Genomic DNA, 46,872 nt, shown 5'->3' on the forward strand with positions numbered 1-46,872 from the left:
CGCTGATCCCGCAAGCAGGCCCCTTGAAGCTCGTGGCTTAACCCGAACTCACGTTACATGGAGTCTTCTTTGGCCGTCTTGCCCGGTTCCGCTGGAACCGGGGTGATCACGTCCCCGATCAAGAAACAGGGGCGTTCATCGAAACACAGCACCGGGCGGTTGGGATCGTAGGGACGAGCGTAGACCTCCAGCACGCGTTCCATCTCACACAAGAAATGGGCCGTCAGTTTGGCAAGACGCCAGTGCCGCTTTCGGTGCGGCTGGAGTTCGTTTTGTTCAGGATGTAGAACACCGTGGACGGCGCAATGCCGTCCACCAGCTGCAATTCCACAGCTGTGTCCGCGATCAGCCGAACGCTCCACTGGGTATGGCCCTCTGGAGCCTCCGTGCAAGCCAAGCTCGTGATCGCCGCCCGATCTTTCCCATCGAATTTTTGTGGCCGTCCAGATCGAGAGGCATCAGACAAGGCCGCCTTGAGGCCGTGTTGAGCACAGCGTTTTCGAGTGGGTTTCACCGTGCACAGGCTGATGTTCAACGCCCGCTCAATCTCCTGATCCTCCATGCCGCGATGCGCCATCAATAACGTCTGTGCCCGTCGAATCATCCGGGCACTGCTCTTCCCCACCGTCGAGAGTTGGGTGAGAGCGGTCTCGTGCTCTTCGGTCAACTGCACGCGGTACTGAATTGGCCGTCCCATCCCCTAAGTGTATAAACATTTAGAACGCTGTATTAAACACGCAGGAAACCAAAAAACCGCCGCGCCTCCACAGTGGGAGAACGCGGCGATGGGCGAACTTGATTTACGCGACTTGCTTTTTCTTGGTAGTCGGTGCGGGGACGGCCTGCTCCTGTCCCAGTGCCTGCGTTTCCTTGAGGCGGAAGATGACCAAGCTACCCACGAAGGTGCAGGTGATCATGCCGTGCGCGTTGAGCAGGCTCAGGGCCGTCATCACGTCTTCACGGGTCATGCGGAGCTGATCGCTCATGTACAGGGCGCTGTCGGCACGGCCTTCAAGGTAGTCGCGCACCTTTTTGGCGTCGCCCGTGAGGGGCGTGGCGGGCACATCGGCCAGACCGGGATCGGCCAGACCGTAGACGGCGCGGGTTCCGGTTCCGGGCAAGCGGCGCACACGGCCCTGATCGAGCAGGCTCGCCAGCGCGGCGCGGAGGTGAGACAGGGCCAAGCTGGTGGTCTTCGCCAGTTCGGTTTCCACCCATTCGGGCTTGCTCTCAAGGGCTTTCAGCACCAGCTTTTCGTTGGCGCGGCGGGTTTCTTGCAGGTCTTCGAGGGTAGGGGGGTTAAACATGCACTCTCCTCCAGAGATACTGCGGAAATCGCCGCAGCAGGGAAACAATTGTTGATAACGGCTCGTCAACGGGAAATGGCGCTAGAATAAAAACTGCGTGATTGGATTGATTAAGCTGCGCTTGTTGATCTGCACTTACGGCTCAGCAGTAAAAAAACCTTACAGATGATGAGCTAGAGCGGATAAAAGCTTCGCGGCGTTCTTGAACTGGGTACAAAGACGCCACCAAGCTCAACTTTCCTATTGTAACAGATTTGCTCTCATCTTGGATGAGCGAACGACAAGTTGGCCTTCAGCATCGGCACCCAGCGGCCACGGCACGCACAAAAGGTGGCGCATCTTAAACGGTTTACGGTGGCCCCAAACGTAGGGCATCTTCCCTTTAAAGGTCAGCTGACCCAACGCTTAACAAACGCCCAAATCTGCTCTTAGGAACGAATATGTAAAAGAAACTTGACATCAAGTCAAGCTCACTTTACTCTTGGTGTCAAGGAGGCTTGACATGAATGCGAGCGAATCTCGAACCCGCCCTGTGCCGACAGCCCGTGAACGCCGAGTCAACAGAATGAGCCTGTGGATGGGACTGGGCGGAGGGAGCGTGGCCGTGCTGGGCGCGGTGGCTGTCGCCGTTGGGCGGACGCAGAACATACCTGCGTTCAACACCTTGGGCGCGGGCATTCTTGCTGCGTTGCCGCTGTTTTTTGCCATCATGACCGTGCTTGGCATTCGCCAAATGGATGAGTATGGGCGGCAACTGCACGCCCGCGCCGCCAGTGTCGCCTTTTTGGTGGTCATGCTGCTGGCAGGAACGTTGATTTCATTGGAGGCAGTGCTGAATTTTCATACACCGCCTTGGGCGTTGTACGTGGCGGGAATGGGAGTGTGGGGAATCGTCGGGTGTGTGTTGGCTGCCCGTGACGGGCGGATGAAATGAATCCAGCCTCGCCCCCGACTCCACGCCCTGTATCACCCCGCCGTGTGCCGCGTGAACGGCAGATGCGCCGCACGCAATGGGTAGAAATTGCACTGACACTGCTGGTTTTGGTGGGCATGGCGGTGCTGTTTCGGCGGCCCGCATGGATTCCTCTGTTTGTGGCCCTAATTATGCCACTGGCCCTCGGCCTGATGCTGTGGCAATACCGCACCATGGACGAATTTCGCCGCGCCCGCTACCTGAAGGCGTGGGCCGCGTCGGGCATCGTGGGCACGTTCGCCCTGACTGGCCTGCTGACATGGGGCGTATTTTCCGATTTCGGAGCCGTTCTGAACAGCGGTTCTGCGCCTGACCTGAAGCTTTCCGTGTGGCTGCTGTACATCCCTTGGGGCCTCAGTCTCCTCACGTTTTACGCCGTGACCGCCTTCTTGTACCGCCGCGATACAGGCGGGTAGGCATGGACAACCGGATTCGGGTGCTGCGGGCCGAGCGCCAGTGGACTCAGGCCGACCTTGCCGCCGCGCTAGACGTGAGCCGCCAAACCGTGAACGCGCTGGAAACAGGCCGATATGACCCCAGTTTGCCGCTGGCTTTCCGCTTGGCACGGGTATTCGGGCGAAGTATTGAAGAGATTTTCAGCGATCCAGAGGGAGTACAGCAACATGCTTGATATTCAGAATCTCACCAAAACATATGGGAAACACACGGCCCTGTCAGACGTAACTCTCTCTGCCCACGACGGCGAAGTCTTTGGGCTGCTGGGGCCGAACGGCGCGGGCAAAACGACGCTTCTGCGGTTGCTGGCAACGTTACTGACACCCACTTCCGGCACGGCGACTGTGGCAGGTCACGACGTACAGCGCGACCCCGAAGCGGTGCGGCGCGTGGTGGGCGTGGTCAACGGCGGCATGGGCCTGCCCGCCCGCCTGACCGGGCGCGAGGTACTTCGGTCTTTTGCCGGGTTTTACGGCATGAGCCGCAGCCAAACCGACACGCGCATTGCCGAACTGGACGCAAGGCTGGAACTGGGCCGCACGTTGGATGTCCGGGCAGGCGAATACAGTACCGGAATGCGCCAAAAAGTGGTGATTGCCCGCGCTGTCATTCATGATCCCGCCGTGCTGATCCTCGATGAAGCCTCCAGCGGCCTCGATATTTTTGCGCGGCGCACGCTGCTAGATTTTGTGGCCGCCACCCGCGCTCCGGGCCGCCTGACGGTGTATTCCACCCACGTCATGAGCGAGGCCGAAGAAGTCTGTGACCGCATGGCAATTTTGCACGAAGGCAAACTGGTGACGGTAGACACGCTGGGGGGCATCTTGAGCCGCACCGGAGAACGCAATCTGGAACGGGCTTTTTTTGCCCTGCTGCGCGGTACGCCCAAAGGAGAAGAAACATATGCCGTCTAAACGTAACTCGGAAGCCCTGCGCCCCGACATAGTGTGGCGCGTGGCCGTGCGCGACTTGCTGGCCACCCTGCGAGACCGCCGCACGTTGTTGGGAACAGTTCTGATTCCGCTGCTGCTGATTCCCGTGTTTACGCTGGGGCTGCCGCAACTGCTGGGCAAATTTGTGGGTGGGCAGCAGCAGGAACGCCAAAAGGTGGGCGTCGTCGGAACATTACCCGCAACGCTGCGGGCAGCCCTTCAGCGCGACGAAAAAGCGCCAGACGGCAGCGTGACCCGTGCGGGCGTGACCCTCGTGGCCGTCACCGATCCCCGCGCCGCCGTTGCAGATGGAAACGTGGAAGCCGCGCTGCGTGCCCCCGCCGCCCTGCCTACCCGTGCGGGCAACGGCACCGGCACGCTGGAGGTCTACGCCAAACTGACCAGCTTGCGTGCCCAAACCGGGGCATACGGCAAAGTGAAAGACACCGTAGACGCCTACAACCGCACCCTGACGCTGGAGCGCCTGACCGCGCTGGGCCTCAATGCCGATACCCTCACGCCTATTCAAATCAAACCTGTGGATGCCAGCCCGCCCCAGCAACAGCGCAGCGGCCAATTAGCATTCCTGATTCCGCTCCTGATGCTGAACTTTATTCTGACGGGCGCAATGGCAACGGCGCTGGACGCCACCGCAGGCGAAAAAGAGCGCGGCACGCTGGAAAGCCTGCTGGTCTCCCCTGTTCGGCGCGGCGAAGTGGTGGCCGGGAAACTACTGGCGACCACCCTGACCGCCCTGACCAGCGCGTGCTTCAGCATCATCGGCTTCCTTGCCAGCGGGTTCGTCGGGGGCCTGCTTCAACGCGGGCAGTCGGCCAGCAGCGCAGAACTCTCGCAGGCGTTCGGGGGCCAACTCAGCCTCGGCTTTGGCGCGGCGGTGGCCCTGATCGGGGCGGCCATCAGCGCGGCCCTGCTCATCAGCGCCATCCTGATCGCCCTCAGCATCTACGCCCGTTCTTACAAGGAAGCGCAGACCTACGTCACGCCACTCAGCCTCGCCATCGTGATTCCCGCCGTGCTGCTGCAGTTCAGCGACTTCCTCAGCACCGGGCCAGCCCTCTACGCCATTCCGCTGTTCGGCTCCATGCTCGCCATTCTGGACACGGTACGCGGCACGGTCACGGCTCCAAACGTACTGATCGCCATCGCCGCAAATTTGCTGGGCGCATTCGTGCTGGCACTGGTGGCGCGGCGTTCGTTTGGGCGGGAAGAGGTGATTTTCAGGAATTGATTGGCAACCATCGAACATAAAAATAGAGTGGGGCAGCCTAAGTAAAAGCCGCCCCACTCTATTTATTTTTGCCTTGAAACCCTGTTTACATAGGGCGCTGAGGATCGTTCGCGTTGGCAGGCGCGTTAGGTGCGTCTCCCAAATCGGCTTGCCCTTCCAGCGCCGCCGTACCCGTTTCGTGCGGGCGGACGCTGAGGGGGTCGATGGTCACAGTTTCCTTGCTGATGCTGTCCAGCAAGATGTCGAGTACGTCGCCGCTGCGGGCCGATTCGACGGCCTTGTGCGTCACGATTTCGCCGATATTCAGGATGATGGAATCGTCGGGGGCCAAGATCACGCGGTTCACGGGACGGCCCAGTGCATCCCGGATTTTTTGCTCCTGCGCCTCATGCTGACGGTTTTCCAGCGCTTCTTCGGTCTGCTCGCGCTTTTCGCCAAACCAGCTCTTGGCCTTGTCGATCAGGTTGCTTGCGCCCTCGCTGACACTGGCGACGCCGCCTGCCAGCGCTGCGCCCGCGCCTGCTCCCGTGCTGGCCTCGCCGGAAGTGGCTTTGGCTCCGGTGGTGGCGGCAATAAGAGCAGCTTCAGCGTTCAGATGACGGGCACGGTCTGCCAAAGCGGGCGTCACGATCTGGCCTTGCGCGGCCACGAGGCTTCCGCTGGGGGCACGCACATCGGTCTTCACGCGGCGGCCAACAGTGGCTTCCAGCGAGTTAGGATCCATCTCGCGGCGTTCGCGGATGTCCTGCACACTGTCGGAAATAGAGCCGCCGGTGGCTGCTGCCGTCAACGCCCCAAGTTTGCCCGTCTGTTGGGCGCGTTCGGCCTGAAACGGAGTGATAGTTACGCCTTTATGCACGATCACTTCGCCTGTGTCGGTGGTCACGTCACTGCCTGCGGTCTTGCCCACCACGTAGGTCAACTGGCGTTCGGCAGTGGCGGTTTTCATGTCTTCCATGCCGCCCTGCACGCGCTCTTTGGCCGAGTCGTAAGCTCCGGCCAGCACGCCGCCAGTCGCGGCGGTCGCCAATGCGCCCAACTTGCCCGCGCTTTCGGCTGCCGTGACCTGCTCTTCGGTGATGGTGTCGCCCTTATGCACGATCACGGTGCCGTCTTCCAGCGTAATATCGCCGCCCGCCGTCTTGCCCACCGAGTACTCTTTTTGGCGCTCTTTGGTGGCTTCGGCCATGTTCTCGTATGCGCCCTTCACACCTTCAGCAGCGTTTTGATACGCGCCGCTGATGCTCTGGCCTGCCGAGTGCAAGGCTCCCTGAAGCCCGCCCGCTTCGCTTTCCTGCATGGCGGCGGCCACACTGACGGGCACGATGGCCGCGTCGGTGCCGATCTGCACGCTTTCGGGCGTCGGAATAAACGTGCGCCCGCTGCTGAGGTCGGAAAACAGGCCGCCTGTGGCTTCGTAGCCTTCCACGTAGCCGGTGCTTTCATCAAAATACACGTCGGCAATCTTGCCGAGGTTCTGGCCGTCGGTGGTCAGCAGGGTCATGCCGATCAGGCTCACGTCGCTGCTCATGGCTTCCGACAGGCGGCCATCTTCGCGGGTGCCCGTAATGTCGTCGACACTGCCGATCATGATGGCGTCTTCGCCAAACGAACGGATTTTCTCGAAGGGTACGACTTTGGCGGCGTGGAACCAGCCGCCTTCATCGACGAGCAGGCCCAAGACCTGATTGCCCTGATGATCGAAAACCACGTCGCGCACACTTTCTACGCGCTCGCCTGTGCTGATGGCAACAATATTGCGGCCTAAAATTTCTTTGCCTTTAATCATGGTGGACTCCCGATATGGTGCAGCTGAACTGGTGTGGTTGAGGGGTGGGCGAGCAGGCCCGAAACGGCGGGAGGGCCAACCTGAACTTGTCAGGCCAACCCTAGGTAGATGCCCTAGAAGCCGAGATCTAAGATGCCCTGAGGTTTCAGATACAGGAAATAAGCCAATAAGAACAGTGCTACCAAAATCAAGATGATGAGCAGAAGAGTACCGCCGCCCCCACCTTTTTCGCCTTGTAATCGCGCCATAGTCGCCTCCGATTAAGAGTCTAAGAAGGAAAAACCGCAACTGTGCATGGCGAGCACTTACAGCCACTTGACCCAATCTTGTGCCAGTCTTTACATCGGCGGGGGCCGGGACACACAGAAACGCTAGCCTGACCCGGTGAATGTGCCTGTGAACAGAGCTGTCGCCTTGCCTTTTTTGCGTGCCGCCGCCGATGCTGGCCCCCATGAATCCCCCCTGTCTGGCCTGCCGTTGACCGTGCTGGTGGGCGTGACGGGCGTAGGTAAAAGTACGGCGCTGGCCGCCCTGCAAGCGGTGACTCCGGCCATGAAAGTGTTGCCAGATCGCCGCGAAATCACCGACGCTGTGATGATTTGGCCCCGCGCAGGTGGCCCCGTGACCGACCGCGAAGAACGCTTTCGCCTGACCGCCGAGTACCGCGCCGAGCATCCGGGCGGCATGGCTTACGCGCTGGGCACGCTGCTGGCCGACACCCAGCACTGGGGCCATCAACCTGTTTTCGACGGGCTGCGCGGGTTGGAAGAAGTGCAGTACGCGGCAACCCACTTTCCGACATGGCGATTTGTGGTGTTGGGTGCGCCCGATGCAGTGCGCGTGCGCCGACTCTTGGGCCGCGCCGATACCTTCGATCAGGTGGCGGGCGGGACGGGACAGGAGTTGCAGAAAGCTTTGGCGGAATTGAAAGGCGTACAGGACGTGTTTGCACCTTCTGAATTGGACGACTTAAATGCACTGACCGATCAAGGCTTCGCCGCCGCCGATATTCTGGCTAAAGTAAAGATTGTGGTGTCCGAGCGGCGCAACTATGACCCACACGCTGCCGAATTGTTTTTACGAATGCTACCACCTGAGCGTGCGCTGGTGCTGGATACGGTGGCATTAGACCCGGCGGGTGTGGCGGCCAACGTTGCGGCTTGGGCGGGCGAGCAGGCATGAGCAGCACAGCAAAGATTGCCCGAATTGAAGGCATTCCTTACCGCTTGCCCCTCACGTCGGCACTGGCGTGGGGCACACATTCGGCCCTCAGTGCCGCCGAGCATGTTCTGGTGCGCGTGACGCTAGACGACGGCACGGTGGGCTTGGCCGAAGCGCCGCCCCGCCCGACGATCTACGGCGAAACGCCCGGCAGTGTGGTAGCGATCTTGGCCCACCTCTCGCCCGCGCTGGTGGGCCTGCCCATTGCCGACACCGACGCCCTGAACCGGGTCAGAAACAGTGTCGCCAACAACAACACGGCACGCGGCGCACTGGATATGGCGCTGTGGGATGCGCGGGCCAAAGCGGGCGGCCAAACGCTGTTCGAGACGCTGTTGGGGCCGAAGACCCGCGTGCGCGTCAGCTTTATTCTGGGCATAGACACGCCTGCCGGAATGCTGGCCGAAGCGGGGCGCGTGGTGGCGGCAGGCGTGCGCTGCCTGAAGGTGAAGGTGGGCCGGAATCATGCCCGCGATCTGGCCGTGATTCGGGAGTTGCGGGCCACTTACGGGGAAGCGGTGCAGTTGTACGCCGACAGCAATGAAACGCTGACACCCGCCGAGGCCCCTGCCGCGCTGGACGCGATGCGCGAGGCGGGCCTGATGTATGTGGAAGAGCCTTTGCCCGTGCGTGACCTGCGGGCGCGGGTAGAGTTGTACGCCCGCCATTTGCTGCCCATCGTGGCCGACGATTCCTGCTTTTTGCCCGCAGATTTGACACGCGAACTGGACTTCGACACCTTCGACATTTTGAATGCGAAGACGGCCCGCAACGGCTTTACCGATGGCCTAGCGATGTTGCAGGCGGCGGCGGCGGCAGGCAAACGCGGCATGGTGGGTTCACAGGCCAGCACAGGCTTAGGCACTATTCACGCCGCGCTGTTGTCTACACAGGCCGAAGTGACCGAACCCTGCGAACTGAGCTTTGTGCTGAAGCTGAGGGACGACTTGATAGATCAGCCGATTAGGTTTGAAGACGGCTGGCTGGATGTGGCCTCTCTCCGGCACCACGCTTTAGACGCCGACAAGCTCCGGCACTATCAATTGACGTGATCTACTTAACACCGTTCCGCACACATTAAGAGCTTGTCTAAAGAACCTGATTCTTTGTGACGTTCGTGGAACAAAGAACGGAGCAAAATGAGGTATGGATCAAGAGATGCTTAACGCCCTCGCGTTGCCCTTGTTGTTTAGCGTTATTGCAGGCGTCTACGCCTATACCCGTTTTCCCGAGCGCCGCCCCCGAGTATTGCTGGTGCTGATCCTGATGCAACTGGTGGGCGCTTATGCCCACGCCACCCAGCCCGGAATGCCGCTGTTCGTGCTGCTGAGTCTGTATAGCCTCGTGGTGCTGGGGCTGATGCTGCACTGGTTCCAGCATCCTCAGCCGGAACACGCCACAGAGCGCGTGCGAAAGGGCTGACTACAGGAATTAAGCGCCGCTTCCTGTAGCTGGAGGCGGCGTTTTTTGCTGTGTTGCGCGGCTGGGGTGGGCGTACCATAGGCGCATGAGCGATCCGGCCCTCAGAACACTAACCGAAGAGGAATACCTGCGGACTGAGGAAGACAGCCCGGTACGCCGGGAATATGTGGATGGATTTGTGTATGCACAGGCGGGGGCCACCAATGCCCACAACCTGATTACTAGCAATATTCACGTCGCCCTCTACCGTCCTGCACGCAACGCTGGTTGCCACGTCTACCAAAGCGATATGAAGGTTCATGTGCAGCGCATAGACAGCAAACGTTTCTACTACCCGGATTTGGTCATCAGTTGCGAGAAGCTCAGCAATAAGGCCACTGCCTTAGAAGAACCGTGCCTGATTGTAGAAATCTTGAGTGCTGGAACGCGCCAGGTGGATATGACCTACAAAGTCAAAGATCACTTGAGTCTACCTAGCTTGTAAGGATATCTCTTGGTGGACAGCGAGAACCGGGCTGCCGAACTGTACAGACGGCTACCCAATGGATGGACGCAGGAAACGGTGCAAAACAAAGTCAAGCTGCCCTGTGTAAACGTAGAACTGGGCCTAGACGAAATCTACGATGGCGTGACTCTGTAATTTCACCAAAACAAGGGGGCCGATCCATTTACCGGATCGGCCCCCTTCTCAACAAAGTCAGTAATCTTAAAGCTTACGCCTTGGCGACTTCACCCTTAGCCAAAATGCTGCGGAGAACGGTTTGCAAGATGCCGCCGTTCTTGTAGTAGTCGATCTCTACAGGCGTATCGATGCGGCACTGCACGGTCACGATGCGGCTCTGGCCGTCTTTGGTCACGCGCAGGCTCACGTCTTGGCGGGGCTTCAGATCGCCGGGCAGCAGCACATCGAAGGTTTCGTCGCCCGTGATGCCTAGGCTCTCGGCAGATTCGCCATTCTTGTATTGCAACGGCAGCACGCCCATGCCCACGAGGTTGGAGCGGTGAATACGCTCGAAGCTCTCGGCCAGCACGGCCTTCACTCCCAAGAGGAAGGTACCTTTGGCGGCCCAGTCCCGGCTGGAACCCATGCCGTAGTCCTTGCCCGCCAGCACCACCAGCGGGATATTGCTGGCCTTGTAGTTCTGGGCCGCGTCGTAGATAAAGCTGACTTCTCCGGTGGTGTAGTCGGTGGTATAGCCGCCTTCCGTGCCGGGGGCCAACTGGTTCTTCAGGCGGATGTTGGCAAAAGTGCCACGGGTCATCACGCGGTCATTGCCCCGGCGCGAACCGTAGGAGTTGAAATCCTTGGGCGCGATGCCGTTGTCCATCAGGAACTTGCCAGCGGGCGTATCAGCCTTGAAGCTTCCGGCGGGGCTGATGTGGTCGGTAGTTACAGAGTCGCCCACTTTCACCAGCGCACGCGCACCTTCAATGCTCACGACTTCGCTGGGGCCGCCCGCCAGATTCTCGAAGAAAGGCGGATTCTGGATGTAGGTAGAATCGGCGTTCCAGTCGTACAAGGCACCCTCGCTAACCGGAATGGCGTTCCAGTCGGCGTTGCTCTTCTCGATGCCGTCATAGACCTTCTTGAACATTTCGGCGTTGATGGCCCTGTCCATGATGGCCTGAATTTCGGCGTTGGAGGGCCAGATGTCGCGCAGATACACCGGCTGACCCTGTTGGTCGGTGCCGATAGCGTCGTTGACGATGTCGTTGACCACCGTTCCAGCCAGCGCATAGGCCACCACCAACGGGGGCGAGGCGAGGTAATTGGCGCGAATATGCGGGTTCACGCGGCCCTCGAAGTTGCGGTTGCCCGACAGCACCGACGCGACCACCAGATCGCCCTCGGTAATGGCCTGCACCACAGGTTCGGGCAGCGGCCCAGAGTTGCCGATGCAGGTCATGCAGCCGTAGCCCACCGTGTTGAAGCCGATCTGGTCAAGGTAGGTTTGCAGGCCCGCCATTTCCAGATATTCGGTGACCACGCGGCTGCCGGGGGCCAGAGAAGTTTTGACCCAAGGCTTGGACTTCAGGCCCTTCTCCACGGCTTTTTTGGCGACCAGTCCGGCGGCGATGAGCACGCTGGGGTTGCTGGTATTCGTGCAGGACGTGATGGACGCCAGTGTGACCGCGCCGTGACCGATCTTGATGTCGGTGCCGCCGATGGTGCCCTGTGCGTGCAGTTGGGTTTCGGTGAGTTCGAAGCCGCGTGACTTGACGGGCGCGGTCAGGGCTTCGGCAAACACCGTGTGCATGCCGTCCAAATTCACGCGGTCTTGCGGGCGCTTGGGGCCTGCCAAGCTGGGAACGATGGTGCCCAGATCGAGTTCGATGTTGCTGGTAAACGTTGGATCAGGCGTTTCATCGGTGCGGAACATGCCCTGAGCCTTGTAGTACAGCTCCACCAATTCAATTTCGTCTTCCAAGCGTCCGGTGCGGCGCAGGTAGCGCAGCGCTTCGTCGTCTACGGGGAAAAAACCCATCGTCGCGCCGTATTCGGGGGCCATGTTGGCAATCGTGGCGCGGTCAGGCAGGGTCATGTTGCTCAGGCCGGGGCCGAAGAACTCCACGAATTTGCCCACCACGCCCGCTGCACGCAGCATCTCGGTGACGCGCAGGGCGAGGTCGGTGGCGGTTGCGCCTTCGGGCATTGCCCCCGTGACCTTGAAGCCCACGACTTCGGGCATCAGCATGTAGATCGGCTGGCCCAACATCACGGCTTCGGCCTCGATCCCGCCCACGCCCCAGCCCACGATGCCGAGGCCGTTGATCATGGTGGTGTGTGAATCGGTACCCACGAGGGAATCGGGATAAACCACGATGCCGTCGTCTTCGGGGCGGCTCTGCACGCCTTTGGCGAGGTATTCGAGGTTGACTTGGTGAACGATGCCGGATGCGGGCGGCACAACGCCGAAGTTGTCGAAGGCTTGCTGGCCCCAGCGCAGGAACTCGTAGCGTTCGCGGTTGCGCTCAAATTCCAGCGCCATGTTGTTCGCCAGCGCAAAATCGGTGCCGAATTCATCGACTTGCACCGAGTGATCAATGACCAGATCGACAGGAATCAGCGGGTTGATCTTATTGGGATCGCCGCCGAGCGCCACCATCGCGCTCCGCATGGCGGCCAAATCGACAACGGCAGGCACGCCCGTGAAGTCCTGCAAAATCACGCGAGCAGGCTTGAACGGAATTTCCACTTCTTCGTTGACGGCCTTCCAGCCTGCCACGGTCCGCACGTCTTCACTCCGCACATCGTAGTCGTTGGCCTCGCGCAGCACGCTTTCCAGCAGCACTTTCACGCTCACCGGAAGCTTGCTGATATCAAAGCCCTGATCTTGAAGTTTATTCAGGTTGTAAAAGTAGAGTTTTTGCCCGGCCCGTGTAGCCAGCGTGTCCCGCGCACCGAAAAGATTCATCGCCATGCTCGCATCTCCTCCTAAGAACCCTGTCCAACGTTGTGTTTAAGCACTGTGTTGAGGGCCTAGTCTATCTTGCACACCCAGCGTTACGCCCGGCAGGTCATCTCGACGCCCACTATCATAGTCTTCCCCGCGCAGCACGGCACCCGTTCCCCACACAGAGACGGCGTTACCTCTATAGAGACAACAACTTTGGGGCAGAAACGGGAACTTGAGCAGACCTTAAGCAAGCAGGGGCGGGCGGCAAAAGGCGCGTAAGCTGAACAGACAGCCATCTATATCTTTTCCCCGGAGGTTTGCCTATGAGCGACGATCACACGAAGCCCGCCCCACCTGCCCGCCACCCAGAAGGCGGCAGCAAAGACACCTCTGACCTGCACGACATTAAGCAGATTCAGGATAAGGGAATGGCCGAAAAAGCCAAGCAGGTAGACCACTTGCCTGACGAAGTGACCAACCCGAATATTAATTTGCCGCAGCAGAATCGGTAAGAGTTAGGCGGGGCTGGATTCAGAAGGCCAGCAAGACATGTTCGGCGCTGAATCCCGGCCCCATCGCGCTGAGAAGACCGCGCCCACTGGGACTGCCTTTCAACACTTCTTCCAGTACAAACAGCACGGTGACGCTGCTCATGTTGCCGTGCGCGGCTAATACGCGGCGGCTAGCATCCAACGTGCCTGCGCCGAGGCTTAGGGCTTCTTCGTAGGCGGCGACTACCTTAACTCCGCCGGGATGAACGACATAGGTCAAGTTGTCAGCAGTCCAGCCCTGAGTCGCCAAAGCATCGGCCACGTTCTGGCGCATCATAGAACGCACGAGTGCCGGAATATCGCGGCTGAAGCGTACTTTTAGGCCTTCATCCACCACGTCCCAGCCCATGATGTCGGCGGAATCTTCGATCAGGGTGGAGTACGCGCCGTGAAGCGTGACCAGTGGCGCGGGGCCGGGCACATCGGCTGCCGTGACCACCAACGCCGCCCCGCCATCGGCAAACAGGGCCGTGCCTACAAAGTTGCTTTGGGATTCATCGCCTTTCACAAGCGTCAGACTGCATAGTTCCACAGCCACTAGCAGCACGCGCCGGAAGCCTGCCCGCACCAAGTCGGCGGCCCGCGCTAAGCCTGCCGCGCCGCCCGCGCACCCCAGCCCCCAAATCGGCAGGCGCACGGCGTGGCGGTTCAAGCCCAATGTATCTATCAGGTGGGCATCCAGACTGGGCGTACTCAGGCCACTGGTATTGACCACCAGCACGGCATCTACCTCGGATGGAGCAACTTCGGCACGCGCCAAGGCTTCCCGCGCCAGCCGAACAATCAGGGCGCGGGCTTCCTCGATAAACACGGCGTTTTTCTCGCCTAAGCCGCGTGGCTGCAAGTACCACTCCAGCGGGCGGGCCAGCGCACGGGAATCGATTTGAGCGTTGGCAAACACGTCCAGCATGCCCCGGCGGGCCGCCATGCGCGGAAAGAGTGTGCGGGCAGCGTCACGAATCTCGGATTGGGCGGCGCGGTAGGGCGGATGCCCCGTGACCAGAGAACGGAGAACAGGAGCAGGGGCGGCTTGCATTGGCTGCATTCTGCCCCCTGCGTAGGTGGGTTGTCGTGCCGGGAGTGACGGTTAGGCAGAGGGATAGTCAGGAGGCTGTGACCGCCACTGCCACTTGCCCCAACACCTCACGCCCGCCCAGATACGGACGCAATGCCACTGGCACGCGAATGGTTCCATCGGCCTGCTGATGGTTTTCGAGTAGGGGAACCAGAATGCGCGGCGAGGCGATACCGGTGTTGTTGAGCGTATGGGCGAACACCAATTTGCCGTGTTCGTCGCGGTAACGCAGCCCAGTTCGGCGGGCCTGCCAGTCGCCCAAGTACGAGCAGGAGTGCGTTTCGCGGTAAATCTGCTCGCTGGGCACCCACGTTTCTATGTCGTACATCAGCACTTTGCCCGCGCCCATGTCGCCCGTGCAGTTTTGCACCACACGGTACGGCAGTTCCAGCGCTTGCAGCAGGGCTTCGGCGTTCGCCAAAATCGCTTCAAACCAGCGCATCGCCTCGGCTTCATCGGCCCGGCACAGCACATATTGTTCAACTTTGCGGAACTCGTGAACCCGAATCAGCCCGCGCACATCGCGCCCTGCGCTTCCTGCCTCACTGCGAAAAGCGGCGCTGAGGGCGGCGAACGCCATCGGCAGGGCTTCCAGTGGCAACTGCTCGCCCGCGTACAGGCTGTTCACGGGCACTTCGGCGGTTCCGGCCAGCATGAAGTCGCTGCCGTCTATTTTGTAGACCTGATCCTCTCCGCCCGGAAAATGCCCGCTGGCTACGAAGGTTTCGGGCCGCACGAGGGCGCTGGTGGTCAGGGGTGTGAACCCTCTGGCGGCCAGAAAATTCATGGTGAAGGTCAGCACCGCCATTTCCAGCATCGCCGCGTCACCCTTCAGCAGGTAGCTGCGGCTCCCGCTCACACGGGCGACACGTTCCGGATCGGCCCAGCCGTGCTTTTCCAGCAACTCCACATGATCTAAGGGCGTGAAGTCAAAGTGCGGGAGCGTTCCTTCGCGGCGCAGTTCCACGTTCTCGGAATCGTCGCGCCCCACCGGCACCGATTCGTGCGGAATGTTGGGTACTCGCAACAACAGTTGCCGCAGCATGTCCTCGTGGGCGCGGAGTTGCGGCTCTAGCGCCTTGAGTTCCTCAGCCAAATCCTTACCCTTTTGAATCAGGGCGGGGCGCTCGTCGGACGTGGCTTTCGGCACGAGCTTGGCGTTGGCGTTACGCTCGGCCTGCATCGCTTCTACCCGCTGCTTCAGTTCCAGCAGTTCGCGGTCAACTTGCAACAAGTCGTCCAAATCCAGCGTCACGCCTTTCACGGCAATGGCGTGCTTCACGGCTCCGGCGTTCTCGCGGATAAATTTCAGGTCAAGCATCAGTCGGCCTCTACGGTGCGCGGCACACGAATAAAGTTGTCCTGCATTTCGGGTGCGAGGGCCGCCACCACGGACACGTCGAAGGCTTCTGCGGGCACGTCGTCGCGCAGCACGTTCACCAGATTCACGGGGCGCTGCATTTCGGCCACGCCTTCCGTGTCTACGGCGCTCAGTTGCTCGAAATAACCCAGAATGGAATTCAGGTCGTCCTGCATGGTCTGGCGTTCTTCGGGGGTCAGTTGCAAGCGGGCAAGCTGCGCGAGGTGGTCTATTTGGGCCGCGTCAATCATGCCCCGGAGTATACGGGGGGAGAGGATTGGGGCGGCATCGGCAGGGTGGCGTAAGCTTCCGGGCCGCAGGTCTCCAATCTGACCGCCACGTTTACCCGGCCTCACCCACAGTCAGGCGGCAGGGTGCAAGGTAAGACTATGTCTAAGAGAACACCCGTGAAGTTGCTGACCATGCTGGCCCTCTCGTGCGCCGTGTTGAGTGCCGGAATGGGACAGGCCATCGATATTAAAGACATTCCGGCCCTGCCGCCTACCCGCACCGCGCCGCCTGCGCCCACCACCCCGGTCACTCCCGAGCCAACCGCACCCACAACGCCCGCCGTTAGCGCACCTACCACGCTGCCCACGACAGGCAATCCACTCACTCAGCCCTACCGCGCCGCCTTGGTTGGCCCCAGCACCCTGACCCCCGGCGGCGAACCCGGTGTGTGGACGCTGCAACTGACCAACACGGGCACAACGGAAATCAGCATCGATCACGGCGCGTGTGACTTGCGCTTTGAAGTGCTGAACGCAGCGGGCGAGATTGTGCGCCCTGACCCCAAGAACGGCATCTGCACCCTGCAACTGATCTTGACCCGCGCCGCAGCGGGAGAAACGGCCAATGTTCTAAAGATCAATTGGGACGGCAAAAACAGCGCTGGGCAGGCACTCCCCGCAGGCCAGTACACCATTCGTTCGGCCTTCAAGGGTCAGGGCTATCTGATTCGTCCTGCCGATGTGCAGGTGACACTGAGGTAAGTCAAGCTGGAAGGTGAACCCCCCCGTTGCTGGCGCAACGCCCCCCCTTAGAGGGGAGGACTAAAAGCTGTTGCGCTCCCCTTTGAGGGGGGCTGGCTGCGCAGCAGACTGGGGGGTTCACCCAGAAACGTGACCTGAAGGGCGGGTGTGAGACGGTGTTTCCTCTCCCCCGCCCTCTGCTTTGCTAGAGCGAAAGCTGGGGCACAAGCTCTCTCCATCTTTTGCCCGATGCAACCCACACCCGTTTGGGTGCGTACTGGGTGGCATGAGCGATAAATCCGGCCCTCTCTCGCCGCTGACCCCACCCGAAGGCCTGAATGTGCCCGCTTCCGTGCCCCAAGTCGGCGCGGGCGACGCTTCCAACATGGTGCCGCTTTCTGCCGAAGACCGCGCCCGGCTGGACACGCTGGCCCGCGCTTTTGTAGAGGATGTACTGTCGGCGGGCACTCACAGCGACACCTTCAAGCGCAAGCTGGACGCCGTGCACGAGTTGGGCGCACAGGAGCAGCGGGCGGCGGCACAGGTATCGAGCCGCATGATGGAACGCCCATTGCGGGCCTCTAAAGCTGGGGCGTTGGCCGAGGGCAGCGACATTTTGCGTGGCCTGACCGACTTGCGCCGCACGGTAGAAGAGCTAGATCCTTCCCGCACGCCCACCGTGCGCGGGTTTTTGGGCAAGTTGCCGGGGGGCCGCAAAGCCCAAAACGCGATGGACAGGTATCAGAGCGCCCAGTCACACCTGAACGCGATTTTGGAGGCGCTGTACCGCTCTCAGGATGAACTGCGGCGCGACAACGCCAGCATTGAAACCGAGAAGGTTCACCTCTGGGAAACGATGCAAAAGCTGCGGCAATACGCGCATGTGGGCAAATCGGTGGACGACGCCCTGAGCGCCCGCCTGACCACGCTGCAAGCCACCGACCCCGACAAGGCCCGCATTGTGCGCGAAGAATTGTTGTTTGCCGTGCGCCAACGCGTCACCGACCTCCTCACGCAATTGGCGGTGGGTATTCAGGGTTACCTCGCGCTGGATTTGGTGCGCCGCAACAACATGGAACTGATTAAGGGCGTAGACCGCGCCAGCACCACCACCGTCAGCGCACTGCGAACCGCAATTATGGTGGCGCAGGCGTTGGGCACGCAGCAGGCCGTACTGGGTCAGGTCACGGCGCTCAACGACACCACCGGGCGCATGATCGGCAGCACCGCTTCCTTGCTTAAGCAGCAATCCACCGAGATTCAGAAACAGGCGGGCAGCGCCACCGTAGACCCGCAGATTATTCAGGCCGCCTTCCGCGACGTGTACGGCGCACTGGACGCCATCAGCACTTACCGCACGCAGGCGCTGGAGCGGTTTAAGGACACCATCTCGGTGCTAGACCAAGAAGTGAGCCACGCCCAGACGTATCTGGACAGGGAACGCCAGCAGGCGTCTAGGGACGTAGCTCTTGGGCTGAACGTGACGGAGAAGGGGGATTTGAAGCTATAGGTTAGCGGCGTTCCTGCCCATTCCAGTTGGTCTTAAGTTTGCCCGTCACAAGGTTGATTGTTGGCCCTTTGCCGTTTTCATCGCGCAGAGCCAGATGGGGCACGTCGTAGTAAACCCATTTGGCCTTAAATCCACCAATCAGGAACGGCGTGTCTAGAAGGTAGCAAGCACGACAATCTTCCGGCTTAAGCCCAAGCTGATTAAAACTGTAGTTGGCAAGTATTTGACCCTTCAGTCCATAAACCACAAGGGCATTTTTGGGCTGTCCGTAGCCCGCGTGATTGTCTATCGTCACCACATGCCCATCTGAACTGAGCAACACTTTTAAAGGGATGTTGGGTAGCTCCCGTTTCCAAACTGTTTTAAGGGTGCCATCGGGTAACATTTTCACTAGCTCGCCATATGCAGCACGCGCAAATGCTGTGGATTGATCTACGTTCTGTGACAAAAACTTAAAACCATAAGAACCGTACTCTGAGCCAATGAGCATGGGTTGTGGTGGCCCCACGAGGTTGCAGAGGCAGTCAAACTCAGGCCCAACACAAGCGGAATTAGGCGGCGCATACCATAGCTTAACAGTCGGTCACTGACGCCCCGCTGATGCTTCCGGCCCATTTCAAGACTCCCTAAAGGCCGCCAAGCCCGCCCCTGCGCCAGACTGCGCCCATGAATCTCCACGACGTTGTGAGCGCATTTGAAACTGCCTACACTCCCGACCCCCGCGAAGGCCTGAGCGTGACGCATGAAGTCATGGAGGGCAAATTGCAAATAGAGGTACGGCATCAAGATCAAGACGCCCTGCGCGGGTTTGACGTGGTGGCCGAACCGCTAGAAACCGAGCAACGCAACGCCGCAGACTTGGGCCACGACATGGCCGAAGTGGTGGCGCGCGAGTTGGCGTATGGGCAACTGTCAGCGGTGGACGAAGAGGGGAAATTTAAGCGGATCGTGGTGTAATTAGAGCTTACCCGCCCTTCGCTTCCACTTCTGCTTGCTTGTCGCTCCATTCCGCCACTTTCGCTTCCAACTCGGCCTCTAGGTCATGGGCGGCCTGCCCCAGTGCGGCGTAGTCGGCCCCTGCGCCCGCTGCATGCAGAGCGTTCTGGGCGTCCATCAAGTGCGCTTCCAAGCGGGCAATCTCGGCTTCCAGCACTTCTACTTGGCGCTTGAGGTGCCATAGGCCTTTGCCTTTAGCGGGTGCGGGCTTGGGGGCCACTGCAACCGGAGCTTCGGCCACCAAAGACTTGTGCTTGGCTTTGTAGTCGGCCCAGCCGGGATATTCATAAAACAAACCGTCTTCGATCAGCCAGATTCGGTCAGCCAGTCCCTCGATGAAGGCGCGGTCATGGCTGACCATGATCAGGGTGCCCGTAAACGCGGTCAGCGCCTCTTCCAGCGATTCCACCATTTCCATATCAAGGTGGTTGGTCGGCTCGTCCATCACCAACAGGTTGTGGTCTTCCTGCGCCAGCTTCAGCATCGCCAGCCGCGCCCGCTCGCCGCCCGATAAAATCTTGGCCTGCTTGTCGTGCTGATCGTAAGGAAACATGAAGGTGCCCAGCAGATCGTGGGCTTCCGGGTCTTTGGACACGTATTCGCGGGCCACGTCGTAGAGCGTCTGAGTAGGGTCTACGCCGCGCAAAGCCTGATCGTAGTAACCCACCGTGACCCGCGCTCCGGTCAGCACGCGGGCGCGGGGGTCGTTGCTGGCCTCCAAGCCCAACAAGGCCTTCAGCAGCGTGGTTTTGCCTGCCCCGTTGCGGCCAATAATTGCCACTCGCTCGCCCCGGCGCAGTTGCACGTTCACGTCTTCAAAGAGGGTGCGCGGGCCGTGCCTGCCGTCTATGCGGCGCGTCACATGGCGGGCGTCCAGCACCACGTCTCCGCTTTCCGGCGCGTGAAACACGATGCGGGTGGTGCGCTCGGCGGCGGGTGGGGCAGCGGTGGCGCGGGCCTGCATCCGGTCTACGCGGGCCTGCATCGCTTTGGCGCGGCGGGCCAGCTTGCTCATGCCCAGCCCCCAAATCTTCATGCGGTCGGCGCTGGATTGCAGGGCGGCCACCTGTTTGGCATCCTGCGCGGCGGCGGCGGCTTGGCGTTCCAGTTCGGCGTCCAGATTCTCGCGGAACACGGTATAACCGCCCGCGTACACTTTCAGGCCGCCGCCACGTAAATAGGCGGTTTCGCGGGTCACGGTGTCCAAAAAAGTCCGGTCATGGCTGATGACCAATACCGCGCCCGGATAGCGCGAGAGGAAATTTTCCAGCCATTCCACCATCACGATGTCGAGGTGGTTGGTCGGCTCGTCCAGCAGCAATACATCCGGGTTTTCTACGAGCAGGGCCGCCAGCCCCAGCCGGGTGCGCTCGCCGCCGCTGAGGGCCGACACCAGATCGGTTTCGCGGCCCCGGAAGCCGAACGCCAGCGTCACCGCGTCTTTGCGGCTGCGGCGCTCGTAGCCCCCACGCCGCACGTAATGTTCCAGAACCTCTTCATGATGCATCACGCTTTCGGGTGTGCCACTGCTCATGGCGGCGGCGGCGGCTTCCAGTTCGGCTTCCAGTGCATCAAGGTCATGAAAGGCCGCGTCCAGAATGCTGTCTACCGTAGAGCCGTCTGCAAACACTGGGTCTTGGCGCAGCGCCCGCACCCGCACCCCCGGCGCACGGCGCACCGTACCCCCATCCGGGGCTATTTCTCCGGTCAGCAGACGCAGCAGCGTGCTTTTGCCCGCGCCGTTGCGTCCCACCAAGCCCACGCGGTCTCCGGGTTGAACGGCGAAGGTGACCTCTGAAAGCACGGTCAGCGGCCCATATTCTTTGATGGCATCCTGCACAGCAACAAGCACGCCCTGTACTATACCGCCCCGGCCAAGAATCGCCCTGTGCCCCTACACTCCTCTCTTGATGTCGCATTTCTGGCAGTCAGATGGTGAATTGTCAGATTCTTCGCTTAGACTAGAAGTGTGAAGTTGTCTGCCTCTGTTTCCGGTGCCCCAAGTCTTCAAATCTGCGTTCCCTTGCGGGGCGGTCTGTCGGCTGGCATGTTGGGCATCGGGCTGTGGGTGGGCGCTTTGGGCCTTGGGCAAGCCAGCGCACAGGCCGCCTTCCTGACGGTGCGCGACGCAGCGGGCCGGGTAGAGATTCAGGAAACGGGCAACGTCTGGCGCACGCAAGCCGGAGTCTCTGCCGTTGCGCTGGGCCTGAGAACCGGAACGGGCCGCGCCGTCTTGCAAAGCGGGACAGGACAAGTTGTGGTGGGCAGTGCATCCAAACTCCGAACCTACCTGAACGAAGCCGACTTGCTGGAAGGCCAATTCCTGTTGCGCGGCCCAGTGGCGGTGCACGTGCAGGGCAACCATCTGTTTGTAGACGGCACGGGGCAAGTGCGCGTAGACCTCGCTCCCGGCGGCTCTACACTGCGGGTAGCAGTCATCAGCGGTTCAAGCCGCTTGGCTATAGGCACGCGGGTTACCAGCGTACAGGCAGGCCAACAAATTGCGCTGAAAACCGGGCAGATCAGTGAGTTCCGCGAAACCGATCCTTGGTACGCGGCGCAGTTTAAGGGAGCCGGAACCGCCACCATAGAAGCCACACGCGGCGCAGTAAAACTGTTCCGGGGCGGGGCCACGCCCATCAACGCCGCTGTGGGCGACGATTTGGCCGCAGGCGAGCGCCTGACCACCGACACGGGCGCGTGGGCCGAGGTGGGCTTTACGGGCGGCGGCTACCTGCGACTCACCGAGCAAAGCGAACTGAGCGTCATTGCCATAGACAAAACCTCGCAGGGCCGCGAAGTGACGTTGCAACTGCTGCGCGGCAGTGCGTGGAACGTGGTGGAAAAGGGACAGGGCGGCTACAAGATCACCACGCCAGTGGTCAGTACGGCAGTTCGCGGAACTGTCTTCCGGGTAGATGCCAACGGCCTCGTGAAAGTCTTTGAAGGCCAAGTGGCCCTGCCCAGCGATGAAGACGCCACCGTATCGCAAGGCGAGCAGCGGCAGCAAGGCGGGGAAGCTCAGCCGCTCACGCCCGACGCCCTCGACGCCTTTAATTTGGCGCGGGACGCAGAACGGGCGCGGCCCCTCGTCTTCAAACTCGATCCCACGCCTGCCAGCCTGAAAGACCTCGCCCTGTCTGCCCGCAGTCTGCCCGACGCCACCGTGACCGCCACCATCGCTGGGCGCACCGTAAACCTGAGCGCCTCAGAGGGAACGGAAGGCCTGTTCCGGTTGGAACGCCTGCAAGACACCCTTCCAGAAGGAGACTATGCCGTGCAGGTGAAAGCCACCCGATTTGGGCAGACGGTCACGCAAACGCGCCAGATTCGCCTTGACCGCACCGCGCCCGTTCTGAGCAACCTGCGGGCCAGTGTCAAGGGCCGCATTCTGACCCTCACCGGACAGGTGGCAGACGCAGGCACAGCCCAGCCGCTTCTGACCGTCACAGTAGGCAGCCTCAGCTATAGCTGGCGCGTGCAGGGCAAGTTCAGTGTGCTGCTGCCTGCGTCTGCTGTGCCTGTCCGGGTCGGCGTGCAGGATGGAGCCGGAAATGAGAGTTATGCTGTCCTCCCCTGAACGCTCGCTGGCCCGTTACACCGTTCCGGCGGCGGCAGCGTTGGCGGTAGCCCTGGCCCTGTTGGTGCCCGACAATGTGCGCCTGCAGGACGCCCTGAACCGCGCCCTGCCCAGTCCCGCCGATAGCCGGGTGGTAGTGGTGGGCATCGACGACGCCAGCCTGCGCGATTACGGACGGCTCGACAGTTGGCCGCGTGAACTGTACGGCCAAGCCCTGAATACGCTGGATGAGGCCGGGGCGCGGGCCATCGGCATAGACGTGATTCTCAGTGATCCCAGCAACAACGACCAACGCTTGGCCGACGCCTTCAGTCGCCCCAACGTAGTGCTTGCCACCGCCCCCGGCGAAGACAGTGCCGCCGCCCACCCCGATTGGCGCTCCCCCACAGGCGTCAGCGCCCTGAACATTGCCCGCGACGGCGTCGTGCGCTCCTTTCAGGCGGCGTACCAAGAAAGCGACTCGGCTTCGGCCCAAAGCAAACTCGTGCCCAGTTTGGCGCGGCAGGTGGCGGTCATTGCAGGCCGCACCCTGCCGCTCGACACGGCTCCGCGTGTACTGCGCTACAGCCGCCCCGATCTGGAGCGCTTGCCTGTGCTGTCTTTCCGTGATGTGGTCAACGGCAATGTGCGCTACAGCGATCTTCAGGGCCGAATCGTACTGATCGGTCTGACGGCTACCGGGCTGGGCAACGGCGGGCTGGGCGGCCAAACCCTGCGCGACGTCACGGGCGAAGTGGTCTCCGGCGCAGTGCTTCAGGCGCGGGCCGTATCCAGCCTGCTCAGCCCGCCGTTTCAGCAGATTCCGCTGTGGATAACGGCGCTGCTGTGTGTGCTGGCCGCCAGTGCTGCGGTGCTGGCGCGGGGGCTGTGGGGCTTTGGCATCGCGCTCCTGGCGCTGTCGCTGGCTTTACCGCTGTGGCTTGCCAATATCGTGCTGCCGGGCGTCACGATTTCGCTGGCGGCCATTGTGGGTACGGCGCTGGTGGCGCTGGAACGCTGGTGGAATCTACGGAACATCGGCACCCTTGATCCGCTGACTGGGTTCGGCAACCGCCTCGCCTTTACCCGCGCCGTAGAGCACCGCTGGGGCGCACGCGCCGAACGCCCGCTGGGACTGCTGCTGGTAGACCTGAGCGGCTTCCGCAAAGTCAACGATACCTACGGACGCACCGCCGGAGACGAACTGCTGCGCGACCTCGCCGCCCGTATTCAGACCCACAAGCGCCGGGGCGACGTGATTTTCAGGTGGGGAGCCGACGAATTTGCCGTGCTGCTCGACAATACAGACGACCTCGATTTGGCCGTCATTACCGAACGCGTGCAGCGCACCCTCGATACCATCGCTTACCGCGATATTCCGCTGCGGGCCAGCGTGGGCGCAGCCACCACCACACCCGATATCCGCACGCCCGTAGAACTGATCGAGGCCGCCAGCCGCAGCCGCTACCGCATGAAGTACCAGCGGGAGCAGAGGGAGTGAAGGAACGTGGATTGTGGAGGGCAGAACGTGGTGAACAGAGGTAAAAAGATAAAGAGAGGTAATGAAGGAAGGCCGCCCAAGTTGGACGGCCTTTTTTGGTGCGCTCAGAACTGAATGGGTTGTGGATAGAGTCGGTGTGGGTGGGGGTTGACCACAATCCACGATCTACCCCCCAGCCTCCCTCCCTACCTTCCCGCCAAGAACTGCCAGATCGCCGGGTTCTGCACCCAGCCATACCAGATATTGGGCAAAATCCCCAGCACCGTCACGCCCAACACGCCCAGCACAACGGCAAAGTTGGTGGGGGTACGTTGACCATTGGGGTATTCGCGGGCAGGCGTGCGGTCTGGCATAAACATCAGCATGCCGGGGCGCAGGTAGTAGATGAGTGCAGCCACGCTGGTGAGGGCTGCCAACACACTGATCCAGACGTAGCCATTTTGGAAGGCCGCCTGAAACGCCAAGTATTTGCCGAAAAATCCGGCGAAGGGGGGCAGACCTGCCAGCGACGCGAGGCACACGGCGAGGGCCACCGCGTAGGCGGGATGGCGGTAGTACAGGCCGCGCAAGTCGTCGATTTCCATGCCCAGTTCGTCACGCTGTAACGCCGCCACCACAGCCAAAGCCGCCGCCGTCATGAGGGTGTACACCAGCAGGTAATAGCCCAGCGCCGCGCCGCCCGCTTGGGGGGTTCCCAGCAGGCACATCGCCAGAAAGCCCGTGTGGGCCACCGCCGAATACGCCAGCATCCGCTTGAAGTTGCGCTGCAACAGGGCCGCCGTATTACCGATGATCAGGGTGGCCGCTGTCAGAATTTGCAGTACCGAGGCCCAACCGGGCGCGTCGGCCAGTGCGCCGCCAAACACGCGCAGCATTCCGGCAAAGGCCGCCACCTTGACCACCGTACTCAGGAACAAACTGACACTGGTAGGAGCGCCGCTGTATACGTCCGGCGTCCATTGGTGAAAGGGAGCCAGCGCGACCTTGAAGGCAAAGCCCGCCAGCAGCAGGAGTGCCCCGCCCACCAGAATGCCCACGTTGGCAGGTGTGAGGCCGCTGGCTTTGGCGGCAATTCCGGCGTAACTCAGGCTGCCCGTTGCGCCGTACACGAAGGCGATGCCGTAAATGAGGATGGCGCTCCCGACTGCGCCCAGCAGGAAATACTTCAGGCCCGATTCTTCGGCGCGGCGCGAGGCTTGCAGGGTAGCCAGCACGTACCCGCTGAGGCTCATGATTTCCAGTCCGATCAGCATCACGATCAGGTCGCCGGAAAAGGCAATGAGCAACGTCCCCGTGATGGCGTACATCAGCATGGCGTCGAATTCTGGGAAAGAGACGCGGGCGCGGTAGGCCGTGTCTAGGCTGACCAAGAGAGTCATGATGCTGCCCACCAAGATGGTGAGGCCCAGCAAAATAGCAGCGTTATCGGCTTGCAGGCCGCCGCCGAACGCCGTAGCGCCGCTGTTCCAGAGGGTCATCATGCTGACGCCCGACAGGACCAGCATGACCAGATTGATGATGGTGAGGGCGCGGCGCGGCAAGTTGAACCCCAGCACCGTACTGGCAATGGCTCCCGCCAGCACGATCAGGATGGGGAGCATGGGCGCGAGGGCCACATCAGGAATTTGCAGCATTCAGTTGCCTCCCAGCGCGGCAAGAACAGTTCTGACTGCCGGTTGAATCAGGTTGAGGGCCGGAGCCGAATACACGCCAAACAACAGGGCCACAGCCAGCGGCAGTCCCAGCACCAGCCATTCGGTGCTGTGCAAATCGGGTACGCGCACCCCACCCAGCGGGCGACCTTGCCAAAAGGTGGTTTGGAAGGCGCTGAGGGCGTACACGGCGGCGGCAATAGTGGTCAGGCCCGCCACGAACGCGATCCACGGCTGCACCTGATACGCGCCCAACAGGATGCTGAATTCCCCGACGAATCCGGCAAAACCGGGCACGGCGATAGAGGCGAACCACAGCGCCATCGTGAGGCCGCCCAGTGCGCCCGCCTGATTCATGACGCCGCCCACGCGGGTATCGAGGCTGCCGATGCGCTCCTGAAGCATTCCGACGGCCAGAAACAGCGCCCCGGTATACACGTTTTGAAAGGCCAGCAGGTACATAGACCCGATGACGGCGGTTTCGTTGAGGCTGAACAGGCCCAGCGCCACAAACCCCATGTGAGACAGGCCCGCGTAGGCCAGCAGCCGTTTCCAGTTGGTTTGTCTGAAGGCGATCCACGCGGCATACAGCGCGGTAAACGCGGCCAGTCCCATCAGAATGGGGCGCAGTTCCTCAGAGGCGTCGGGGAACAGCGTGATGCCGAAGCGGAAGATGCCGTAACCGCCCACTTTGTACAGCGTGCCCATCAGATCGGGAACGCCGCTGTCGTGGTTTTGCTCGTGGAAATCAGGCAGCCAAGCGTGCAGAGGCCACAGCGGAAGCTTGACCGCCATCGCCGTCAAAAAGCCCAGATACAGCCATGTTTGGGCCGGGCCAGTGACCGGATTGGCAACCAAATCCACCAGCGCGAAGGTGGGACTGCCACCCAACGACTTGATACCGATGATAGACACCAACATCAGCAAACTGCCAAACAGCGTGTAGGCGGCAAATTTGACCAGCGCCCGCATCCGGTGGGCTTTGCCGTAGATCGCCAGCATCAGCAGGGCGGGCAGCAGCGCGTCTTCGAAGAACACATAGAACAAGATCAGGTCGCGGGCGGCAAAAATGCCCAACAGGCCGGTTTCCATAGCCAGCACCAGCGCCAGCATCGTGCCCGGATTGGCAACGCGCCGCGAGGCGTACAGAATGGCGATCAGGGTCATGAACGCCGTGACCAGCGCCAACGTCAGGCTCACGCCGTCCAGCGCCACCGAGTAGGTGATGCCCAGCGACGGCACCCAGTTGATACTGAACAGGTCTGCGCCGCCCGCCCGCCAAATGGCGAGGCCGAGGCCCAGCGTCACGGCGGCAAAGAATCCGGCGACTTCCTCGCGCCAACGGACGGGGGTAATCAGCAGCAGCAGCGACCCCAGCAGCGGCAGGAAAATCATGAAATGGATCATTGGGGGCCTCTGGAGTGGGAAGCGAGAGATCGTGGATCGTGGATTGTGGATCGTGGGGAAAGGCACTGGGACTGATGGTTTTGCATCGTTTCAAAACGCGTCAAGCTAGAAAGACAATGCATCTCTATCGACCTGTCCACGATCCACGATCCACCCACCACACTCCGCCTCACGCCCCACTTCCAATCGTTTTCAGCGCCCAGTAGCCCAGCATCAGCGCTGTGCCCAGCAACATAGACACCGCGTAGGCGCGAACAAAACCGCTTTGCCAGAGGGTAAACAGACCTCCGGGTGCTGCGGCGTTGCGGGCAATGCCGTTGACCACGCCATCGGTGCCCCGATCCATGCTGTCGAAGGCTCCGGCGAGGGCGCGGCTGGGGCGACTGACGGTGTTGTCGTAGAGGGCGTCCAGATACAGCGCGTTGGTACTCAGTGCGCCCAAAGGCCCATCAGCAAGGCTGCGGCGGCGGTGTTCGGAAGCGGCCCACAACAGCCCGATCACGCCCGCAGCGACGGCCAGCGCGGTCAGCAGCCATTCGGTACTGACGGGAATTTCGTGTTCGTGCAGCGGAATGGCGCGGCCAATGTAAGTATCGAAAGCGTGGTTGCCCCCGATAAAACCGGGGATATTCAGCAAGCCGCCAAACGTAGCAAGGGCGGCCAGAATGCCCAGCGGCACTTTCATGGTCAGGTCGGCGTCGTGCGGGTGGGCCACGTTACCCCGGTACTCACCGCGCCACACGAGGAAATACCAGCGGCCCATGTAGAAGGCAGTGAGGAGTGCCACGCCCAGCCCAATTACGTATAGAAACGGGCTGGATTCGTAAGCAGCGGCCAAAATCGCATCTTTGGAGAAGAAGCCGCTCCAGATGGGAATGCCCGAAATAGCCAGCACACCCGCCAGCGAGACGAGGTGCGTAAACGGCATGAACTTCCTCATGCCGCCCATCTGCCGCACGTCCTGCTGGTCGTGCAGGGCGTGAATGACCGCGCCCGCCGCGAGAAACAGCAGGGCTTTGAAGAAAGCGTGCGTGAGCAGGTGGAACACGCCCGCCGAGTACGCATGCAGGCCCACCGCCATGAACATGTAGCCCAGTTGCGACACAGTGGAATAAGCCAGAATCTTCTTGATGTCGTGCTGGTTGAGGGCCGACAGTGCGCCGTACAGCGCCGTCAGGCCGCCGATCCACGCCACCCACAGCGAGGCGTTGGGGGCGAGGTCGTACAGGAAGTGGCTGCGGGCCACCAGATACACGCCCGCCGTGACCATCGTGGCCGCGTGAATCAGGGCCGATACGGGGGTGGGGCCAGCCATCGCGTCGGGAAGCCAGGTGGTGAGGGGCAACTGGCCGCTTTTGCCGATTGCGCCCACCAGCAGGAACAGGCAGGCCAGTTCGATTCCGGCCACTGCTACCCGCGTCGATTCGGCACGTTCGGCCAATTCGGGAATAGACAGCGTGCCGTACAACTTGTAGATCAGGAACATGCCCAGCATGAAGCCCAAATCGCCGATGCGGTTCATGATGAAGGCTTTGCGGGCGGCGTTGGAATTGCTGATGCCCTCGCGGTTGCTTTCATCGGCCAATTGGGGATCGGTGGTGGCAGCGTGGCGTCCGGCGTACCAAAACCCGATCAGCAGGTAAGACGCCGCGCCCACGCCTTCCCAGCCCACGAACATGAGGGGGTAGGAGTCGGCCAGCACCAGAATCAGCATCATCGCCACGAAGAAATTCAGGAACGCAAAAAAGCGTGTGAATTTGGGATCGTGGCTCATGTAGCTCAGGGAATAGACGTGAATCAGGAAGCCGACGCCTGTGATGATGAGGGCCATCAGGGCGCTCAGTTGATCGAGGTAAAAGCCGACGCTGAGGTTGGCGTTGAGGGCCATGTTGGGCAGCCACGTCCACAGAATTTCGTGGGAGGGCGTGTCGGTCTGGCCGAAAAAGCGCACCAACGCGACTAGAAAGCTGGCGAGAACGGCAGCCGAACCCAGCAGGCCGCCGGACTTGCCGGGAAACAGCCGCGGGAGGCAAATTAAGAGGGCGAAACCGAGGAGCGGAAACAGCGGGAGAAGATAGAGGGGCACTGTCTGCACTCAGCCTTTGAGGGTGGCGAGGTCATCCACGTTGGTGGTTTCCCGCTTGCGGAAGATGGCGATGATGATGGCGAGGCCGATGGCGACTTCGGCGGCAGCCAGCGTCATGACGATAAATACGGCAGTTTGCCCAGTCAGGTCGCCCCACGAACGGGCAAAGGCGACGAGGGCGATATTGGCCGCATTCAGCATCAGTTCTACGCTGAGGAACACCATGATGGCGGTGCGCCGAGTGAGGACACCGATCATGCCGAGGGCGAACAGAATGCCGGACAGGGCGATGTAATAGGTGGTGGGAACCATCAGGCACGCCCCCTTTCTTTCAGTACAGCTTCTTGGGTTACGGCTTCAAAAATCAGGCCAGTCTCCGGGGACAGCACTCCGGCGGGTTCGGTGTCTGGCACGCCGTCGGGCTGAGGCACGGGCCGCTGCACCAGCGCTACTGCACCCACGATAGCCACAAGCAGCAGCACACTGACCGCCTCGAAGGGCAGTAGGAAGCGCGTCAGCAGGGTTTCTCCGACTGCTCCCGCCGTGCCGTCGCGCAGGGCTACCGCCGATTCGGTGAGGGGACGGGGGTCTTTGTAAGTAAAGGCCAGCACCACGAACGCCCCGGCCAGCAGCGTGCCGCCGATGCCCGCCAACTCGCGCACAAACGGCACGGGGTCGCGCCCAGTCACGGGCTGGTTGGCATTCAGCAGCATGATGACGAACAGGAACAACACCATGATCGCCCCGGCGTACACGATGACCTGTGTGGCCGCCAAAAACGAAGCGTTCATGGTGGCAAACAGGCCGCCCACGCTGAGCAGGGTACCGACCAAACCAAGTGCGGCGTGAACGGCGTTGCGGGCCGAAATGGTGATGACGCCGCCGACGAGTGTAAGTGCGCCGAGGATAATAAACGCGAGCATCATGCAGAGTACCTGCTTGGGCGGCGAAGTGGCGGGATGTCTAAGGGTCGAGGGTCACAGCGTTTAAGAACACCGTGTCTAAGAACCCCAACGGCCCGACACCTCAGACCCTTAGACGCTTTGACCCTTTGACCTGCATTGCAGCGCGTCATTGAGGGTACGTCACCCCCTCCAATTCGGCTCTTGGGCCGCCCTCAACTTTGAAGCCGAGGCGCACCGGCTGACCCTTGCGGGCGGCTTCGCGGCGTTGGGGCAAGCTACCTTCTACGCCCACCAGCATGTCTTCCTTGGCGTACACGAAGTCGCTGTAGCGGTAATCGGCCATCTCGAATTCGTTGCCCATGACCACTGCTCCGGTGGGACAAGCTTCTTCGCACATGCCGCAAAAAATGCAGCGCAGCATGTTGATTTCATAGACGCTGGCGTAGCGTTCGCCGGGGCTGGTGGGATTAGCGGGGTCGTTTTCGGCGGCCTCTACATAAATGGCGTAGGCGGGGCAGGCGGCGGCGCACAGGCTACAGCCGATGCATTTTTCGAGGTTGGTGCCGGGATGCCGGGTCAGCACATGCCGCCCACGAAAGCGGGGCTGTAAAGTGGCCCGCTGTTCGGGGTAGCTGACGGTCACGGGCTTTTGAAACAGTTTGCCGAGCGTGATGCCCATGCCCTTGGCGATCTCAAGGACGCCCATAGTTGCCTCCGGCAGTAAAAACAGTGAGTGAGAAGTGGTGAGTGGTCAGTGGAAAAAGCGGGAACGACACGGGCATTCAGTCTCCCCCAGCAGGCCGCGCCGGAGTCAGGTTTACATCTTCGCGGCGCACGGTGGGAGCCGTCCACAGCACGCGCATCCGATCACTGAAGGCGATGAGCAAAGCCACACCCGTAACGCCCAACAGAACGAGGAGCAGGACGCGCACCCGGCCTGTAGAAAAGGCGATGATGGCCGCCGTGAGTACCGTGTTGGCGAGGGCCACCGGCAGCAGCAGCTTCCAGCCAAAGCGCATCAGTTGGTCGTAGCGTAGGCGGGGCAAGGTGGCGCGAACCCAGATAAATAGGAACAGGAACGCCGCGATTTTGGCGAACAGCCAGATAAAAGGCCAACTGGCGATGCCGGGAATCAAGCCTTCTAAAAACGCTGGCCCCCGGTAGCCGCCGAAGAACAGCGTCGCCATCACCGTCGAGGCGGTAATCATGTTCACGTATTCGGCCATCTGAAACAGCGCCCATTTGATCGCGCTGTACTCGGTCAGGTAGCCCGCCACGATTTCTTGCTCGGCTTCGGGCAAGTCGAAGGGCGTGCGGTTGGTTTCGGCAAACGAACTGATCAGGAACAGCACGAAGGCGGTGAGTTGAAACATGATCATCCAGCCGCTGTTGGCCTGCCAGTTGGTGATGGCGTGAAACGATGTGGAGCCGACGAGCATCAGCAAGCCGAGGACGCTGAGGCCCATGCCGAGTTCGTAGGAAATCATCTGGGCGCTGGAACGCAGGCCGCCCAGAATCGGGTATTTGCTGCCCGACGCCCAGCCGCCGAGGAAGATGCCGTATACGCCCATGCTGGTAATCGCCAGCAATGCCAACAGTCCGGCGTCGAGGTTGTACACCCAAGGATCGGCCCCGAACAGGCTTCCGGCAGGGCCAGCGGGCAGGCCACCGAAGGCCGTCAGCGCACACCCGATGGCGATAATCGGCGCGAGGGTGTACACCAATTTGTCGGCCAGCGTGACCGTCAGGTCTTCTTTAAAAATGCTCTTGATGGCGTCAGCGAGGGGCTGGAGGAGACCCATCGGGCCGACGCGGTTTGGCCCCAGCCGAATCTGCATCCGGGCCAACAGCCGCCGCTCGATCAGGGTCATGTAGGCAAAGGTGGTGAGCAGGCCGAGTGCCACACCTACGCCCTTCAGCAGCGTAATCAGCAGTTGAATAATCCAATCCGGCATCAGTCATCGCCTCCAGCCAAGCTTGACCCAGCCATCGGCAATTCCCACTTGTTTTCGACCAAGCTTTCGATCCGGTCTACCCACGTGGCTTTCCAAGAATCGGGTTTGAGGGTCATGCGCTCTGTCCAGAGTTGCGGGCGGTGAACTTGTCCGGTGGGCGCGGTGTACACGGGGCCGAGGGGCCGAATGGCTCCAGCTTCGGGCAAGTCGGTCACGTCTACGCCGAGGCGGGTCTGAAGGAGTGCCTGAGCAGATTTGAGGCCACGAATGCGGGTTCGCAGGCCCAACGCTTCGGCCAATGCGGCCAGCGTGCGGGTCAGGTCGGCAGCTTCGCCCGCGTTCAAGGCAGCTTGTTGCAGGGGCAGGAGGCGGCCTTCTACATTCACGGTGGTGCCGCGCTTTTCGTAGTTGGTGACGGCGGGCAACACCACATCGGCGGCCTGTGCGGTGGCGGTCAGGTGCGTGTCGTGGACGATGGTAAAGCCGCTGGGGCGCTGGCCGGTGGCGACGGGATCGAGGCGGGAAATGAAGGCCGCCCGCGTGTGATTGACGGCGGCATAGCCTTGCCCACCACTGCGCGGCACGAGATTCAGGTGCGCGAGGCCCCGGCTGTTGGCGGCAGCTGGAATAGCCATCACTTTGGCCCCAGTGCGCGAAACGAGGTCACTCAGTTGGGTGGCAAACGCGCCCGCCGAAGCACCGTTCAGCACGTCTGCACCCAAAATCAGCACCGGATTTTTGGCACTGTTCAGCAGATTCAGAGCGGCCCGTGCGCCTTCGGAATCGGGGCGAATCAGGGTCAGGAGGTCAACGTTGGCAGCCTCGACAAAGGTTCCAGCATTGCCCGACAAGCGGGAAGCAGAGCCGATGACGGCCAACTTTTCCGGCTTCCGCGCAGGCCGTTCGACTAAGCGAAGGTCAGCAATGGCCGTGCCGTGCGCGTATTCCGGGGGCAAGATGCCGCCACGCAGCATTTCCAGCACGCGCAGTTCCACGATCGGGGCTTCCGCACCCAAATCTGCGCCCAGCACGACTACGGCGTCGGCGGTAGCAATGTCGTTCAGCGTGGCGTTCGACAGGACTTCGGCGGGGTAGCGGGGCCAGTGATCCACCGAATTCGTGCCCGTCAGCGCGGCCAGAGCTTCCAGCGCCGCACCTTCTTCTAGGGTGGAATCGGCGTGCAGGAATAGGGCAAGATCGGCGGTGTTCATGCCGCCTAAGCCCGCACGAATTGCGGCGATGGCTTCATCCCAGCCCGTTTCCACCAGTTCGCCGTTTACACGAATCAGCGGTTTGGTCAGCCGGGCTTCAGACGCGAACACGTGCCCGAAGCGGCCCGCGTCACAAATCCAAGCCTCGTTCACGTCGCGGTTTTCGCGGGCCACCACACGCTCTAGGCGGCCATTGCGGGCGTCAGCGGTGATGGAGCATCCGGCGGGACACAGCGTACAGGTGGTGGGCGTGTGATCGTATTCCCAGTTGCGGCCCCGGAAACGGGCCACGTTGTCCAGCAGCGCTCCCACCGGGCAAATATCGGTGATGTTGCCCTGAAATCCGGTGGGCAGGCCGCCCTCTTCGGTGTCGATGAAGGTGTGCCCGCCGCGCTCGATAAAGTCCAGCACCTCTTGCCCCGGCACTTCCTCGAAATAGCGCACGCAGCGTTTGCAGTGAATGCAGCGCTCCTGATCCAAGATCACGAAGTCGGACAGAGGGTAATGCTTGTCGGCGTGGCGGCGGTCAAAGCCGAAGCGGCTTGCGCCGTAGCCGTACTCGAAGGCCCGGTCTTGCAGTTCGCACGCGCCGCCCTTGTCGCAGGTGGGGCAGTCCAGCGGATGGTTCAGCAGCGTGAATTCCATCATGCCCGCCTGCGCTTTGGCAACCACGTCGGACGTGGCGGCGGTGCGAATGTGCATGCCCTCGGTGGCCTGCATGGTGCAGGACGCCATCGGTTTGGGGAACCAGAAAATCTTGGGCGTAGCAGCGTCGCCCTCCCCTTCCATCACAAAAGAGCCGTCGGGGTTTTTGCGTGGGCTGCCCGATTCGATCAGGCACATCCGGCACGCGCCCACGGGCGACAGGTACGAGTGGGCGCAGAAAAACGGCACATCCTGCCCCGCGTGGAACACGGCGTCGATGGCCGAAGTTCCGGCGGGCAGTTCGACTTGGACGCCATCAATGGTGACTTTCATGCCTCTTTCCACCTTTTGCGCGGCCCATACAGCGGCGTTTGGGTATTCGCCAGCGCGTCATATTCTTCCCTGAACAATTTGATGCTGCTCAGCACCGGCCCGAGGCAGGCATCCGCCAACGCGCAGAAGCTGCGGCCACCGATGTTTTCGGACATATCGAGGATCAGTTGCACGTCGCCGGGTTGCCCATGTCCGCGCACCTGTTTCTCATACATCCTGACCATCCAACTTGAAATCCCTTCGCGGCAGGGCGTGCATTTGCCGCAGGATTCGTGGGCATAAAAGCGAACCATGTTCCAAGTGGCGTTCACGATGCAGTCGGCCTTCGGAATCAGGGTGACGCCCCCTGTGCCCAGCATGCTTCCGGCGGCGGCAATGGCCTCGTAATCCATCGGCGTGTCCAGCGTTTTGTCGTCGTAGGGCAGCATGGGGCAACTGGAACCGCCGGGAATCACGGCCTTGATTTCTTCCAGCGGGCCCCCTGCCCAGTCGAAAATCAGTTCGCGGAAGGTGGTGCCCAGCGGCAACTCGTACACGCCGGGCCGCGCTACCGGGCCGCTGATCTGAAACAGCTTCATGCCCTTGCTCTTTTCGGTGCCCATGCCCGCGTGCCAGTCGGGGCCAAATTTCAGAATCTGGGTGGCGGCGCAGAAGGTCTCTACGTTGTTGATGGTGGTAGGCAGCCCGTACAGACCAGCAGCAGCGGGGAACGGCGGCTTCAGGCGCGGATTGGCCCGCAGTCCTTCCAGCGAGTTCATCAGCGCGGTTTCTTCGCCGCAGATGTACGCGCCCGCGCCCCGGTGCAGGTGAATCTGGAAATCGAAACCGCTGCCCAAGATGTTCTGGCCCAACAGCCCGGCATCCCGCGCCTCGTGGATGGCGGCCCAGATACGCTCGGCGGCATGGACGTACTCGCCCCGGATGTAGATGTAGCCCACCGAGGCCCGCATGGCAAACGCGGCAATGATCATGCCCTCGATCAGTTGATGCGGGTCTTCGGAGAGTAGGTAACGGTCTTTGAAGGAACCGGGTTCGGACTCGTCGGCGTTGCAGATGATGTAGTGCGGTTTGCCGTCGTTGAGCGGCATAAACGACCACTTCAGGCCAGTGGCAAAGCCCGCGCCGCCGCGTCCACGCAGGCCGGATTTCTTGACCTCATCAATCACCGCGTCGTTGCCGATGGCAAAGGCCCGCGTGACGGCCTGATAGCCCCCGTGTTGGCGGTAGTAAGCAAGCGTCCAGCTTTGATCTTGGCCCACATGGGCATACAGCGTGGGTGCAAAACGGGGGTCTTTGCCGCTGGTGATGGGCTTGGGCGGCGTCAGGGTGGCGGTCATGCAGTGCCTCCGGTCAGGGGAGAAAGGCCGCCGATGCTGGCCCCCACCATTTCTCCGTTTGCCAGCGTTTGCCGCCCCTCGGCGTTCACGGTCACGGGCACCAGATTGTCGGGCGTGGGCGGCGCGTCGGCGTGCAGGGCGGCCAGAATGCGGGCGCACTTGCTGGGGGTCACGTTCTCGTAGTAGCCCTCATCGGCAATCTGCATCATGGGGGCCGTGCCGCAGGAGCCGAGGCATTCCACCTTCTGCACGCTAAATCGGCCATCGGGCGACACTTCGCCGGGTTGCACGTCCAGCGTTTCTACGAGGTGATCCCACAGTTCGTCGCTGCCCGCCAAGGAGCACATCAGCGTAGAGCAAACTTGAAGGTGGTATTTGCCCGTGGGAACCGTGTGGTAGGTGGAATAAAAACTCATGACGCTGCGAACTTCGGTGGCGGTGGTGCCGCACAGCGCGGCAATTTCGGTCATCTGTGGTTCGGACACGTAGCCATGTGCATTTTGTACTTCACGCAGCAGCGGCATCAGCGCCGAGCGGCGGCCCTGCGGTGAGCCCGGATAGCGGCTGAAAATATCGGCCACGAGGGGTTGTTTGTCTGCAAAGTAGGTCATTAATTCTCCCACACCGACCAGAGGACTTCCTCTAGCTCACGTAATCGAGATAGTGCGCATCCAGAAGCTTCGAGAATGCTCATGATTCTGCCGCGATTGGTGGCATCGTTAAAAACGATTTTTTGCTTCACCGTATCTACCTTATTTTGGGGCAGGTCTTGAACTCGCCTTTCAAGGGCAACGTCCCATGCACGCATTGCATTAAGTTCCTGACCATCGGGAACACAAAATCCAAGACCATGTTCGTCGGAAATGACATAGGCAATGTCTTCCAGATGGCTTGGGCCAAGCTGGAAAAGCAGGTTGATTCGGTAGATACAAGTATCCACAATTAAATTGGCAACGCAAAATTGTCCTGTGCCTTCGTTGTAACTAGCTTCAAGTTCTTGAGGTAATAGACTTCCGAAAAATCTCCTATTGATCTCGCTATTTAAGCTGAATGTCGTGTTGGTCATCTCCAAAACACTCACCGATCCACGTCCCCCAGCACTGGGTCAATGGTTGCCAGAATGGTGATCAGATCGGCGAACTGGCTGCCCACACAGGCATATTCCAGCGCCTGCAAATTCACGAAGCTAGGCGCACGGATTTTCACTCGGTAGGGCATAGAACCGCCGTCCGACACGATGTAATACCCCACTTCTCCGCGTGCGCTTTCTACGGGCACGTACACTTCGCCCACAGGCGGATGGAAGCCTTCCGTGACCAGTTTGAAATGGTGGATGACCGCTTCCATGCTGGTTTCGAGTTCGTGGCGTGGCGGCAGGCTGATCTTGCGGTTCGGGTCTTTGACTGGCCCCGGCTTCAGCATTTTTAGGGCCTGCCGCACGATTTTGGCGCTCTCGCGGAACTCCATCAGGCGCAACTGGAAGCGGGCGAGGCTGTCCCCGGCGGTGCTGACAGGCACGTCGAATTGGTAGTTTTCGTAGCCGCAGTATGGGTTGGCCTTGCGGTGATCGAGAGCGACGCCGCTGGCCCGCAAGTTTGGCCCGGTCAGGCCCAAATCGAGCGCCACATCACGCGGAATGACGCCGACGCCTGTGGCCCGGTCAAGGAAGATCGGGTTTTTGGCGAACAGGTTCTCGTACTCGGTCACGCCCTTCTCAAACTGCTCGAGGAACACGGATACGCGGGCGGGCCAGTCTTCGGGAATATCGCGGGACAGGCCGCCTACACGGAAATAGCCCTGATTCATGCGGTAACCGCACACCGACTCGAACAGGTCTTGCAAGGCTTCCTTTTCGCGGAAGGCGTAGAAGAAGGGCGTCAAGGCTCCCAAATCCAGCATCCCGGTGCCCACGAATACCAAGTGGCTGTGAATCCGCCCAAGCTCGTGCAGGATGACCCGGACAATGGTGGCCCGCTCCGGCACCTCGGCTTGCAGCAGTTTTTCCACGCCCAGCACGTAGGCCAACTCGTGCCCGAAGCAGTGCAGGTAATCGGTGCGCGGCGCGTAGGTGACGCCCTGCTGGTAGGTGCGGTTCTCGAAGGTTTTCTCAAAGCCCGTGTGCAGGTAGCCCATGTGCGGCGTCACCTTGATGACGTATTCGCCGTCCATGTCCACCACCAGCCGCAAGACGCCGTGCGTGCTGGGGTGCTGCGGCCCCACGTTCAGGCTCATGATCTCGGTGTGCATGAGTGCGCCCGAATTCTCGGCATCGCGCTCGATGGGGGCAAGCTTTTTGGACTGTGTGACCGTCATGGGGTTGCCTCCAGCGCGGGTCTAAGGGTCAAAAGGTCTGAGGGTCTAAGGTGCTGGTGCGTTGGCTTGTAGGCTTGTGGGGTTCTTAGACCCTTAGACACTTTTTTCGCCGTCCCACTCACCACTACCCACTCACCACTCACTGTTCTTCTCACTTCGGCCCACCTTCCGGCATTACCGGCGGCATCCGGTCTTCGCCTTGGCCCCGGCGCAGTTCTCCCCGGTAGCCGGTCAGGCCGCGCTGCTGCCCGCTGAGGCCTGCGCGGAAGGTGGCTGGGTCAAGGAAACGGCCCTCACGGAACAGCGTCGGCGTTTCGCCCAGCGGAAAATCCTTGCGGAGCGGGTGGCCTTCCAAGTCGTCCGGCGTCAGGACTTTGCGGAGGTCGGGGTGACCCACAAACTCCACGCCCATCAGGTCGTACACCTCGCGCTCTAGGTAGTTGGCGGCCTTCCACACCGGATACAGGCTGTCCAGCGGTTCGCCGTCGTGCAGCCACACCCGCAAGAACAGGCGGCGGTGGTCGTCGGGGTGGTAAACGTTGTGCAGCACCGCAAACCGCTTGGGCCGGGGGCTGGTGTAGGCGCTGTAGTCGATGCCCACCGTGTCCATCAGCATGAAGCCGCGTGCCTTGAGTTGCATTGCCACTTCGCGCAGTTGCTCGGCGGGCACGATGGCAGTCGGTTCGGCAGCGTCGTCTTCGGTGAGGCCCAGCGCGGCCATCAGCGGTTTCACGTCGCGGGGATCGGTAGGATTGAGGCCCTGCGCCGCCAGCGAATGCCGCCCCACAGTGGGGTCGTCTACGGGCACAGGCCGGACTTCTGCCACTGGCCGCACCGGTTGGCTCTGAGAACTCTGCATGCTGGCGTTGCGTCCGGTCAATTTTTCGGTGTTGCCGCTGCCACCAGAACCATCATTGCCGCCCCCCGTCACAGTGTTCCCCCCTTCACCGCGTCCACGCATCCACCATCGGCAACTGGTGGCCCAACTGGTCGAAGGCTTCGCCGCGCACTTTCTTTTGAAGCTGCATCACGGCGTAGATCAGGGCTTCGGGGCGCGGCGGGCAACCGGGCACGAAGATGTCCACAGGAACCACGCTGTCTACGTTCTGCACGATGGCGTAGTTGTTGAACATGCCGCCGCTGCTGGCGCACGCGCCCATGCTGATGACCCATTTGGGATCGGGCATCTGGTCATACACCCGCCGCATAATCGGGGCCATTTTTTTGCTGAGACGTCCAGCCACGATCATCACGTCGGCCTGACGTGGCGAGGCACGGAAGACTTCGGAGCCGAAGCGGGCCAAATCATTGCGCCCATCGGTGCTGCTCATCATTTCGATGGCGCAGCAGGCGAGGCCGAAGGTGGCGGGCCACATGGAATTGCTGCGGCCCCACGCCACCAATTTTTCGAGGCTGGAAAACAGGACGCCTTCGGATTCCAGTTCCTGCCAGTCGCGTTCGAACAGTTCTTTGAGTGGCATACATCTACCTCTGGTGCTTGTGTAAGGGTCTAAAGGTCGAGGGTCTAAGGGGGTGGGGCGTTGGAGGTGGAAGGTGAACCCCCCCGTTGCTGTGCAACGCCCCCCCTTAAGGGGAGGACAGGAAAGCAGCGCTCAGACCCTTAGACAGCCGGATTACGCCCACTCCAGCACCCCTTTTCGCAGGATGTAGTAGTAGCCCACCAGCAACAGCAGCACAAACGTCAGCGCCTCGAAGAAGGCGAAGGGGATCAGCTTTTGATAGGCCACTGCCAGCGGGTAAAAGAAGGCGGTTTCGATGTCGAAGACGATGAATAACATGGCGACGAGGTAGAAATGGACGGGAAAGCGCTGGCCGGTGCCGACGCCGCCACCCTCAGGATCATTGCCGCTCTCGTAGGCCATCAGTTTGGCGCGGCTGGCTTTTTTGGGGCCGAGAATGGCACTGACCACAACGGCCAGCACGCCAATTCCCAAGGCGATCAGCAGCATGATGACAAAATTCGCGTATTCGATAAGACTGCCCTCCTAGCGCCCCAAACTCTCTTGTACCCGCACCAGCTCGTGAAAAACAGCACGAGCTGTAGGAAAAAAAGAGAGGGGCCAAACGAACTTGCCGTACAACCTGTGCGGAAATTAAGCTGTGGTACGCCCCTAGTTTTATCACGAACCTCGGCGGCTAGGGCGGAATAAAGGCACAAGCGAATGCACAAGTTGCCGCGCCAAGCAGACCACAAGAATGTCAGGCCGCATCCCCCGAATGGCTTGGATGCGGCGGCTGGTTCTGCTGCGGAAATGTGGGCTGTGAGCCATGCACCCTAAAGCAGTGGTCATAAAAGAAGGGTGACCTGTGGCCCCCTCACCCCTCTCTACTGCGTAGCTCTTCGAGTCCCACAAGGGGCGAGGGAAAATACTTTTGTCATCTGTCAACTGCTCTAGCCGTGTGCTGCTGATAATTTTCAAACTCTCAGCCCGCTTAAAACCAGAAGAATCCGGCCACCACGCCTTTCCCACTCACCACTTACAGCTTTATTTCCCACTACAAATCGCCAAACTCGGTCACAGCCCGCGCCAAAGCGTCCGTCGTGGTGGCCTGATGGCCTGCCCATGCCAGCCAAAGGGTGTACAGGGCGCGTTCGGCGGCCATCAGCGCGGCCTTGACGCCGGGGGTGGCTTCGTCGCCCGATGCGGCTAAGGCCAGCGTCAGGTGTAATTTGGCGTGCAGGTAGCGGTTTTGCTCGGTGCGGAAGCCGTCATAGATGTACACCACGCCCTCCCACGCCGGAGAAAATGAATGCCAGATCAGGTGCGTCACGGCCTCATGGCTGCCGATACAAAGCTGCGCGGCAGGAATACCATCGGGCGTCAGGAGTTGGCGCTCGAAGCAGTGCTGGGCCGTGAGTCCACTTACATCGCTGTCCACACTGGCACGAAAACGGGCCTGAATGACGCTGCGGGCGGAGTCTCTGGCCGTGGAGTCACGCGGAGTGTAGGACATAGTGAGCCTAGTATATTCTGTTTTACGCTAAGTGTCATGGGGCAGGTGAGCGCCAAGGCTGCGCTAGCCTGAGCCGTGCCCAATTCTGTTCCCCTCCGTGTGCTGGTGGCTGGCAATACCAACACGGAACTTCATGTGCAAACGCCCGTCTTGCCTCTGCCAGACGCCGAAAACACGTCTTATTCGGATGGTTTGACGCTGGGCGTCAGTGGAGTGGGGTTTAACGTGGCGCACGCTTTGGCACGGCTAGGGGCCGAGGCAGGTCTGTTGACCTTTGCTGGAACTGACACCGCCGGGGAGCTGGTGCGTTCGGCATTGGCCCGCGCTGGCATTCGCGCCTGTGTGCAGCACACGCCCGCGACGCCCTTGTCGTTGGTGTTGTCGGGGGCAGATGGACAGCGCCAGATTCACCGGGATTTGAAGGGAACGGAAAGCTTGGGAATTGATGCACAGGCGTTCCAGTCAGCGTTGGCCGGGGCTGACGTGGCCGTGCTGACCAACGTGGGCTGGACGCGCCCGCTGTTGCCACTGGCACGGGCGGCGAGCGTGCAGATCGTGACCGACTTACAGGCGACTCCCGGCCCAGCGCACCCTTATGACCAACCCTTTTTAGCCCATGCCGACGTGCTGTTCCTGAGTGCCGAACGGCTGACCCTGCCGCCCCTAGACGCGCTGCGGGCCTACCGCGAAAGGTGTGACCCGGGAGTGATCGTGATTTCTCTGGGCGCTGATGGGGCGCTGATGTCGGAACGTGGGCAGCCTCCGCACCATCAGCCCACCGTATTCACCCGCCCCATTATTACTACCAACGGTGCCGGGGATGCGCTGCTTGCGGCCTTCGTGTGGGCCTATTTCGGTGGACACGCTGCATGGGAATCGCTGCGGCTGGCCTGCACCTTCGCCTCTTGGAAGTGTGGCGAGATGGGCGGCGCGGCGGGCCATCTGTCTGGAAAAGAACTGTCGGCGCTGTGTCTGACGGGATAGCTTGGCCTGTGACCACTTGGCCTATGACTGCCTCCACCCTCTCCCCCACCGCCCACCTGACCGCCGAGCAACAAGCCGTAACGGTGCGGGCGGCGCAGGCCATAGCCCAACACGCCGAAGAGTGCGAAGCCGCGCAGGACGTGACCGAGGGCGCTGCCGAAGCCCTACGCCGCAGCGGCTACACCCGCCTGACCCTACCCACCGCAGAGGGCGGCTTAGGCGCGAGCCTGACACAGTTTGCAGCAGCACAGGCCACATTGGGCGAGGCGGGCGCGGGGCTGGCCCTGATTTTGGCGATGCACGGGCATATCGTGGGCGCGGCGTTCGGGGGGCGCACCTTACCGGATGACCTGCTGAACGCTCTCGCAGACGCCAGCCTTGCCGGAAAGCTGGTGAATGCCCTTGCCAGTGAACCCGAACTGGGCAGCCCTTCTCGCGGCGGCTTGCCCCGGACTGCCGCGACGCCGGACGGCCCTCATGAATCAGCACTGGGTGGCTGGAGCATCAGCGGGCGCAAAACGTGGGCCACCGGAGCGCGGGCGCTGGACTTTGCGCTGGTGAACGCCGCCACACCGGATGGGCAAGTCGGGCGCTTTTGGGTAGACCTGAAGGCGGCGGGCGTGACGATAGAGCCGACGTGGACGGGCGCTTTGGCGTTGCGCGGCAGCGGCAGCCATGACGTGGTGTTCGGCGGTGCAGCGGCCCGCTTACACGCGCCCCCCAGCAGCGGGCATCCGGCCAGCGCTGCGTGGTTCTGGACAGCCATCGCCGCCACCTATTTGGGAGTCGGCTGGGCCGCCTTGCACGCCCTGATCGCCTATGCCCGCCAGCGTACCCCCACCGCGCTAGGAGCGCCGATTGCCACCCTGCCCCGCGTTCAGGAACAGGTGGGCCGAATTGCCGCCGAACTTCACGCCGCCCGCGCCTTGTTGCACTCTGCAACGCAACACTGGGACGCCCACCCAAACAGCGCCTCCGTGCCTCTGATTGGTGCGGCCAAAGCCTACGCCACCAACGCCGCCGTAAATGCCACCGACTTGGCCGTTAGAACAGCGGGGGGCGCGGCCCTGACGCCTGCGCTGCCGCTGGAGCGCCTGCTCAGAGACGCCCGCGCTGGCCTGACGCACCCGCCGAGCGACGAGGCGGCGTATACGGCGTATGGACTGAGTTTGCTGAACGAATGAGATGAGGGGATTGGAAAGGCGTCTAAGGGTCAAAGGGAGGGCAAAAGCTCAGCCTCCATCCCTTCTTAGACCATAGACCCTTTGACCCTCACCACCCAGCCAACTAGACGCACACCCAACTGACTGCCATTCCCCCTACAGCACTGCATCTTTGGGATGTTGGCGCGGCGGCCCTGCGCCCGCTACACTCGCCCTGTGCGCTTTGGTGTGGTTGTTCTTGTTGCTCTGGCGGGGGCTGTGGCCCTCTGCTCTCCGGCTGTTCCGGCCCTCGCCCGCTACGGCACGCTGCCCCGCAAGGCCGACGCTCCGGTCACGGTATTGCTGGCAGGCGTAGCGCCCAAATATCCTCCGAGCGCGGTGTGGCCCTATCCAGCCATACCCGAGGATTACGGTGGCGCGACGGATACGCTCATGCTGGCGCAACTGCGGCCCGATGGCAGCGCCCAGCTGCTCAGCATTCCGCGCGATACTTGGCTGAACATCCCGCGCTGGGGCTTCGGCAAAATTAACGGCGCGAACGTTCATGGTGGTCCCGACATGCTGGTTTCGGCGGTGGAAAGCCTGACCGGGATAAACGTAGACGCCTACGCTCTGCTGAGCCTGCACGCGGTACGCTCGATGACCGATGCGGCGGGCGGCGTGACCCTAGATGTGGCCCAGCGCATGAAATACGACGATACGGCGGGCAAACTGCACATTGATTTGCAACCGGGACGGCAACATCTGAACGGTGAACAGGCCGAAGGATTCCTCCGCTTCCGCAAAGACGGCTTAGGCGATATAGGACGTGTGGCGCGGCAACAAACCTTCCTGACCGCTTTTACGGGCAAACTGAAAAGCCCCATGAACGTGTGGCGCATTCCGGGCATCGTGGGAGCGCTGAACTCCAACGTGAAATCCAACCTGTCCCGCGCACAGGTGGGGGCGCTGCTGGGCGGGGCGCTGAGTGGGCCAACGGTGGCCATGCACACCCTGCCCGGCGACTTTGGCGGCGGCGGCACTTGGATTCCGAACCGCAGCGCCCTGCGTACCCTTGTGGCCGAACATTTCCGCGATCCCAACGACCCACGCACCCTGAATATCGCTGTGGTGAATGTGGCTGCCCCCGACGGCAGCGCCCGCCGCCTCAAGGAAAAGCTGGAGGGCATGGGCTACCAAAACGTCAGTATTTCATCGGCACTGGGCAGCGCGGCCACTACCACGGCGTCAGGCACGGCGGCGGCGCGGGTGCTACAAGATGTGGGCTACGGACGGATAGAAAACAGCCAAACTGCATCCAAAAGTGCGGGCGGCGCAGACGTGACGGTGCGGCTGGGGAGCGACACGCCAGCGAACTGAATGGGCATTGGGGATGGCGCTTAGAACGTCTGAGGGTCTAAGGAAAGGCGAAGGGCAATCGCTGCGCTCATTCACCCCCTCCCCAACCCTCCCCCCTCAAGGGAGAGGGAGCAAACAGCCTAAACTCCTAGCCCTTGCCTTTCGCCCTCGCCCCCTGCGGGACTGGAACAGCTCGAAGAGAGGGGGGGCGCTGCACCGCAGCGGGGTGAGGGGAAGTGAGCAACGCGAATGCCCTTGACCTCGCTTAGACCCCACCCACGCAACACAACCGACACTCACGTCCCTTTGTCTAGACTTCCTTTCTGAAACGATTCAGACTTCCCGCCATTCCTGCTAGGATTTCTCCTATGACACAGGCTCCACAGGCTGGCGAAGCGACGCTGACGGGTGAACTGAAGTGGTGGCAACACGGCATCATCTACCAGATCTACCCCCGCTCCTATCAAGACAGCAACGGCGACGGCGTGGGCGACCTGCCGGGTATTACGGCGCGGCTGCCGTATATTGCCAGCCTCGGCGTGGAGGCGGTGTGGCTGTCGCCCATTTTTACCAGCCCCATGCGCGACTTTGGCTACGATGTGGCCGACTACTGCGATATAGACCCACTGTTTGGCACATTGGCCGACTTTGACGCGCTGGTGGCCGAGGCGCACCGCTTGGGCCTAAAAATTATGCTGGACTACGTGCCCAACCACAGCAGTTCGGATCATGCGTGGTTTCAGGAAGCCATTTCTAGCACCGACAACCCAAAACGAGACTGGTACGTGTGGCAAAACCCTGCGCCAGACGGCGGCCCGCCCAACAACTGGAAGTCGTTTTTTGCTGGCCCCGCGTGGACACTGGACGAAGCCAGCGGCCAGTATTACCTCCACCAGTTTTTGCCCAGCCAGCCCGACCTGACTTGGCGCAACCCCGATGTGCGGGCCGCCATGTTCGATGTGCTGCGCTTTTGGATGCGGCGCGGCGTGGACGGCTTCCGGGTGGATGTGATCTGGCTGTTGGCCGAAGACGAACGATATTTGGACGAGCCGGAAAACCCCAACTGGCAGCCCGGCCAGCCCGATCACTGGCGCTTGGAGCATCCTTATACCCAAGACCAGCCTGAAACGCACGAGTACATCCGCGAGATGCGCCGCGTGCTGGACGAATTCGATGACCGAATGATGGTGGGCGAAATCTACTTGCCCATAGACCGCCTACTGCCCTATTCCGGCACGCCCGACGCCCAGATGGTGCACCTGCCCTTCAATTTTCACCTGATTTTGCTGCCCTGGACTGCGAATGAGGTGCGAGCCTTTGCCGACAGCTACGACGCGGCCAGTCTTGCGGCGGGCGCGTGGCCCAACTGGGTGCTCGGCAACCACGACCAGCACCGCTTCAAGTCGCGGGTGGGGGCGGCCCAGTACCGCGTGGCCCAAACCCTGCTGCTGACCCTGCGCGGCACGCCCACCGTGTACTACGGCGATGAACTAGGCATGGAAAACGTAGCCATTCCCTTGGAGCAAATGGTTGACCCGGCGGGCCTGCAACAGCCGGACGTGCCCAGCGCGAGCCGCGACCCCGAACGCACCCCGATGCAGTGGCAAGCTGGCCCCAACGCCGGATTCGCCCCCGCAGGCGTGACGCCTTGGCTGCCCCTCGCCTCCGATGCCGACACGGTAAACGTGCAGGCCCAGCAAGACGACCCACACAGCGACCTGAACTATTTCCGTGCCCTGACCAAGCTGCGCCGTGAGTATCCGGTGCTGCTGGGCGGCGACTACCGCAGCCTAGACACCGCCCACAACGATGTCTTTGCCTTCCAGCGCACAGAAGGCAGCCAACGCCTGACCGTCCTGCTGAACTTCGGTGCAGAAGTGCGGGACGTGGCGGGCATGGCAGGCCAAACCGTCCTGAGCAGTCTGAACGATGTGCCGGACAGTGCAGCCGCCCTGCGCCCCAACGAAGCGCGAATTATCTTGAACTGAGCTGGGACGGCAGGGGAGGACAAGTCGTCTGGGCTTGTCTTCTTGTTCTTTGGCTGTGAGTCACCAAGCAGAGGCGTGATTTGCCCTAGTCCTTTCTTAGACCCTTCGACCCTAGACCCTATATACGGAATTAAAAAGACTCCCGTACATGTGATTTTTCCCTCTCCACCTGTGGGAGAGGGGCGCTGTGAAACAGCGGGGTGAGGGGGCGTTTCGGCGGCGTACCCGCCCAATGCAAGGGATTCATTTTAACTTCGTATGAGAGACTGTCTGGAAAGCTGAGAATCAGGTAGGAACTGCGTTCTGCTG

47 protein-coding genes are annotated in these 46,872 nt (G+C 61.4%); 20 read left to right on the forward strand and 27 right to left on the reverse strand.

Going from position 1 to position 46,872, the window contains the following annotated elements; all coding sequences use genetic code 11:
- Positions 1-53: 53 nt before the first annotated feature.
- The 3 genes from E7T06_RS21295 to E7T06_RS15545 all read right to left on the reverse strand — a co-directional run bounded on the left by E7T06_RS21295 (position 54) and on the right by E7T06_RS15545 (position 1,307).
- Positions 54-203 carry a hypothetical protein gene (locus E7T06_RS21295; RefSeq protein WP_168733581.1) on the reverse strand — a complete coding sequence of 50 codons (150 nt, stop codon included), beginning with the start codon at positions 201-203 and terminating at the stop codon, positions 54-56.
- Between the two features lie 20 nt (positions 204-223).
- On the reverse strand, positions 224-697 hold the full coding sequence (locus E7T06_RS15540) for a helix-turn-helix domain-containing protein (protein WP_136366690.1): 474 nt from the start codon (positions 695-697) through the stop codon (positions 224-226).
- A 103-nt stretch (positions 698-800) separates the two neighbouring features.
- On the reverse strand, positions 801-1,307 hold the full coding sequence (locus tag E7T06_RS15545; RefSeq protein WP_064014413.1) for a hypothetical protein: 507 nt from the start codon (positions 1,305-1,307) through the stop codon (positions 801-803).
- Positions 1,308-1,809: 502 nt separating this feature from the next.
- Between E7T06_RS15545 and E7T06_RS15550 the strand changes: the two genes are divergently transcribed.
- The 5 genes from E7T06_RS15550 to E7T06_RS15570 are packed head-to-tail and all read left to right on the forward strand — an operon-like array spanning position 1,810 to position 4,917.
- Positions 1,810-2,241: a hypothetical protein gene (locus tag E7T06_RS15550; RefSeq protein WP_240741105.1), complete on the forward strand. Its 432-nt coding sequence runs from the start codon at positions 1,810-1,812 to the stop codon at positions 2,239-2,241.
- Positions 2,238-2,696 carry a hypothetical protein gene (locus E7T06_RS15555; protein ID WP_136366691.1) on the forward strand — a complete coding sequence of 153 codons (459 nt, stop codon included), beginning with the start codon at positions 2,238-2,240 and terminating at the stop codon, positions 2,694-2,696. Before E7T06_RS15550 ends, E7T06_RS15555 begins: the two co-directional genes overlap by 4 nt.
- 2 nt (positions 2,697-2,698) lie before the next feature.
- On the forward strand, positions 2,699-2,911 hold the full coding sequence (locus tag E7T06_RS15560; protein ID WP_136366692.1) for a helix-turn-helix transcriptional regulator: 213 nt from the start codon (positions 2,699-2,701) through the stop codon (positions 2,909-2,911).
- Positions 2,904-3,650: an ATP-binding cassette domain-containing protein gene (locus E7T06_RS15565; RefSeq protein WP_136366693.1), complete on the forward strand. Its 747-nt coding sequence runs from the start codon at positions 2,904-2,906 to the stop codon at positions 3,648-3,650. Before E7T06_RS15560 ends, E7T06_RS15565 begins: the two co-directional genes overlap by 8 nt.
- The gene (locus E7T06_RS15570; RefSeq protein ID WP_240741106.1) at positions 3,640-4,917 is read left to right on the forward strand and encodes an ABC transporter permease; all 1,278 of its coding nucleotides are present in this window, start codon (positions 3,640-3,642) and stop codon (positions 4,915-4,917) included. The genes E7T06_RS15565 and E7T06_RS15570 overlap by 11 nt, the downstream gene beginning before the upstream one ends.
- Before the next feature lie 85 nt (positions 4,918-5,002).
- Here E7T06_RS15570 and E7T06_RS15575 read toward each other — a convergent pair whose 3' ends face one another.
- Positions 5,003-6,706 carry a PRC-barrel domain-containing protein gene (locus E7T06_RS15575; protein WP_136366694.1) on the reverse strand — a complete coding sequence of 568 codons (1,704 nt, stop codon included), beginning with the start codon at positions 6,704-6,706 and terminating at the stop codon, positions 5,003-5,005.
- 113 nt (positions 6,707-6,819) lie between these two features.
- Positions 6,820-6,954 carry a hypothetical protein gene (locus E7T06_RS22105; RefSeq protein ID WP_276605577.1) on the reverse strand — a complete coding sequence of 45 codons (135 nt, stop codon included), beginning with the start codon at positions 6,952-6,954 and terminating at the stop codon, positions 6,820-6,822.
- Between the two features lie 136 nt (positions 6,955-7,090).
- Between E7T06_RS22105 and E7T06_RS15580 the strand changes: the two genes are divergently transcribed.
- The 5 genes from E7T06_RS15580 to E7T06_RS21300 all read left to right on the forward strand — a co-directional run bounded on the left by E7T06_RS15580 (position 7,091) and on the right by E7T06_RS21300 (position 9,989).
- Positions 7,091-7,888 carry an ATPase gene (locus E7T06_RS15580; RefSeq protein ID WP_136366695.1) on the forward strand — a complete coding sequence of 266 codons (798 nt, stop codon included), beginning with the start codon at positions 7,091-7,093 and terminating at the stop codon, positions 7,886-7,888.
- Positions 7,885-8,979, forward strand: a complete 1,095-nt coding sequence (locus tag E7T06_RS15585; protein ID WP_136366696.1) for an enolase C-terminal domain-like protein — start codon at positions 7,885-7,887, stop codon at positions 8,977-8,979. Before E7T06_RS15580 ends, E7T06_RS15585 begins: the two co-directional genes overlap by 4 nt.
- Positions 8,980-9,073: 94 nt before the next feature.
- Positions 9,074-9,349 (forward strand): hypothetical protein, encoded by a 276-nt coding sequence (locus E7T06_RS15590; RefSeq protein ID WP_136366697.1) that lies wholly within the window; start codon positions 9,074-9,076, stop codon positions 9,347-9,349.
- An 85-nt stretch (positions 9,350-9,434) separates the two neighbouring features.
- A complete protein-coding gene (locus E7T06_RS15595; protein WP_168733582.1) occupies positions 9,435-9,833 on the forward strand; it encodes a Uma2 family endonuclease in 399 nt (132 codons plus the stop codon).
- A gap of 12 nt (positions 9,834-9,845) precedes the next feature.
- On the forward strand, positions 9,846-9,989 hold the full coding sequence (locus tag E7T06_RS21300) for a hypothetical protein (RefSeq protein ID WP_168733583.1): 144 nt from the start codon (positions 9,846-9,848) through the stop codon (positions 9,987-9,989).
- A gap of 73 nt (positions 9,990-10,062) precedes the next feature.
- On the opposite strand, the gene acnA is transcribed toward E7T06_RS21300, so the two are convergent.
- Entirely contained in the window at positions 10,063-12,771 is a 2,709-nt protein-coding gene (gene acnA, locus E7T06_RS15600; protein WP_136366698.1) for an aconitate hydratase AcnA, read from the reverse strand.
- A gap of 299 nt (positions 12,772-13,070) precedes the next feature.
- Here acnA and E7T06_RS15605 point away from each other — a divergent pair, with 299 nt between their 5' ends.
- Positions 13,071-13,259 (forward strand): hypothetical protein, encoded by a 189-nt coding sequence (locus tag E7T06_RS15605; RefSeq protein WP_136366699.1) that lies wholly within the window; start codon positions 13,071-13,073, stop codon positions 13,257-13,259.
- A 19-nt stretch (positions 13,260-13,278) separates the two neighbouring features.
- On the opposite strand, the gene E7T06_RS15610 is transcribed toward E7T06_RS15605, so the two are convergent.
- The 3 genes from E7T06_RS15610 to gatC are packed head-to-tail and all read right to left on the reverse strand — an operon-like array spanning position 13,279 to position 15,984.
- Positions 13,279-14,343: a chalcone synthase gene (locus tag E7T06_RS15610; protein WP_136366700.1), complete on the reverse strand. Its 1,065-nt coding sequence runs from the start codon at positions 14,341-14,343 to the stop codon at positions 13,279-13,281.
- Between the two features lie 58 nt (positions 14,344-14,401).
- The gene (gene serS, locus E7T06_RS15615; RefSeq protein WP_136366701.1) at positions 14,402-15,694 is read right to left on the reverse strand and encodes a serine--tRNA ligase; all 1,293 of its coding nucleotides are present in this window, start codon (positions 15,692-15,694) and stop codon (positions 14,402-14,404) included.
- On the reverse strand, positions 15,694-15,984 hold the full coding sequence (gene gatC / locus E7T06_RS15620) for an Asp-tRNA(Asn)/Glu-tRNA(Gln) amidotransferase subunit GatC (protein WP_136366702.1): 291 nt from the start codon (positions 15,982-15,984) through the stop codon (positions 15,694-15,696). The genes serS and gatC overlap by 1 nt, the downstream gene beginning before the upstream one ends.
- A gap of 138 nt (positions 15,985-16,122) precedes the next feature.
- Between gatC and E7T06_RS15625 the strand changes: the two genes are divergently transcribed.
- Both E7T06_RS15625 and E7T06_RS15630 read left to right on the forward strand, forming a co-directional pair.
- Positions 16,123-16,725 carry a hypothetical protein gene (locus tag E7T06_RS15625; RefSeq protein WP_136366703.1) on the forward strand — a complete coding sequence of 201 codons (603 nt, stop codon included), beginning with the start codon at positions 16,123-16,125 and terminating at the stop codon, positions 16,723-16,725.
- Between the two features lie 265 nt (positions 16,726-16,990).
- The gene (locus E7T06_RS15630; protein WP_136366704.1) at positions 16,991-18,214 is read left to right on the forward strand and encodes a toxic anion resistance protein; all 1,224 of its coding nucleotides are present in this window, start codon (positions 16,991-16,993) and stop codon (positions 18,212-18,214) included.
- 1 nt (position 18,215) lies between these two features.
- Here the strand turns inward: E7T06_RS15630 and E7T06_RS15635 are convergent, their stop codons facing one another.
- Positions 18,216-18,704, reverse strand: a complete 489-nt coding sequence (locus E7T06_RS15635) for a hypothetical protein (protein ID WP_136366705.1) — start codon at positions 18,702-18,704, stop codon at positions 18,216-18,218.
- Positions 18,705-18,880: 176 nt separating this feature from the next.
- On the opposite strand from E7T06_RS15635, the gene E7T06_RS15640 reads away from it, so the two are divergent.
- Positions 18,881-19,171, forward strand: coding sequence for a hypothetical protein (locus tag E7T06_RS15640; protein WP_136366706.1), 291 nt, complete (start codon positions 18,881-18,883; stop codon positions 19,169-19,171).
- Between the two features lie 7 nt (positions 19,172-19,178).
- Here E7T06_RS15640 and E7T06_RS15645 read toward each other — a convergent pair whose 3' ends face one another.
- On the reverse strand, positions 19,179-21,062 hold the full coding sequence (locus E7T06_RS15645; protein ID WP_136366707.1) for an ABC-F family ATP-binding cassette domain-containing protein: 1,884 nt from the start codon (positions 21,060-21,062) through the stop codon (positions 19,179-19,181).
- Positions 21,063-21,179: 117 nt separating this feature from the next.
- Here E7T06_RS15645 and E7T06_RS15650 point away from each other — a divergent pair, with 117 nt between their 5' ends.
- Both E7T06_RS15650 and E7T06_RS15655 read left to right on the forward strand, forming a co-directional pair.
- Positions 21,180-22,790 carry a FecR domain-containing protein gene (locus E7T06_RS15650; RefSeq protein WP_168733584.1) on the forward strand — a complete coding sequence of 537 codons (1,611 nt, stop codon included), beginning with the start codon at positions 21,180-21,182 and terminating at the stop codon, positions 22,788-22,790.
- Positions 22,774-24,270: a CHASE2 domain-containing protein gene (locus E7T06_RS15655; RefSeq protein WP_136366708.1), complete on the forward strand. Its 1,497-nt coding sequence runs from the start codon at positions 22,774-22,776 to the stop codon at positions 24,268-24,270. Before E7T06_RS15650 ends, E7T06_RS15655 begins: the two co-directional genes overlap by 17 nt.
- Before the next feature lie 185 nt (positions 24,271-24,455).
- On the opposite strand, the gene E7T06_RS15660 is transcribed toward E7T06_RS15655, so the two are convergent.
- From E7T06_RS15660 to E7T06_RS15735, 16 genes are all read right to left on the reverse strand, one after another.
- Positions 24,456-25,904, reverse strand: a complete 1,449-nt coding sequence (locus E7T06_RS15660) for an NADH-quinone oxidoreductase subunit N (protein ID WP_136366709.1) — start codon at positions 25,902-25,904, stop codon at positions 24,456-24,458.
- Complete coding sequence (locus tag E7T06_RS15665; RefSeq protein WP_136366710.1) at positions 25,905-27,329, reverse strand: NADH-quinone oxidoreductase subunit M; 1,425 nt, start codon at positions 27,327-27,329, stop codon at positions 25,905-25,907.
- A 169-nt stretch (positions 27,330-27,498) separates the two neighbouring features.
- Positions 27,499-29,415 (reverse strand): NADH-quinone oxidoreductase subunit L, encoded by a 1,917-nt coding sequence (gene nuoL, locus E7T06_RS15670; protein ID WP_136366727.1) that lies wholly within the window; start codon positions 29,413-29,415, stop codon positions 27,499-27,501.
- Between the two features lie 9 nt (positions 29,416-29,424).
- The gene (nuoK, locus tag E7T06_RS15675; RefSeq protein ID WP_136366711.1) at positions 29,425-29,727 is read right to left on the reverse strand and encodes an NADH-quinone oxidoreductase subunit NuoK; all 303 of its coding nucleotides are present in this window, start codon (positions 29,725-29,727) and stop codon (positions 29,425-29,427) included.
- Positions 29,727-30,341, reverse strand: coding sequence for an NADH-quinone oxidoreductase subunit J (locus E7T06_RS15680; protein ID WP_136366712.1), 615 nt, complete (start codon positions 30,339-30,341; stop codon positions 29,727-29,729). The genes nuoK and E7T06_RS15680 overlap by 1 nt, the downstream gene beginning before the upstream one ends.
- A 145-nt stretch (positions 30,342-30,486) precedes the next feature.
- Complete coding sequence (gene nuoI / locus E7T06_RS15685; protein WP_136366713.1) at positions 30,487-31,026, reverse strand: NADH-quinone oxidoreductase subunit NuoI; 540 nt, start codon at positions 31,024-31,026, stop codon at positions 30,487-30,489.
- A gap of 76 nt (positions 31,027-31,102) precedes the next feature.
- The gene (gene nuoH / locus E7T06_RS15690; RefSeq protein ID WP_136366714.1) at positions 31,103-32,275 is read right to left on the reverse strand and encodes an NADH-quinone oxidoreductase subunit NuoH; all 1,173 of its coding nucleotides are present in this window, start codon (positions 32,273-32,275) and stop codon (positions 31,103-31,105) included.
- Positions 32,275-34,464: an NADH-quinone oxidoreductase subunit NuoG gene (nuoG, locus tag E7T06_RS15695; RefSeq protein ID WP_136366715.1), complete on the reverse strand. Its 2,190-nt coding sequence runs from the start codon at positions 34,462-34,464 to the stop codon at positions 32,275-32,277. Before nuoG ends, nuoH begins: the two co-directional genes overlap by 1 nt.
- Positions 34,461-35,801 (reverse strand): NADH-quinone oxidoreductase subunit NuoF, encoded by a 1,341-nt coding sequence (nuoF, locus tag E7T06_RS15700; protein WP_136366716.1) that lies wholly within the window; start codon positions 35,799-35,801, stop codon positions 34,461-34,463. Before nuoF ends, nuoG begins: the two co-directional genes overlap by 4 nt.
- Positions 35,798-36,412, reverse strand: a complete 615-nt coding sequence (gene nuoE, locus E7T06_RS15705; RefSeq protein WP_136366717.1) for an NADH-quinone oxidoreductase subunit NuoE — start codon at positions 36,410-36,412, stop codon at positions 35,798-35,800. The genes nuoF and nuoE overlap by 4 nt, the downstream gene beginning before the upstream one ends.
- On the reverse strand, positions 36,412-36,867 hold the full coding sequence (locus tag E7T06_RS15710) for a hypothetical protein (RefSeq protein ID WP_136366718.1): 456 nt from the start codon (positions 36,865-36,867) through the stop codon (positions 36,412-36,414). The genes nuoE and E7T06_RS15710 overlap by 1 nt, the downstream gene beginning before the upstream one ends.
- An 11-nt stretch (positions 36,868-36,878) precedes the next feature.
- A complete protein-coding gene (nuoD, locus tag E7T06_RS15715; protein ID WP_136366719.1) occupies positions 36,879-38,114 on the reverse strand; it encodes an NADH dehydrogenase (quinone) subunit D in 1,236 nt (411 codons plus the stop codon).
- A 151-nt stretch (positions 38,115-38,265) separates the two neighbouring features.
- Complete coding sequence (locus tag E7T06_RS15720) at positions 38,266-39,045, reverse strand: NADH-quinone oxidoreductase subunit C (protein ID WP_346763214.1); 780 nt, start codon at positions 39,043-39,045, stop codon at positions 38,266-38,268.
- Positions 39,046-39,058: 13 nt separating this feature from the next.
- Positions 39,059-39,595 (reverse strand): NADH-quinone oxidoreductase subunit B, encoded by a 537-nt coding sequence (locus E7T06_RS15725; RefSeq protein ID WP_064014384.1) that lies wholly within the window; start codon positions 39,593-39,595, stop codon positions 39,059-39,061.
- A 153-nt stretch (positions 39,596-39,748) separates the two neighbouring features.
- On the reverse strand, positions 39,749-40,084 hold the full coding sequence (locus tag E7T06_RS15730) for an NADH-quinone oxidoreductase subunit A (RefSeq protein ID WP_136366720.1): 336 nt from the start codon (positions 40,082-40,084) through the stop codon (positions 39,749-39,751).
- Positions 40,085-40,631: 547 nt separating this feature from the next.
- Positions 40,632-41,090, reverse strand: coding sequence for a hypothetical protein (locus E7T06_RS15735; protein ID WP_136366721.1), 459 nt, complete (start codon positions 41,088-41,090; stop codon positions 40,632-40,634).
- Between the two features lie 75 nt (positions 41,091-41,165).
- On the opposite strand from E7T06_RS15735, the gene E7T06_RS15740 reads away from it, so the two are divergent.
- From E7T06_RS15740 to E7T06_RS15755, 4 genes are all read left to right on the forward strand, one after another.
- On the forward strand, positions 41,166-42,074 hold the full coding sequence (locus E7T06_RS15740; protein WP_136366722.1) for a carbohydrate kinase family protein: 909 nt from the start codon (positions 41,166-41,168) through the stop codon (positions 42,072-42,074).
- Between the two features lie 23 nt (positions 42,075-42,097).
- Complete coding sequence (locus E7T06_RS15745) at positions 42,098-43,258, forward strand: acyl-CoA dehydrogenase family protein (protein ID WP_136366723.1); 1,161 nt, start codon at positions 42,098-42,100, stop codon at positions 43,256-43,258.
- 195 nt (positions 43,259-43,453) lie between these two features.
- Positions 43,454-44,596, forward strand: a complete 1,143-nt coding sequence (locus tag E7T06_RS15750) for an LCP family protein (RefSeq protein WP_240741107.1) — start codon at positions 43,454-43,456, stop codon at positions 44,594-44,596.
- Between the two features lie 347 nt (positions 44,597-44,943).
- The gene (locus E7T06_RS15755; protein ID WP_136366724.1) at positions 44,944-46,563 is read left to right on the forward strand and encodes an alpha-amylase family glycosyl hydrolase; all 1,620 of its coding nucleotides are present in this window, start codon (positions 44,944-44,946) and stop codon (positions 46,561-46,563) included.
- The last annotated feature ends 309 nt before the right edge of the window (positions 46,564-46,872 follow it).

It is taken from the genome of Deinococcus sp. Arct2-2, assembly GCF_004801315.1.
In the GTDB taxonomy this organism is placed as follows: domain Bacteria; phylum Deinococcota; class Deinococci; order Deinococcales; family Deinococcaceae; genus Deinococcus.

Coding starts and splice junctions, on each gene's coding strand:
- gatC (WP_136366702.1), bottom strand. CDS start 15,984: ATGATTGACGCGGCCCAAATAGACCACCTCGCGCAGCTTGCCCGCTTG.
- E7T06_RS15625 (WP_136366703.1), top strand. CDS start 16,123: ATGTCTAAGAGAACACCCGTGAAGTTGCTGACCATGCTGGCCCTCTCG.
- E7T06_RS15725 (WP_064014384.1), bottom strand. CDS start 39,595: ATGCCACTCAAAGAACTGTTCGAACGCGACTGGCAGGAACTGGAATCC.
- E7T06_RS15575 (WP_136366694.1), bottom strand. CDS start 6,706: ATGATTAAAGGCAAAGAAATTTTAGGCCGCAATATTGTTGCCATCAGC.
- E7T06_RS15640 (WP_136366706.1), top strand. CDS start 18,881: ATGAATCTCCACGACGTTGTGAGCGCATTTGAAACTGCCTACACTCCC.
- E7T06_RS15585 (WP_136366696.1), top strand. CDS start 7,885: ATGAGCAGCACAGCAAAGATTGCCCGAATTGAAGGCATTCCTTACCGC.
- nuoE (WP_136366717.1), bottom strand. CDS start 36,412: ATGACCTACTTTGCAGACAAACAACCCCTCGTGGCCGATATTTTCAGC.
- E7T06_RS22105 (WP_276605577.1), bottom strand. CDS start 6,954: ATGGCGCGATTACAAGGCGAAAAAGGTGGGGGCGGCGGTACTCTTCTG.
- E7T06_RS15755 (WP_136366724.1), top strand. CDS start 44,944: ATGACACAGGCTCCACAGGCTGGCGAAGCGACGCTGACGGGTGAACTG.
- E7T06_RS15545 (WP_064014413.1), bottom strand. CDS start 1,307: ATGTTTAACCCCCCTACCCTCGAAGACCTGCAAGAAACCCGCCGCGCC.
- E7T06_RS15710 (WP_136366718.1), bottom strand. CDS start 36,867: ATGACCAACACGACATTCAGCTTAAATAGCGAGATCAATAGGAGATTT.
- E7T06_RS15660 (WP_136366709.1), bottom strand. CDS start 25,904: ATGCTGCAAATTCCTGATGTGGCCCTCGCGCCCATGCTCCCCATCCTG.
- E7T06_RS15565 (WP_136366693.1), top strand. CDS start 2,904: ATGCTTGATATTCAGAATCTCACCAAAACATATGGGAAACACACGGCC.
- E7T06_RS15590 (WP_136366697.1), top strand. CDS start 9,074: ATGGATCAAGAGATGCTTAACGCCCTCGCGTTGCCCTTGTTGTTTAGC.
- E7T06_RS15550 (WP_240741105.1), top strand. CDS start 1,810: ATGAATGCGAGCGAATCTCGAACCCGCCCTGTGCCGACAGCCCGTGAA.
- E7T06_RS15610 (WP_136366700.1), bottom strand. CDS start 14,343: ATGCAGCCAATGCAAGCCGCCCCTGCTCCTGTTCTCCGTTCTCTGGTC.
- nuoF (WP_136366716.1), bottom strand. CDS start 35,801: ATGACCGCCACCCTGACGCCGCCCAAGCCCATCACCAGCGGCAAAGAC.
- E7T06_RS15745 (WP_136366723.1), top strand. CDS start 42,098: ATGACTGCCTCCACCCTCTCCCCCACCGCCCACCTGACCGCCGAGCAA.
- E7T06_RS15560 (WP_136366692.1), top strand. CDS start 2,699: ATGGACAACCGGATTCGGGTGCTGCGGGCCGAGCGCCAGTGGACTCAG.
- E7T06_RS15680 (WP_136366712.1), bottom strand. CDS start 30,341: ATGATGCTCGCGTTTATTATCCTCGGCGCACTTACACTCGTCGGCGGC.
- nuoD (WP_136366719.1), bottom strand. CDS start 38,114: ATGACGGTCACACAGTCCAAAAAGCTTGCCCCCATCGAGCGCGATGCC.
- acnA (WP_136366698.1), bottom strand. CDS start 12,771: ATGGCGATGAATCTTTTCGGTGCGCGGGACACGCTGGCTACACGGGCC.
- nuoG (WP_136366715.1), bottom strand. CDS start 34,464: ATGAAAGTCACCATTGATGGCGTCCAAGTCGAACTGCCCGCCGGAACT.
- E7T06_RS15655 (WP_136366708.1), top strand. CDS start 22,774: ATGCTGTCCTCCCCTGAACGCTCGCTGGCCCGTTACACCGTTCCGGCG.
- serS (WP_136366701.1), bottom strand. CDS start 15,694: ATGCTTGACCTGAAATTTATCCGCGAGAACGCCGGAGCCGTGAAGCAC.
- nuoI (WP_136366713.1), bottom strand. CDS start 31,026: ATGGGCGTCCTTGAGATCGCCAAGGGCATGGGCATCACGCTCGGCAAA.
- E7T06_RS15595 (WP_168733582.1), top strand. CDS start 9,435: ATGAGCGATCCGGCCCTCAGAACACTAACCGAAGAGGAATACCTGCGG.
- E7T06_RS21295 (WP_168733581.1), bottom strand. CDS start 203: ATGGAACGCGTGCTGGAGGTCTACGCTCGTCCCTACGATCCCAACCGC.
- E7T06_RS15540 (WP_136366690.1), bottom strand. CDS start 697: ATGGGACGGCCAATTCAGTACCGCGTGCAGTTGACCGAAGAGCACGAG.
- nuoK (WP_136366711.1), bottom strand. CDS start 29,727: ATGGTTCCCACCACCTATTACATCGCCCTGTCCGGCATTCTGTTCGCC.
- E7T06_RS15735 (WP_136366721.1), bottom strand. CDS start 41,090: ATGTCCTACACTCCGCGTGACTCCACGGCCAGAGACTCCGCCCGCAGC.
- E7T06_RS15630 (WP_136366704.1), top strand. CDS start 16,991: ATGAGCGATAAATCCGGCCCTCTCTCGCCGCTGACCCCACCCGAAGGC.
- E7T06_RS15665 (WP_136366710.1), bottom strand. CDS start 27,329: ATGATCCATTTCATGATTTTCCTGCCGCTGCTGGGGTCGCTGCTGCTG.
- E7T06_RS15555 (WP_136366691.1), top strand. CDS start 2,238: ATGAATCCAGCCTCGCCCCCGACTCCACGCCCTGTATCACCCCGCCGT.
- E7T06_RS15605 (WP_136366699.1), top strand. CDS start 13,071: ATGAGCGACGATCACACGAAGCCCGCCCCACCTGCCCGCCACCCAGAA.
- E7T06_RS15570 (WP_240741106.1), top strand. CDS start 3,640: ATGCCGTCTAAACGTAACTCGGAAGCCCTGCGCCCCGACATAGTGTGG.
- E7T06_RS15635 (WP_136366705.1), bottom strand. CDS start 18,704: ATGCTCATTGGCTCAGAGTACGGTTCTTATGGTTTTAAGTTTTTGTCA.
- nuoH (WP_136366714.1), bottom strand. CDS start 32,275: ATGCCGGATTGGATTATTCAACTGCTGATTACGCTGCTGAAGGGCGTA.
- E7T06_RS15730 (WP_136366720.1), bottom strand. CDS start 40,084: ATGCTGCTGATCGCCTTGGGAATTGGCGTGCTGGCCGTTGTGGTCAGT.